We start from the raw sequence: 56,003 nt of genomic DNA, 5'->3' as shown, positions 1-56,003 counted from the left end.
CACCCGGCCGACGTGGGCCTGAAGCCATACGGGGCGAAGGAGTTCGTCGAGAAGCCCGCGCCCGTGCCCGGGGCCGCCCGGCGCGCGGTGACCGTCCTCGTCTCGGCGATGCGCACCGGCCCGTTCTGGCTGCTGGCCGGCTCCTTCGCGATCTGCGGCGCCTCCACCAACGGCCTGATCCAGACCCACTTCGTGCCCGCCGCCCACGACCACGGCATGCCCATCACGACGGCGGCCTCGCTGCTCGCGGTCATCGGCGTCTTCGACGTCCTCGGCACCATCGCCTCCGGCTGGTTCACCGACCGCTTCGAGTCGCGCCGACTGCTCGCGATCTACTACGCCTTCCGCGGGCTCTCGCTGCTCTTCCTGCCGTTGCTGCTGGTGTCCCCGAGCGTCCAGCCGCCGATGATCTTCTTCATCGTCTTCTATGGCCTCGACTGGGTCGCCACGGTCCCGCCGACCCTCGCGCTGTGCCGCGAGCACTACGGCGACGACAGCGCCATCGTCTTCGGCTGGGTCCTCGCCTCCCACCAGGTCGGCGCCGCCCTCGTCGCCTTCCTCGGCGGCATGGCCCGGGACACCTTCGGCTCGTACGACGTCGTCTGGTACGCCTCGGGCGCACTGTGCGCGGTGGCGGCGCTGATGTCCCTGGTGATCCGGCGGCGGCCGGTGGGGCGGGTGGCGGTGGCGGTCTGACCCGGGGCGAGGTGGCTACGCGGGCGACCGCAGGAGTTGGGCCAGTGCGGCCACGCGAACGCGTGGCCGCGCACCGGCGCTCCCGTTCCCTCCAGTGACCCCGTACCCGTCGGCCGACGCGCCGCCGTGCCGGGCGGAGGAACTCCTGCCGGACCGCGCTGTCAGCCGCCCGTGAATCCGCCGAACCGCCCGCGGTGGAACAGCAGCGGAGGAACGTCCGTCTCGCCGGTCGTGCCGAGGGTCTCCACCCTCCCGACCACGATCAGGTGGTCCCCACCCGTGTGCACGGCGTGGATCCCGCAGTCGATCCAGGCGGCGGCTCCGGCGAGACGCGGGGAACCCGTGGCGGGCGCCGCGTCGTAGGCCACCCCCGCGAACTTGTCGGCTCCGCTCACCGCGAACCCTCGGCACAACCCACCCTGATCGGCTGCCAGCACGTTCACGCAGAAGACGCCCGCGCGGGCGATGCGCGGCCAGGTCGTCGACGTACGGCCGACCATGAACGCGACCAGCGGCGGGTCGAGGGAGAGGGAGGAGAAGGACTGGCAGGCGAACCCGGCGGGGCCGGCCGCGCCGTCGCCAGGGGGTGCCGGCGCGGTGATCACGGTCACCCCCGTCGCGAAGCTCCCCAGCACCCGCCGGAACTCCGCCGGGTCCGCCGGCGCCCGCTCGTCCTCCCGCACACACCTCAACCGGGGGCGCGGCAACGCTTCGAGGGGCCCCACGGCCGTGGGAGCCTCTGTGGACCTCAGGTACCGGACGGCGGCGGCCGCCATCCCTGCGCTTCCCATCACACCGGCATTGAACCTGACGGGTCGTCAGAAGTGAAGCCCCGTACGTGGCCCATACGTGGCCCATACGTGGCCCGTACCTGGCCCGTACCTGGCCCGTACGTGTGGCCCGTACGTCCTTCCCCCCGGGCGTCAGCGCCCCTCGTACCGAGGTGTACGGCGCTCCACGAAGCTCGCCACGCCCTCGTTCGCGTCGGCCGTCGTCATGTTGATCTCCTGGGCGGCGGCCTCGGCGGCGAAGGCGGTGGCGCGGTCGGTGTCGAGGGACGCGTTCACGAGCTGCTTGGTCAGGGCGAGGGCGCGGGTGGGGCCGGTGGCGAGGCGTTCGGCCCACTCGCGGGCCGTCTTCTCCAGCTCCTCCGGCGCGACGACGCGGTTGACGAGCCCGAGCCGTTCCGCGTCCGCCGCCGACAGCGCGTCGCCGAAGAACATCAGCTCCTTCGCCCGCTGGGGACCGACCAGCCGGGGCAGGAGGTACGCGCCGCCGCCGTCCGGCACGAGGCCGCGCCGTACGAACACCTCGATGAAGCGCGCCGGTTCGGCCGCCAGCACCAGATCGCAGGCGAACGCCAGGTGTGCGCCGATGCCGGCCGCGGTGCCGTTCACCGCCGCGATCACCGGCTTCTCGCAGTCGAGCACCGCGGCGATCAGGCGCTGGGCGCCGAGCCGGATCGTGCGGGCGACGTCGCCGGGGACGCGTTCGGGCGGCGGTGTGCCGGTGCCGGACGTGCCGCGCAGGTCCGCGCCCGCGCAGAAGCCGCGGCCGGTCGCGGTGATGACGACGGCTCGTACGGCCGGGTCCGCGGACGACTGGGCCAGCAGCCGGATGATCCGTTCCCGCTGGTCGGGGGTGAGGGCGTTCATCGCCTCGGGGCGGTTGAGGGTGATCCACGAGACGGCGTTGTCAGTGGCGTGCAGTATCAATGAGTCACGGGATTTTTCGGGAGGTTCGAGGGGGGAGTCGGACATGTGGATGCTCCGTTGTGTACGGGGAGTGAGGGGCGTCGTGGGCCGGTGGTGGCCGCGCTCAGCGGCACACCGCCAGCGCGTCCAGCGCCACGGCGCCCTGCCCGCGGGGGAGCACCATCAGCGGGTTGATGTCCAGCTCGGCGATGTCGTCCCCGAGCTCCAGGGCCATGCGCTGCACGCGGAGCACGACCTCGACCAGGGCGTCCACGTCGGCCGGGGGAGCCCCGCGCACCCCGTCCAGCAGGGCCCGCCCGCGCAGTTCGGTGAGCATGGCGTGGGCCTGGTCCTCGCCGAAGGGGGGCACACGCACGGCGGAGTCGCGCAGGACCTCCACCAGCACCCCACCGAGCCCGACCGTGACCGTAGGCCCGAAGAGCCGGTCGTGCGTGACGCCCACGACCATCTCCACGCCCCGTTCGACCATCTGGCACACCAGCACCCCGTCGAGCGAGATGCCCTCGTAGCGCGCGATGTCGGTCAGCTCGCGATAGGCGTCGCGCACCTGGCTGGCCGAGGTCAGCCCGATCTTCACCAGTCCGAGCTCCGTCTTGTGGGCGATCCGCGCGCCGGACGCCTTCATCACCACGGGGTAGCCGACCAGGCTCGCCGCCCGCACGGCCGCGGCGGCGCTGGTCACCAACTGCTCCCGGGGGACACGGATGCCGTACGCCCGCAGCAGCTGCTTCGCCGCGTGCTCGCTCAGCTGCTGCCCCGGCCGCATCAGCGCCTGCGCCTTGCGGAAGGAGGGCGAGGGGCTGCGGGGCGCCTCGTCGAAGGGCGAGCGGTACGAGTCGGTGAACCGCTGGTGGTCGAGGTGGGCGCGGACGGCCGTGATGCAGTTGGCGAAGGTGCGGAACGTCGCGACGCGGGACGAGCCGAGCAGCGTCTCCCGGTACGCGGACTCGGTGCCCACCGGCGAGCCCCACACCACACACACCAGCTTGTCCGTCTGCTCCGCCGCGTCCACGAGGTCCTGCGCGAGCTTGTCGCTCATCGGAGGGAAGGGCCCGGTGATGGGACAGATCAGCACTCCCACGTCCGGGTCGTCGAGGATCGCGTCGATGATCTTCCGCCCGCGCCAGTCGCCCACCGGGTGCCCGCCGTTGTCGACGGGGTTGGCCACGTTCAGGTACTCGGGTATCCACTGGTGCAGCTCGGCCTGCTTGGCCTCCGACAGCTGAGGAAGGTGGAGTCCCGCCTCGGTTGCCAGGTCGGCGAAGTGCGCGCCCGTGCCGCCCGAGATCGAATAGACGACGACCCCGTCGGCGGCCGGGTCGGATGTCCGGGTCCGGCCGCCCGCGGTGCCCTGCTCGGAGGCGTCCTGGCGGGAGGCACCCACGCGGCGTGCCCGCGCCAACAGGGTGGCGGTGTCCTGGAGTTCGTCCAGCCCGTCCACCCGGATCACCCCGAACTGGCGCATGGCCGCGTCCACCACCGCGTCGGCGCCGGTCAGCTTGCCGGTGTGTGAGGCGGCGGTGCGGGCGCCGGTCTCGGTGCGGCCGACCTTGACGGCGACGACGGGTACGCCGCGCCGGGCGGCCCGGTCGGCGGCGAGCAGGAAGGCGCGGCCGTCCTTCAGGCCCTCCACGTAGGCGGCGATGGCGCCCACCTCGGGCTGCTCGGCGAAGTAGGAGATGAAGTCGGCGGTCTCCAGGTCGGCCTCGTTGCCGGTGGGGGCCCAGTGGGAGAGGCGGATGCCGAGCTCCTGGAGGGCGAAGACGGGGCGGCCCTGGTGACCGGACTGGGTGATGAGCGCGATGGCCGGCCCGTCCAGGTCGTCCCGGAACCGCTCGAAGGCGTTGAGGTTGGTGTTCGGGCCGAGCAGCCGCAGCCCGGAGCGGGCGACGGCGGCGGCGAGCCGCTCCTGTGCGGCCGCGCCCTCCGTACCCGTCTCCGCGAACCCGGAGGCGAAGGCGACGGCGAACTTCACCTTGGTCTCGGCGAGTTCCTCGATCACGGGAAGGGGGTCGGCGACCAGCAGTACGGCGAGATCCACCTGCTCGGGCAGGTGGGCGACGGAAGGAGCGCAGGGGATGCCGAAGACGGACGGACGCGTGGGGTGCACCGGGTGCAGCCGGGCGCCGACCCGCTCGGCCCAGGCGATCAGTTGCCGAGTGATACCGGTGTTCGGTCGTCCCTCCGCGTCCGAGGCGCCGACGACGGCCACGGTTTCGGGGCGGAAGAAGCGGTCGAGATCGGGGACGTCGGCGTACAGCGGGCGCCCGCTGACGTCGAGGTCGTCGGTCGCGGCGGGCCTGCCGTGCACGACGGGGGAGGGTTGCTCGCCGCAGGCGATGACCCGGGCCCGGCGGGAGTCGGTGGTGAGGGTGCCGTGGGTTGATCCAAGCATCGGTCCGCCCGCTCCTGTGTGACAGCCAATTAGCTGACGCAGTGTCAGATTACTCACAGGTTACTGAACTGACGCGGCGTCAGGAACAGTCGTGCACGGGAGAGGTGCGGGAGCCCGGCGGTCGCCCACGCGGAGGAGCGGTCGTGCGCATGGCGGGGCGCGTACACGGTGGTGCGTGTGCATGGCGGGGCGCGTACACGGTGGTGCGTGTGCATGGCGGGGCGCGTACACGGTGGTGCGTGTGCGTGGCGGGGCGCGTACATGGCGGGCACATGTTTCGTACCCGCCCCACGCGTCGCTGGAACACCGGACGGGGGTGGAACCGGAAGGCGAAGGGGTCAGAGCAGCTTCGGCGCGTGGAACTCGCCGAGACCCGAGGTCAGGTCCCGGTCCAGCCAGTAGCGGCGCGGTTCGGCGAGCATCACGTCGACGCTGACGGTGAGGAGGCCGGGGACCTGGGCCAGCTCGTTGTCGATGAACGCGGCCAGTGCGGAGCGGTCGGTGACCAGGCCGGTGCACAGGACGGACATGTCGCTGGCGACGTGGGCGGCGAGCCGGGTCTGGGGGAGCTGGTCGATGTGGCGCATGACGTCGGGGGTCGCGCCGGGGGCGACGCGCAGGCGCAGCACGAACGGCGTCTGGAAGCCCAGCCACTCCGACACGATCTCCAGTCGCGGCTGGACCCATCGTTCGTCGAGGACCCGGCGGACGACGCGGTGCGCGGTGGAGGTGGCCAGGCCGGCGGCTCGCCCGATGCTCGCGGCGGAGGCGCGGCCGTCCTGGAGCAGTTGGGCGACGACGGTGCGCTCGGCCTCGCTGAGGGGTTTGGCGGGGGGTGTGGCGGTCGCGGTGCCCTCGGGGCGGGGGCCGGTCAGTTTCAGCAGGTCGGCCCGTTCGCTCCCGGTGAGGAACTGGGGGTCCCAGGCGATGCCCCGGCGCAGGGTGCTGAGCGCGGGCAGCACGTTGACGCGGCGGACGCCGGGGATGGAGAACATCCGGTCGATCGCCTCGCTGGTGGCCGCCTCCGAAGGGGCGTGCACGACGGCGTAGAGCGGGTAGTCGCCGGAGATCTGCCCCAGGAGCTGGAGGTGGGGCAGGGTGCGGAGCCGGTCGAGGACGGCGAGCGGGGTCTCGCCGGTGATGTCCAGGAACACGTGGACCGGCATCGCGGTGGAGTGCATGCCCCAGTCGGCCTGCCCGATCACGCGGAGCATCCGGGCCTCGTGCAGCCGGTCGTAGCGGCGTTTGAGGGTGCTGGCGTCGGCGGAGAGGATCGCGCCGAAGTCGTCCCAGGTGGCGCGGGGCGCCAGGTGCAGGGCCCCGATGAGGCGCCGGTCGAGCTCGTCGAGGAGAGGGCGGGTCATGGTGCCCCACCTTAGACTGCCGGTTAATCCCACTGTTACATCCTAGGTCTAGAGAATCTCTCACCATGATGCCATTGTTCGCAGGAACATCCCTCAGATGCACGAAGAGGTACCCATGAGTGCCACCGCGACCGAGCCCCAGCCGACCGAGCCACCCTCAAGAGTCCTGCGCGCCGCGTTCCGTGGTTTCGCGGCGATCGAGAAGGTCGGCAACAAACTGCCCAATCCGTTCTGGCTGTTCTGGATCCTCGCGGGTGTCGTCATCGTCCTCAGTGCGGCACTGGCGGCGGCCGGCGTCAGCACCGTGCATCCCGGGACCGACGAGACCATCGAGGTGCAGAGCCTGCTCAGCAAGGCGGGGCTCACGATGATGGTCGAGGGGGCCGTCGAGAACTTCGCGACCTTCCCGCCGCTCGCCACGATCCTCGTCGTGGGCTTCGGCATCGCCGTCGCCGAGGCGAGCGGGCTGTTCACGACCATGCTGCGCCGCATGGTCGCGCGGGTGCCCGGCAGGTACCTGACCTTCGCGCTGTCGATGACGGCGATGGTCGCCCATGTCGCCGGCGACGCCGCGTACGTCACCCTCATCCCGCTCGGGGCGCTCGTCTACCGCGCCGCGGGCCGCAGTCCGGTGCTCGGCTGCATCGTCGCGTACGTCTCCATCTCCGCCGGCTACGACGCCTCGCCGGCGCTCACCACGACCGACGTACTGCTGTCGGGGATCTCCACCGCCGCCGCCCACACGATCGACCCGGACTATGTGGTCACCCCGGTGGCGAACTACTTCTTCGGGCTCGCCTCGTCGGTCCTGGTGGCCCTGGTGATCACACTCGTCGTCGACAAGGTCATCGCCAGGCGTTCGGACCTGGACCCCGACGAGCCGGTCGCCGCGCTGAACTCCGCCGAACTGAAGGCGATCGAGGTCACCCCGGAGCAGCGCCGCGCGCTGCGCGTGACCGGGCTGGTCGCGCTCGGCTTCGTCGCGCTCCTGGCGGCGGCCGTGATCCCGCCGGCGTCACCGCTGCGCGGCAAGGGCGGCTCCATCGTCGAATCCCCGCTGATCACGGGCATGTCGCTGGTCCTGTGCCTGTTCTTCACCCTGCTCGGCTGGGTCTACGGCCGGATGACCGGGACCTTCCGCGCCGCCCGCGACATCGTCGACGCGCTGGCCGAGGGCACCCGCACCTTCGCCCCGATCCTCGTCCTCTTCTTCGCGATCTCCCAGTTCCTCGCGTACTTCAAGTGGACGAACATCGGCAACGTCATCGCCATCGAGGGCGCCGAGACCCTGAAGGACCTGCATCTGAGCGGTTGGACGGTACTGGTCGGCATCGCCGTGCTGATCACGTTCATGAACCTGGTCATCACCAGTGGCTCCGCGCTGTGGGCGCTGGCCGCGCCGGTCCTCGTGCCCATGCTGATGCTCATCGGCATCGAGCCCGAGACCACCCAGGCCGTCTACCGCGTCGCCGACTCGGTCACCAACTGCGTCACCCCGATGAGCCCGTACTTCGCGATGGCGCTGGGCTTCATCCAGCAGCACAAGAAGTCCGCGGGCATCGGCACCCTCGCCTCCTTCACGATCCCGATCGCCGCCGTCGTGTGGGTCGCCTGGGTCGCGTTCTTCGTGGCCTGGTACCTGCTCGGCATTCCCTTCGGCGTCAGTTGACGCCACCTCTCCGCCCCCCCCACTCGCCCCCACGAGAAAGCAGATCATGACCGCATCACCCGCACCCGTCGCCCCCCTCACCGCCCGCGCCCAGGACGTCGCGTCCGAGATCGTCGCCGACATCCTGACGCTCGTCCGTCACGAGACCAGCAGCTACGACCTGCCCGCCCTCGCCGCGGGCCTGGACGCCTTGCGGGAGACGGCCGTTCACCGGCTCGGGCAGCCGGACCGCGAGCACCGCCACCCCGGCGGCGCCTGCGGAGACACCCTCACCCTGACCTACACCGGCACCGCCCCCGGCCATGTCGCGCTCGTCGGCCACTACGACACCGTATGGCCGACCGGCACGCTCGCCGGATGGGAGCAGCCCGAGGCGTCCGGCGACGGCCGGGAGAAGCTCGGCGGACCGGGCATCTTCGACATGAAGACCGGCCTCGCGCAGGGGATCTGGGCCCTGAAGCTGGCCAGGGAGAGCGGCGCCCCCGTGCCCACCGTCACCTTCCTCTTCAACGGCGACGAGGAGATCGGCTCCCTGTCCTCGCGCCCGGTGATCGAGGAGGTCGCGCAGAAGGCCGACGTGACACTGGTGCTGGAGCCGACCGCGCACGGTGCGGTCAAGACGGGCCGCAAGGGCACCGGGATCTTCGAGGTCACGGTCACCGGTGTCGAGGCGCACGCCGGGCTCGCGCCCCAGGACGGGGCGAGCGCGATCACCGCGCTGTCCGAGTTCGTGGTCGCGGCGGCGCGCGTCGCCGCGCCCGACAGGGGCACCACGATCAACGTTGGCCTCGTCAAGGGCGGTTCCGGGACCAACGTCGTCGCCGGGCACGCCACCGCGAGCATCGACATCCGGGTCGGCAGCCAGGCCGAACAGGACCGCGTCGACGCCGAACTCGACGCCATCGCGGTCAGCGACCCCCGCGTTCGCGTCGCGATCGAGCACGACTGGAACCGGCCGCCGATGACCCTCAACGCAGCCTCCGCCCCCCTCCTCGGCCTCGCCCGAGAGGTCGCCCGCGAACAGGGCCGCGGCGACCTGCCCGACACCTCCGTGGGCGGTGCCAGCGACGCCAACTTCGTGGCCGCGCTCGGACTGCCCGTGCTGTGCGGCCTGGGCGCGGTCGGCGACGGCGCCCACGCCCAGGGCGAGTTCGTCTACCCCGACACGGTGCCCGCACAGACGGCACTGGTCGCGGGCCTGCTGCGACGGCTGGCGGAACCGCTCGGGGGCTGAGGGGCCCCGGGGGCTGGGCTCAGGCGCGGGCCTGGGTCCGCTCCACGCCGCCCCGGCGGACGACCACCTTGGCGATCTTCTGGGCGTCGAGGGCGATTTCGCGCAGCATGCCGCTGATGGGGTTGGTGAAACCGGTGAAGTACAGGCCGGGGGCGTTCTTCGGGGTGCGGGCGCCGTGGACGACGGGCTTGCCGCGCTCGTCGAGGACACCGAGGTGGCCGACGAGACCCTCCAGGGCGCGTCGGTACCCGGTGGCGGCGACCACGGCCTCGGGCTCGACACGGCTGCCGTCGGCGAGGACCACCTTGCCGTCCTCGAAGCCCTCCACCGCGGCCACGATCTCGACCCGGCCCTTGCGTACGGCGTCGATGAGGCCGACGTCCTGGACGGGGATGGAGCCCGCGTTGACGCGCGAGTACAGCCCGGTGTCGGGCCGGGGCAGGCCGTGGGCCGACAGGTCGGGCACGCTCAGCCTGGCCATCGGCCGGGCGAGGCGGTCGACGAGGGCGACCGGCAGGTGCCGTACGGCGATGGCGGAGAACTGGGCGGCCCAGCCGGCCGTGGAGCGGCGCACGATGTGCGGGGCGGTGCGCACCGCGAGCCGTACGCGCGAGGCCCCGCCCTCCACCAGGTCGACGGCGATCTCGGCGCCGGTGTTGCCGACGCCGACGACGAGGACGTCGCGGCCGGCGTAGGGCGCCGGGTCGCGGTACGCGCCGGCGTGGAGGAGTTCGCCGGTGTAGTCCTCGCGGCCGGGCCAGTCGGGCAGGTGGGGCGTGTGGTTGTAGCCGGTGGCGACGACGACCGCGCTGCCGGTCAGCTCGCGCCCGCCGGTGGCCCGCAGCAGCCAGCCGCTGCCGTCGGCCGCCGCCTCCACACGCGAGACCTCGACGCCGGTGACGACCTCCAGCTCGTGGTACTCGGCGTACTTCTCCAGGTACCGCACCACGTCGTCCCGCGCCACCCAGCGGCCGAACCGGCGCGGCATCGCCAGCCCGGGCAGCCCCGACAGACGCCGGGTCGTGTGCAGGTGCAGCCGGTCGTAGTGGCCCCGCCACGACGCGCCGACCCGGTCGGACTTCTCCAGTACGACGGCACGGACCCCCTGGGCCCGCAGGGCGTACGCCGCGGCGAGTCCGCCCGGCCCGCCGCCGATGACGTACACGGGACGATCGCGACGGACCGGCTCCACGGCGGCACGCGCGCGGCTCGCGGAGCCGTCGGCCCCGTCGGGCTCGCCGGCCCCGTCGGGCTCGGTGGAGTCGGTGGAGTCGGTGGACGTGGTGGAGTCGGCCATGCGCCCGAGCGTATTCGCATGCTCACTTGATGGGTCTCGGTCAAGCCCGGAATTGGTTGCGGATTGATCACGGCTGTAGGAGGAGTGGGTGGGACCGGTGGCGTAGACGGACCGGTTGTGAGGGGTTGCGGGAGGCGTACGGTCGACGCGGCTCCCGGCGGCTCCCGGCGGCGCGGGACGGACGGGCCGGACGGACGGGCCGGCCGGACGGACGGGCCGGATGGGTGGGTCGGATGGGTGGGTCGGTCGGACGGTCGGTCGGACGGTCGGACGGACGGGCGGGCCGGACGCCCGCGTGGCGACGCCTCTTGCGTACGCACGCCCCATGCGCTGAACTGACGTACCGTCAGATTCCTTCGGCGGCAGGGGAGTCCATGGACACGATCTGGCTCACCGGTGCGGAGTGGCTCGCCGTGCTGCGCATCGGGCTGGGACTGTGGTGGCTGGAGAGCTGGCGTCACAAGGACAAGAAGACGTGGTTCGAGGGCGGCGGCATCACCTGGGCGGCGGGCATCGCGGCGAAGCACCGGTGGAACGCGGTGCGCGGCGGCTTCGACGTCGTCGTCGCGCCCCGCCCGCGCACGATGGCGTACGTCGTCGCGTACGCCGAACTCGCCCTGGGCCTGGGCCTGATCCTCGGGTTCCTGACGCCCCTCGCGCTCGTCGGCGGGCTGCTGCTCAACCTCGTCTACTTCGTCCTCATGATCCACGACTGGGCCGAGCAGGGGCAGAACTCGATGATGGCGCTGATCTCGGTGGTCGCTCTGTTCGGGATGGCGTGGCAGACGTGGTCGCTCGACGACGCGCTGGGGCTGTTCCAGTGAGCGGCCCGGCGGGAGCGCGCTTCGACCTTCCCCAGGTGGACGCCTTCACCCGCCCGTACTGGGACGCCGCCGCCGAGGGCCGCCTGCTCCTGCGCCACTGCGGTGACTGCGGGCGCGCCCACCACTACCCGCGCGAGTTCTGCCCCCACTGCTGGAGCGAGGACGTGACGTGGGAGTCCGCGAGCGGCCGGGCCACGCTCTACACCTGGTCCGTCGTCCACCGCAACGACCTCCCGCCCTTCGGCGAGCGCACCCCGTACGTCGCCGCCGTGGTCGACCTCGCCGAGGGGCCCCGCATGATGACGGAGGTCGTGGAGTGCGCGGAGGGCGAACTGCGGGTGGGGATGGAGCTGGAGGTGACGTTCCGGGGGGTGAGGGGCGCGGGCGAGGCCGGGGAGGGCGGGCAAGGGGGAGAGGCCCGGGGTGCCGGGGAGGTGGCGGTTCCGGTCTTCCGGCCGCGGGGGTGAGGTGACCGCCGGGCGGGGGTCGGACGGCAGTCCGATTCCCGTGAGCGTTTGAATGGGCGGATGGCGGATCTTCACAGGCAGAACGAGCACGGGTCCAGAAACCGGACCCGCTTCCCGACGCAACCCACCCCCTCGGCGCCGGCCCCCGAACTGCGCGGCCACGGCCTGCGGTTACGGCCGTGGGACGCCGAGTGCGACACCGACGTCGAGACATGGCTGCGCGGGAACTCCGACCCGGAGTTCCGGCGGTGGAACACCCCGGTGAAGCTGGTCGACGGGATGGAGGACGCGCGGGAGTCGCTGCGGCTGCGTGCCGAGTGGGACGCGGAGGGAAAGTGCGTGTCCTACTGCGTCACGGACGCCGCCACCGGGGCGCCGCTCGGGCACATCGGCGTCAACGACATCGACCACTTCATACGGACCGCCCGCGTCGGCTACTGGGTCCTGCCCGAGGCCCGAGGCCACGGCGTCGCCACCCGCGCCCTCCGCCTGGCCGCACGCTGGGCCTTCACCAACCTGGGCACGCACCGCCTGGAACTCGGACACGCCCTCGGTCACGACGCCTCCTGCCGGATAGCCGAGCGCTGCGGCTTCCTGTACGAGGGCACGCTCCGGGGCGCCATGTTCGACGCGGGCCGTCACGACGCCTTCCGCGACGTCCACCTGCACGCCCGTCTGGCCACGGACCCGGAGCCGGGGGAAGGGGAGGGAAAGGGGGAGTGAGCGGGAGGGGACGCGAGGACTACGCCGCGCACCTGCTCACGGCCACAGCAGCTCCTTGACCCAACCACCCTCCGTACGCCGGTAGTCGAGCCGTACGTGCCGTCGCCGCGCGTCCCCCTGGAAGAACTCCACCTCGTCCGGCGCGAGCACGTACACCGTCCACGACGGCACCGGCGAGTCCGGCTCGCGTCGCGCCCGTTCCCACGCGGCGTCCGAGGCCCGCTCCAACTCCTCGTACGAGGACAGCACTTCGCTCTGACGGCCGACGAGTCCGGCGGCCAGCGCACCCGTGGAGCGGGCGTGCAGATCGGCGTCCGCGACCTCGGCGGGGGCGACCGTCACCCGGCCGCGCACGCGCACCTGGCGGCCCAGGGCGGGCCAGTAGAAGCCGAGCGCCGCGTACGGCCGGGCGGCCAGGTGCCGGCCCTTCCGGCTGCCCGCGTGCGAGGCGAAGTGCCAGCCGTGCTCGTCCGCGCCGTGCAACATGACCGTCCGTACGTCCGGTGTGCCCTCCGCGTCCGCCGTGGCGAGCGACATGGTGTGCGGCTCCGTCTCCCCCGCCGCCACCGCCTGAGCGAACCACGCGGAGAACAGGGGCAGCGGGGAGGCGGGTGCGGTGGCCGGGTCGAAGGAGGGCAGCTCGGTGACCTCCGGGTCCCACACCCGCAGCGACCTCAGCAGTTCGTGAAGTTCCGTTCCCATGCCCTGATTGTCACCGGCTCAGGACCTCAGACGGTACCCAGGTCGGACGAGACCCACCGCTCCGGACGCAGGTGGATGACGACCTGCTCGCCGTGTTCCTTCCAGGCGAAGTCCACGTACTCGTCCACCTTCTCGGCGGGGAGATAGCGGGCGGAGATCTCGCGGAGCTGCTCGATGGTCGCGGGGACCGTGTCGATCACCGGGCCCTCGACGGACACGTACCGGATGGTGGGTTCGAGCCGGTCGATCATCAGGGAGAACCGGCCCGCGGTCTGGATCAGCTTGTTCTTGCGGGTGTCGAGCCCGGTCATGATCCAGATGTCGCCGCCGGGCGCGTACTGGTACCAGATCGGCACCGTGAGCGGCGCCCGTCCCGGCTCCGCCTCCACCGAGAGCGCCGCGATGTGCGGCTCGGCAAGGAACTGCTCACGCTCTTCGCGGGTCAGGGCCATGTGGATCTCCTCCAACAGGTGGGGCGCGGACGCCGTTGTCGTTTCCGCCTCTTCTGCCTCTTCCGCCTACTCGTCAGCGAGTCCCGGGCCGTGGGCTATTCCGGCGCTCCGCCACATGGCTCGAATCAGCCGGTGCCCGGCGGAACCGGGGGCATGAGACCGCACATCTGTACGGGCGGGGTGGCGGTAGGTTGCTCCATGAGCTCGGGAGGGAGGGAACGGGACAGTGGTGAACTCGACGGGCGCGGCCCTCGCCACCAGCGCTCTCCTCCTCACCCTCACCGCGTGCTCCGGCGCCGGCGGCAAGGACCCCTGGATCTCGGCCCCCGAGGTCTTCTACCTGCGACCCACGGGTGACAAGTCCGGCCCCCACGACAAGACGCCCTTCTACCTCCGGGCGGAGGACACCAAGGCGTCCACCCACAATGACCGCGACCACCGGCTCACCGTGGACGTGAGCGGCTCCGAGGGTGTCGTACGGCTCAAGACCGTGGGCCTGCGCAAGAGCGGTCCCCGGTGCACGGGCGACGCCGTGCGTGTGACCTGCGAGGTCGACGGCACGTACGACAGCTGGACGGACCTCGACCGCGTCTACCCGAAGCCCGCCAAGGGCGCCGAACCCGGGGACACGGGCGTCGTACGGTTCACCTACACCACCAAGGACGGCAAGAAGCTCACCGCCAGGACGAAGGTCGTCGTCGGCGAGCCCGTGGTCGAGGTGCGCGCCGGCAAGCCGTTCAAGGACGTCCGGCCGGGCTCCGGGATCACCGCGCCCGTCGTCGTCCGCAACGCCGGCGAAGTGCCCGTCGAAGGCCTCGGCGTCAAACTCGTCGACGGGAGCCTGGGCTTCACGCAGCGGTACTCCAACTGCCGCTACCCGGAGCCCCAGCGGGGCCACATGGCGATCTGCCGGTTCCCGGACGTGAGGATCGAGCCGGGTGAGACGGTCGTCCTCCGGCCCGCCGTGCGGCTGCGTGCCTCCGAGACGACGATGTACGGCTCCTTCGGCCAGGAGGCGTGGGCGCTGGACATGGGTCCGGGGCAGTACGGTGTCGCACCCGACGGTGGCGACTCCGGTGACGGCCCGGCACTCGAAGCGGAGCCGACGGAGGGCGCGGAGGCGAAGGGCACGTTCGTCAAGGGCGGCTCCCACACCGACGTCACCCTCGACACCGGCTCCGACTACCAGGTCTCCGACGTCGACCTGAAAGGGAAGCCCGGCGACGAGCGGAAGGTCCGCCTCACCGTCCGCAACAACGGGCCCGGCAATCCCGGACGCGCCGCCGAGCTGGTGTTCAGCCCGCCGTTCGGGGTGACCGTCCTGAAGCAGCCCATGACGGCGATCGACGAGGACGTCTACGAGCCCTACTGCGAGGGCAACGGCTTCGCGTACACCTGCGACGTGGGCGAGCTGGAGCCGGGCGACTCCCGCACCTTCGAGTTCACCCTGCGCCTGGGCGAAGCGGGGGAGGGCGCGGCGACCATCGAGGACGCGGACGACGCCGACCGCCGCGACCCGGACCCCGCCAACGACGAGGCCGTGATCAGGGTCCGGCCGTAGGCGACGTGGGCGACGTGGGCGACGTGGGCGACGTGGGCGACGTGGGCCGGCGGGTCGGCGGCTGGGTCCGGGCCGACGGGGCCGGGCTAGTACAGCTGCCGCAGGTGGTCCCGCAGTGAGCGCGCCACCTGGGCCATGAGGGCTTCCGCACCGGGCTGGCTGCTCGCCGGGACGAGTGACTCCGTGAGGGCGGCGATGGCGAAGGCCTGGCCGTCGGCGTGCTCGACGACACCGATCTCGTGGCGGAGGTTCAGCAGCGTGCCGGTCTTGGAGGACCACGTGGTGGCGTCGGAGCTGAAGTCCGGGGCGAGGCGGTGCCGGAGCACGTTGTGGGCCATGAGGTCGCGTACGCGCTCGGCCACCTCGGGGTGGATCTTCGACGGCGTCCACAGTGCCTGGAGCAGCTCGACCCAGGCGCGTGCGCTGCCGGTGTTGGCGCGGGTGGTGTCGAGCTGCGGCACCCGGTGGCCGCGCCCGCTGGTGCCGGCGTCGATGGCGAGGGAGTGGGCGAGATGGACGTCGGCGGCGTCGAAGCGTTCGACGGGGGTGTCCATCAGCTCGTTCATGGTGTGCCGCACGGTGATGTCGCGCAGGCCCAGCTCGTGGAGGGTCTCGGCGACCAGAGCGGGCGGCGTGAGGCCGAACAGTGCGTCGGCGGCGTAGCTGTCGCTCAGGCACGTGCTCAGGTAGAGCAGGTCGTCGACCGCGATCCGGGCCGGGTGGCGGAACCGGCTCACCCCGATGGGGCCGGCCGTGGTGATCCGCCCGGGCGGCACGTCCAGGGGCATCGCTCCGTCGAGCTCGCCCCGCCGGACGCGCTCCAGCGTCGCCAGGGCGAGCGGGACCTTGACGAGGGACGCGGACGGCAGCTGGGTGTCCGGCTCGATGCCCAGTTCCTCGCCCGTGTGCAGGTCCCTTACGAGCAGACAGCCGTGCAGGCCGCCGTCGCGCAGTTGGCCGCGCAGCTCGTGCAGTAACGCCTCGGTGCTCACGTCCCGGCCCCTCCTAAAGTGTCCGCTCCTGGCATATCCACTCCTGAAATGGCCGCTCCGGAGATGTCCGCTGAGTCGGCTGAGGTGCCCAGACAGTGGGCGACGGCGTCGCCCAGGCGCGCCTCGATCAGCTCCGGATTGCCGTCCCCGGCGGCGGCGAGGGCGAAGCCCCGGACGATCGCGATCTCGCCGATGGGCCGCCAGACCAGGGAGAGTTCCCGGGCCTGGGCGGGGGAGCACAGCAACAGGTCCTGTGAGCACAGGACTTCGGCGGCCGCCGTCGTCAGGTCGGGCGCGGCGACGAGCTGTGCGGGCCGCAGACCGACCGCGTCGCGCAGGCGCGTCAACGGGTCGCGGATGTGCGGCACGTCGTCCTCCGGCTGGATCCAGACGCGGCGGGCGGGCCCGGAGGAGGCGCGGCCGACCCGGAGCGTTTCGAGGTAGACGCGCTTCACGCCCGGCTCCCGGGCACCGGCGAGCCCGAGCGGCACGGTCCACCTCGCGTCGTCCGGCACCACCGCGAGGAGGGCGGCCCGCACCTGCTGCGCGTGCAGGAGTTCCGTGCGCTGCGCCGGTCCCGCGACACGGAGGTCGAGGGTGACGCCGTGCCCGCGTGCCTCGGCGACGAGACGGGCGAGCCCGGCGGTGGAGCAGATGCCGGGCACCGCGAGGCGCCACGGCTTGCGCTTGGCGGCCTCCGCCTCGTGCAGCAGCACGTCGGCCGCCTGCACGAGTTGCCGGGCCGTCGGCAGCATGTCCCGGCCGAAGGGGGTGAGGACGGCCCGTCGCGACGTGCGCTCGAACAGCGGCTCACCGAAGCGTTCCTCCAGGGCGGCGACGCGACGGCTGGCCACCGACTGGGACATCCGGGCGGCGGCGGCCCCGACGGTGAAACTGCCGTGCTCGCTCACGCTGACGAACGCACGACACGCTCCCACCAGATCCACAGCCGGAACCCTATGCCAGATCCACGGCACGTCTCCCATGCCGAATCGGCATGGAACGGCGCGTTCGCGTATTGGACCGCATGGTGGCCCGGCGGTGAGGGTGATCTCCGGTCGAGAGGAACTCATGACCACGGACCACCCAGGAGGCTGGACCATGCAGACCACGCGTCACACGTATGCCCGTCGTGCCCTGCGCGGGGCGCTCGCCGCGCTCACCCTCGTCCTCCCGCTCGCCGCCTGCGGCCAGGACGGCGGCTCCGAGGCCTCGTCGGCCTCTTCGTCCTCCCGTCGCGCCGTGAAGACGACCCCGATCGCGGCGGCGACGACCCCGTTCACCGCCGAGTTGAAGGATCTGGAGCGCAAGTTCGACGCCCGGCTCGGCGTCTACGCGATCGACACCGGCACCGGGCGCGAAGTGGCCTACCGGGCCGGCGAGCGCTTCGGCTACCACTCCACGTTCAAGGCGCTCGAAGCCGCCGCCGTCCTGCGGAAGTACTCCCTGAACGGCATGAACGAGGTGATCAAGTACTCCGAGGACGACCTGATCGCCAACTCCCCGATCACCGAGAAGCACGTCGAGACCGGGATGACGCTGAGCGAGCTGTGCGACGCCGCCGTCCGGTACAGCGACAACACCGCGGCCAACCTGCTGTACGAAGAGCTCGGCGGGCCCAAGGTTCTCGAAGCGGAGCTCAGGAAGCTGGGCGACAAGGTCAGCCGCATGGACCGCATCGAGCCCGAGCTGAGCAAGTGGGTCCCCGGCGAGAAGCGGGACACCACCACCCCGCGGGCCCTGGCGAAGGACCTGCGCGCGTACGTCCTCGGAGACGTCCTGGGCAAGCGCGAGCGTGCCCAGCTCACGACGTGGCTGAAGACCAACAAGACCGGCGACGAGCTCATCCGGGCGGGGGTGCCCGAGGGCTGGGTGGTCGGCGACAAGACGGGGAGCGGTTTCTACTACGGCGCCCGCAACGACATCGCCGTCGTCTGGCCCCCCGACTCGGCCCCCATCGTCATGGCGATCCTGACGAACCGCGGCGAGGAGGACGCCACCTACGACAACAAGCTGATCGCGGAGGCGGCATCGGTGGTCACCGACACCCTGTCGTAGTGGACTTCTTTCAGCCGAGGCCAGGCACATCCAGCCCGTCCGGCGTTTGAGGACGAGGCCGCAAGGCCGATGCGGGGGTCCGGGGGCGCAGCCCCCAGGAACAGGATGGGACGGGTAGGGGTGGCGGGGGCGGCGGGGGCGAAGGAAACCCGCGCCGGCCCCGCCCCCACGGACTCACCCCCGCCCCAGCACCACCGTCCCCGACGAGCAGAACCACCCGCCCGTCCCCGAGGCGACGGCCAGCCGGGGCGGCCCGCCGTCCGCCGCGCGCACCTGACGCCCCTCGCCCGCCTCCCCGCGCAACTGCCGTACCGCCTCCACCAGCAGGAACAGCCCCCGCATCCCCGGGTGCTGGGCCGACAGGCCACCCCCGTCGGTGTTCACCGGAAGGTCGCCCGTCAGCGTCAGCCGCCCCTTCTCGACGAACGCCCCGCCCTCGCCCTTCCCGCAGAAGCCGAGGTCCTCCAGCGTCACCAGCGTCATGTACGTGAAGGCGTCGTAGATCTCGGCGAAGTCGATCTCCTCCGGGCGCACCCCCGCCCGCTCGAAGGCGAGCCGTCCGCTGACGGCCGCCGGGGAGACGGTGAAGTCGGCCCACTCGGACATCGTGGTGTGCGAGACGTGCTCGCCGGTGCCGAGGATCCACACCGGCGCGGTACGGCAGTCCCGCACGTACTCCTCGGCCACCAGCAGCACCGCCGCCCCGCCGTCGGAGCGTATGCAGCAGTGCAGCTTGGTGAAGGGGTCCGCGATCATCGGGCCGGACAGGACGTCGTCGACGGTGATCGGCGTGCGGAACATGGCCTCGGGGTTCCGCCCGGCGTTCGCCCGGGCCTGGACGGCGACGGAGGCGAGCTGCTCCAGGGTGGTGCCGTACTGGTGCATGTGGCGGCGGGCGGCCATGGCGTACTTGGCGATGAGCGTGTGGCCGTACGGCACCTCGAACTGCAGCGGTCCCCGTGCTCCGAAGGACAGGTTGCCCGTCCGCCGCCCCGCCCTGATGTCGGCGCGGGCCGTCGAGCCGTAGACGAGCAGGACGGCGTTCGCGTGGCCCGCCGCGATCGCGTCCGCCGCGTGGGCCGCCATGACCTCCCAGGTGGAGCCGCCCACGGAGGTGGAGTCCACCCACGTCGGCCGCAGCCCGAGGTACTCGGCGACCTCCGCCGGGGCCAGCGTGCCCAGCCCCGCCGACGCGAGGCCGTCCACCACCTCGCGGCCGAGCCCGGAGTCGGCCAGGGCCCGGCGGGCGGCCTGGGCGTGCAGGGCGTACGGCGTCGCGTTGTCCACGCGGCCGCAGTCGGAGAGGGAGACGCCGACGATCGCGACCCTTCGACCGGTCACAGCGGGAGCTACTCGGCGCGTCATGAATCTGACGGTACATCAGATCTGCCGTATCCGGCCCGGTTGGGCAAGCGGCGGGGCTGTGCAGCTCGGCACACCGGCCCTAATATGACGGACCGTCAGATGAGTGAGGTAGAGGGGGACCGCCCATGGACGCCCGCTTCACCGCCGAACAGGAAGAGATCCGGCGCACGGTACGCGAGGTGCTGCTCAAGCGCTGCGGCCCGGAGGAGGTGCGGGCGGCCGTACGGACCGAGGAGGGGTACGACGGCGGGCTGTGGACCACCTTCGCCGACCAGCTGGGACTGCCCGGACTGGCGCTCCCGGAGACATACGGCGGAATCGGCTGCTCGACGACCGAACTTGCATTGGCGACAGAGGAGTTGGGCCGATCCCTGGCCCCGGGCCCACTTCTCCCCACCTCCGTCCTGGCCGCCCCGCTGATCCTCGCCCTGGGCACGGAGGAGCAGCGTGCCGACCTGGTGCCTCGGCTGGCCGCCGGCGGCACGACCGCCGCCCTGGCCGTGCCCGGCCCGCACCTCGCCACGGTCCTCGGGCTGACCGGCGCCAATCCCGGGGACTGGGCCGGGGGCGGGCGTGCGGGCGGGATCCAGGCGAGGCGCGTCGGCGGCGGGTGGAGGCTGTACGGGCAGGTGGAGCAGGTGCTCGACGGGCACAGCGCGAAACTGCTGGTGGTGGCCGCGCATGCCGGGGGGTACGCCCGCTCGCGCACGCTGCTGTTCACCGTACGAGCACCGGCGGACGGCCTGACGCGCGTACGGCAGACGGCCCTCGACGAGACACGGCCGCGGGCCCGGCTCGAACTTCGGGACGTGGCCGCGCAGTTGCTCGGCCCCGATCGTGAGAAGGGCGACGAGAGGGCGGGCGGCGAGGAGACGGACGACGAAGGGACGGGCGACGAAGGGACGGGCGACGTCTTTCAGGCGCTGGCCGACACCGGGGACACCACCGCCGCCGTGCTGGCCGCCGAGGCCGTGGGCGCGGCCGACCGGGCGCTGGAGCGGACGGTCGCGTACGTGCGGCAGCGGGAGCAGTTCGGGCGGGCGATCGGGTCCTTCCAGGCGGTGAAGCACCGGCTGGCGGACGTGTACGTGCAGGTGCGGGCGGCGCGGTCGGCGGCGTACTACGCGGCGTGGGCGACGGCCCACGGGGAGCGGGTCGGAGGGCTCGCGCTGGCCCAGGCGCTCGAGGCGCTGCGGACGGCGGCGGCCCAGGGGATCCAGCTGCACGGTGGCATCGGGTTCACCTGGGAACACGAGGCGCACCTGTACTTCAAGCGGGCCGCGGGCGACGAGCTGCTCTTCGGCCCGGTGCACCGGCTGCGCTCGTACGCGGCCGACATGGCCGGTCTCTTCGAGGAAGGGGAGGTGGCGGTGTGAGGGCGGCCGTGAGCGACCTGGGTGTCCGGCTGGTCCAGCGCGTGTCCTCGACCCGGACGTTCGCACGCGTCGCCCCGCGCGTCATACCCGCGCTCGACCGCGCGGTCCACCGGATGAGCCGGGGAAAGGTACTGCTCAGCGCGCAGCTGCTGCCCGGTGTGATCCTGACGGCCACCGGGGCGAGGAGCGGACTGCCGCGCCGGACGCCACTGGCCTGCATGCCGGAGGCCGCGTCGGACGGGCGCCCCACGAGCTGGCTCCTGGTCGGCTCCAACTTCGGCCGCACCGACCACCCCGCCTGGACCGCCAACCTCCTCGCCCACCCCGACGCCGAGATCAGCTGGCGGGGCGAGGACGTCGCGGTCACGGCACGGCTGCTGGAGGGGGAGGAACGGACGGCCGCCTGGAAGGCGTTGCTGGCGTTCTGGCCGCCGTACGCGACGTACCAGGGGAGGGTGGAGCGGGAGATCCGGGTGTTCCGGATCGAACGGCGCTGAGTCGAACGGCGCTGAGTCGAACGGCGCTGAGGCTGCGCGGTACGCGGCGGGCGGCACCCAGGATCTGGTGTGCCGCCCGCGGGACAGGACTCGCGTGACTCGCGTAACCAGCGTCCGAACAGGAGCCGCGGGCGGGGCGGTTGCCGCCACCACCGCCGGTTCCGTCGCCGGGCCGACGGCCCGGGGCGGCTCTCGGCAGGCCGTCCGGTGGGCTCCTGCCGGCTGTTTCGCCGGCGGATCTTCGGTTGCTCGGTTACTTTTCGGTTGTTCCGCCGGCTACTTCGTCGGCTTCTTGCCCGTGATGCCGAGGTGCACCAACAGGGCCAGGTTCGGCTTCAGTTCGGCCTGTTTGACGCCCCAGCTCTGGAAGCCCTTCTGATGCGAGGCGACGGCGGCGAGCATGGCGACCATCGAACCGGCGATCGCCGCAGGGTTCACGTCCTTGTCGACCCTGCCCTTCTCCTGGAGTGCGGCGACCGCGTCCGCGAGGGAGTTGTTCACCGAGTTCAGGATCTTCATACGGATCTTGTAGAAGCGTTTGTCGCCTTCGGCCGCGCCGAGGTCGACGACGCGGAGGATCGCGTCGTTCTTGCGCCAGAAGTCCAGGAAGCCGTCGACGAGTTCCTGAGCGGTCTGCCAGCCGGCCTTGCCGACCCAGGAGCGGCCTTCGAGCAACTCGGTCAACGTGGCGCCCTCGGCGGCCATTTGCTCCGCGATTTCGAGGACGGCGCCTTCGACGTCCGGGAAGTACTGGTAGAAGGTCGCGGGCGAAGTCCCCGCCCTCCGGGCGACATCGATGACCTTGACGTCCCGGTAAGGAGAGGAGCTGAGCATCTCGCTGAGGCAGTCGAGCAGTTTCTGCCGGGTCGCCTGCCCACGTCGGCCGGCCACGCGGCCGTCGACGGTACGCACTTGTCCTGTCATGACGTCAGCTTACCGAGGGGTGATCGGATCGCGATTCGGCCGACTGCAAATGGGGCGTACGTCTTTCACCAAGGGGTTCTCCGGAAGGGCTCCTCGGTGAATGGCGGGTTTCTTTCGCCCGGGCCGCCCCTACCCGTCCCATCCCGACCCGGGGGCTCCGCCCCCAGACCCCCGGGGGGTGTCCGGGGTGGGTGGGTTGGCTGCGGGCCGGATGTGGCTGGTCGCGCAGTTCCCCGCGCCCCTGGAAACCGTGCGGTTACCCGCGCAGTTTCAGCACCTTGGGGGCACCTCCCAGCGGTAGCTGGGGGAGTTTGAGGAGCGGGGTCCGGGGCGGAGCCCCGTGCGGGGTCGGTCGAGGGGGCAGCGCCCCTGGGGATGGGACGGGTAGGGGCGGCGGGGGGCGAAAACCCCACCGGGCGCCCATCTCGCGCGCCTCGCATCAAACCCCGCTACGTTGGCCGTATGGCCGAGAAACCGGCACGGCCCGAGAAACCGGCGCAGAAAGGACCGTACCCGGAAGGTGTCCCCTGCTGGGTGGACGCGCAGTTGTCCGATGTCGAGGCGGGCAAGCGGTTCTACGGGCAACTCTTCGGGTGGACGTTCAGGGAGGCGTACGGCACCTCCCAGTGGGCGTACAAGGAGGGCGAGCCGGTCGCCGCCCTGGCGCCCAAGGCGGACGGCCGCATGCCGACCGTGTGGACCCTCCACTTCGCGACCCCCGACGTGGCCGCCCTCGCCGGGCGGATCGAGGCCGACGGCGGCCGGATCATCACGGCCCCCACCCGGCTCGGCCCCCACGGCACCACCGTCCTCGCCACCGACCCGGAAGGCGCCGTCTTCGGCCTCTGGCAGCCGGGTACCCACCAGGGCTTCGGCCGCCGCCACGAACCCGGCTCCTTCGCCTGGGCCGAGTTGTACGCCCGGGACACCAAGGTCGCCAACGACTTCTACGGCACCCTCTTCCGTGACGCCCTCTTCGGCCCCGGCGCCTCCCCCGACTTCGGCCGCGCCGACCTCGCCGAGGTCTTCCCGCCCCAGATGCCGCCCCACTTCCTGATCCACTTCCGGGTGGCGGACGTCGCGGACGCGCTCGGAGCGGTCCAGCGACTGGGCGGGCGCGTGCAGGTCCCGCCGTTCGACGCCTCGTACGGGCGTGTGGCGGTGGTCACGGACGACCAGGGGGCGTCGTTCGCGGTGCTCCAGCGCTGAGAGAGACGGGAGAAGCGGAAGGAGGCGGGGAGAGGCGCGTACCGCCCAGGCGTACCACCGGTGCGTACCGCGATGCCTACCGCCGATACCAGCCCTTCCTACCGCCAATATCAGCCACTCGGGGCCGTCGCCCGGTAGTTTCTGAACTCTCAAGAACCCCCAGAAGCCGTCAGAACCCGTCCCACGATCCGGGCGGCGGCTTCCCCAAGGGGTGTATCCCGTGGTTTTGTCCTGAGACACCCCGATCCGCTCCCGGGTTCGCAACAGGGGGCCGGGGCAGGAAGAATCGGGGTGCGTGCGCCATGGCGGTGCCGTGGTGAGACGCTGCACGGGGTCGTGTTCATACGAGGGCGACGCGGCCCGTACGGGGAGGTGGCAGGGCAAGTGGTGGATCAGCTGACGCAGCACGATCCGCGGCGTATCGGGCCGTTCGAGGTGCTGGGACGGCTGGGTGCCGGCGGCATGGGGCTGGTCTATCTCGCGCGGTCGGCTTCCGGCCGCCGCGTGGCGATCAAGACGGTCAGGACGGAGCTCGCCGAGGACCAGCTGTTCCGTGTCCGCTTCACACGCGAGGTCGAGGCGGCGCGGGCCGTCTCCGGCTTCTACACGGCGGCCGTGGTCGACGCCGACCCGCGCGCGGCCGTGCCGTGGCTCGCGACCGCGTACGTGCCCGCGCCCTCGCTCGAGGAGATAGTGACCGACTGCGGGCCGCTCCCGGCCCAGGCGGTGCGCTGGTTCGCGGCGGGTGTCGCGGAGGCCCTCCAGTCCATTCACGGTGCCGGGCTCGTCCACCGGGACCTGAAGCCCTCCAACGTGCTCGTCGTCGAGGACGGGCCGCGGGTGATCGACTTCGGTATCGCCTCCGGTGTGTCCAACACACGGCTGACCATGACCAACGTCGCCGTCGGCACGCCCGCCTACATGTCGCCCGAGCAGGCCAAGGACTCACGGAGCGTGACCGGCGCGAGCGATGTGTTCTCGCTGGGCTCCATGCTCGTCTTCGCGGCGACCGGCCACGCGCCCTTCCACGGGGCCAACCCGGTCGAGACCGTGTTCATGCTGCTCAGGGAGGGCCCGGACCTGGCCGGTCTGCCCGAGGAGCTGCGGCCGCTGATCGAGTCCTGCATGCAGATGGACCCGACCGCGCGCCCCAACCCGGCCGACCTCCAGGCCCAGCTGGCGCCCCACCTCTTCGGCTCCGGCTCCGACGACAGCGGTACGGCCTCCGCGTGGCTGCCCGAGAAGGCGGTCACCCTCATCGAGTCCCGCCGCGGCGGTCGCTCGGTGACGCACGCGCCGACCACCCCGGGTGCCGGGGGCGGGAGTGGCGGCGGGGGTGCCAGGCCCGCCGTTCCCGTCCCTCCGCCCCCGCCGTCGTACGATCCCGCCCCCGTCGGCGCCCCCGACGCCGGTCCCGTACGGCTCGCGGGCGCCCCGGTACCCATCGGGCCGGGACCCCGCGTGGCCGACGCCCGGGCCGCCGCCGTGAAGGCACCCCCTCCCGAGGCGGGGCTCGTGGCCTCCTGGTCGCGTCCGCGCGCCGGAGTGAACGGCGCCGACCCCGCGGCCGGCGCGACCACCGCGCCGCCCGCGCCCCCGGAGGCGGGGGCCGGCTGGCGCCCTTGGCGTTTCCGCATGTCGAACGATGTGTGGGGCACCCCGGCGGTCGCCGACGACCTCGTCTACGTCACCTCCTTCGAGGTGCACGCGCTGGACGTGATGACCGGCCGGCGCCGCTTCAAGACGCGGGACGTGGCCTGGTCGATGGCGGTCGCGGACGGCCGTATCCACGCCTCGGACGGTCCGACCCTCTTCGCCCTGGACGCCCGCGAGGGCAATGACCAGTGGCGCCTGTCGGTGGACGCCTGGGTGTACTCGCTGAAGGCCGACCGCGGCACCGTCGTCACCGGCACGCGCGGCGGCGGCGTCCAGGCGTGGGAGGCCTCGAACGGCCAGAAGCTGTGGGAGATCACCGGCGCCCAGACCGAGTTCGAGTCGCCCGAGGCGGGCCCCCACGTCCAGGACGGCACCGTGTTCGTCTGGAAGGACGCCCGGCTGCGCGCCCTGGAGGCCCGAACGGGTGAGGAGCGCTGGTCGTACCCCATCGGCGACTCGGCCTCCTGCGGCGGCGTCCCGGTGCGTCTGACGCCCGCCGCGGACGGCTACGTGTACGTGTGCGCCGGCTCGCGCGTGCTGGCCATCGACATCGCGGGCGGCCATGTGCGCTGGCACTTCGACGCCCCGGCGGTGTTCCTGTGCGCACCGACCTTCGTCCCCGGCCCGGCGGTCACGGGCGGCGGCATCTACCTCGCCGACTACCTGGGCACGGTCTACGCCCTCGACGCCGCCGACGGCCGCGACCGCTGGCGCATCGCGACGGAGTCCAGGGCGTCGGTCGACTCGGTCCTGGTCGCCGCGGGCCACGTCCACGTGGGCAGCGGCAAGGGCCTCTACACGCTGGACGCGGTCACCGGCACCCCGAAGTGGCGCTTCCAGGCAGGCGGCGACATCGTGGGCGCCCCCGCCGTCGCCGAGGGCCGTATCCACTTCGGCTCCACCGACCACCTCCTCTACACCCTCAAGTCCGACGACGGCCGTCTGCGCTGGAAGCTGGCCACGGGCGGCGAGATCACGGGCTCTCCCGTGGTGAAGGACGGGGTCGTGTACGCGTGCAGCAAGGACCGCTGCGTGTACGCGCTCGACGCGGAGAAGGGCACGGGGACGGCGCGGACGACGTAGGCCATGACGCGACGTAGGCCATGACGCGACGTAGGCCATGACGACGTAGACCATGTAGAGGTCGCGTGGACGGCCGTCCGGTGTGGCCGGAACGCCCCCTGAGCGCTGCTAATGTGACGTGCGCCTGCCAACGGGTCGTTGCCCGTGTGCAGCTGCAATGTCAACACACCAGTTCTCAACGGGGGTTGAAGAACGTGAAACTCCGTCATGCCCGCGCCGTCGCCGTCTTCGGCATAGCCGTCATCGCCCTCACCGGAGCCCGCGGCTCCCACGGCGGTGGCTGCGGCTCCAGTTCCTCGTCGTCGAGCTCGAGCCACGGCGACGGCGCCGGCGGGAGCACCACCGGTGACGTCGGTGACGTCGGCAAGGACCACGACTACGACGACTCCACGACGTCGGGCGGCACGAGCACGTCCGGCTCCGGCGTCTCGTCCGGCTCCACGGGCGGCAGCAGGTCGAACAGTGCCGCCAAGGACGTGAAGATCGAGACCTGCGAGTTCGACGCGGCCCGCGGCATCGTCGCCCGCGTCCGTGCCACCAACAGCAGCGCGAGCACGACGTACACCTACGAGTTCAGCGTCACGTTCAAGGACCCGAGTGGTTCCGTCGTGCGCACCAGCAACTCCACCATCCCGTACGTCACCGCCGGTTCCTCCGACACCCTGGACGTCGCCGCCGCCTACGCCCCCACGGACGGACAGGACGTGAACGGCAGCACGTGCCGCCTGAGCGGCGTGACGCGCACCTCGGAGTAGTCCCGAGCGCCCCCGAGCGCCCCTAGCGCCCCTAGCGGGTCCTGAAGTCCGGGCGGCGGGCGGAGAACAGTTCCGCCTGCCGCCGCGGGGGGAGGTTGCCCAGCGACACGAGGTGCCCCGCGTGTGCGAGCGCCTGGGCGCGGGTCGCCTCCTGGGCCGCCCAGCAGGCCCGTACCGTGCCCTGGACGGCCTCGGCCGGGTACGAGGCGATGACACGGGCGCACCGCACGGCCGCCGCGAGCGCCTCGCCGGGCGCGGTCACCTCGGACACCAGCCCCACCTCGTAGGCCCGCCGCGCGGACATCCGCTCGGCCGTCCCCATGAGCGCCATCCGCGCCACCTCCCCGGACGGCATGCGCTGCGCCAGGTGGATCGACTCGTAGGCGCTGACCATCCCGTACGTGGTGTGCGGGTCGAAGAAGGTCGCCGTCTCGTCCGCGACGACGAACTCGGCCTCGCCGATGAGGTAGAACGCCCCGCCGCAGGCCATCCCGCCCACGGCCGCGATCACCGGCTTCCACAGGTCGTTCGCCTTCGGCCCGATCGCGATGAGCGGGTCGTCGACCATGTACGGCGAACTCGGCTGCGGCACCTCGGCGTTCCGGTCGAGCCCCGTGCAGAAGGCGCGCTCGCCCGCCCCGGTGACGACGACGGCCCGTACGGTGTCGTCGTACCGGAACTCCCGCCAGGCGGCCGCGAGTTCGCTCGCCGTCGTGAGGTCGATGGCGTTGTGGCGCTCGGGCCGGTCGAGGGTGAGGACGGCGACCCCGGTGTCCTTGTCGACGGCCGTCCGCAGACCGCCGCGCGGATCGCTCGTGCTCATGGCCGCTCCAGCACCCACTGGGGCACGCCCTCCCCGTCGAACACCACCTGCACCCGCGCCCCGATCCGCACGCGCTCCATCGCCACGGAGTCGAGCCGCGCGCCCGCCTCGGTGACCAGGTTCCCGACGAGCCGGATGCGGGGCGCGTCGGCCAGTTCGACGAGGACCACCGGGTACGGCGCCTGCTCCGCGTAGTCCGACAGAAGGGGCGGGTGGGGGACGACGTACGACCAGAGGCGCCCGTGCCCGCTCATCGCCCGCCACTCGCTCGCGAAGGACTGGCAGTGCGGGCAGCAGGGGCGGGGCGGGAAGCGGAGTTCACCGCAGTCGGCGCACTCCTGGATCCGCAGCTCGCCCTGGCGGGTGTACCCCCAGAAGGGTGCGCCGTCGTCGTCCACGACAGGTGTCAGCATCTCTCAGCTCCTCAGGTACGCAGCAACAGGGCGGACGTCGGGACTCCCTCGCCGGCCGTGACCAGACAGGTGGCGGCATCCGGGACCTGGGCGGTGCTCGTGCCCCGCAACTGCTTCACGCCCTCGTTGATGAGGTTGAAGCCGTGCACGTACGCCTCACTCAGCCCCCCGCCACTGGTGTTGACCGGCAGCCGCCCGCCGATCTCCAGCGCGCCCCCCTCGGTGTAGGCGCCGCCTTCGCCCCGCCCGCAGAACCCGTAGCCCTCCAGCGACAGCGGGATCAGCGCGGTGAACGCGTCGTAGATCTGGGCGACGTCCACGTCCTCGGGACCGAAGTCGGCGTGTTTCCACAGGTGGCGGGCGGCGGTCCAGGCGGGGCCGGTCAGGGGGTCGTCGTTCCAGTAGTTGACCATGCCGTGGTGCTGGGCGGGCAGGCCCTGGGCGGCGGAGTGGACGTACACGGGCCGGTGCCGGCAGTCCCGCGCCCGCTCGGCGGAGACGATGACGCAGGCCAGCGCGCCGTCCGTCTCCAGGCAGTTGTCGAAGAGACAGAGGGGCTCGCTGATCCACCGCGAGGTCATATACATGTCACGCGTGAGCGGGCGCTCGTACATGATGGCCGCGGGGTTCTGGTTGGCGCGGTTGCGGCAGGCGAGCGCGACGTTGAACAGGTGGTCCCGTGTGGTGCCGTACTCGTGCATGTGGCGGCGGGCGAGCATGGCGATCTCGTCGACCGGCCTGAGCAGGCCGAAGGGGCGCGTCCACTGGGCGGGCGTGGGGAGTTGGACGGCTGTGTTCTTCCACGGACGCGGGCCCGAGCCCCTCTTCCGTGACCGCCAGGCGACCCCGACGCTCGCCTGTCCCGTGGCGACGGCGGCGGCCAGGTGCGCGACGGTGGCGCAGGAACCGCCGCCGCCGTACCCGACCTTGCTGAAGAAGGTGAGGTCCCCGAGGCCGAGCGCCTTCCCGACCTCCACCTCATCTGTCTCCTCCATGGTGTAGGAGGCGAGCGCGTCGACCTCGCCCGGGTCGATCCCGGCGTCGTGGAGGGCGGAGAGGATCGCCCGGCACGCCAACGCCTTCTCGCTCTCGGGAAGTTGCCTGGCGAAGGCGGTCTGTCCGATCCCGACGACGGCGGTCGCGTCCTTGAGGGTGGCCATGCGCACGCACCTCCACGGGTGTGCCCCCTGAGTGCCCCTGTGTGTGATGGGCGGCTGACAGACCGTCAGGCTACAGCTAATCTGACGGGTAGTCAGCTACGGGTTGTGCTCGCTTGGGAGGCCGGTCGTGCGCGGTGACATGGAGTGGGGGAGCATTCCCGGACTGGTCCGGTCGGCGGCCGAGCGGTACGGCACGACCGAGGCCGTGGTGGAGGGCCCCATGGTGGAGGGCCGTACGCGCGTGACGTACGCGGAACTCGGCGCCCGGGTCGAACGCGCCGCCGCGGCCTGCGTCGCCAACGGCGTCCGGACCGGCGACAGGGTGGCGATCTGGGCGCCGAACACCCTCGACTGGATCGTCTCGGCCCTGGGCGCGGTCTCGGCGGGCGCGGTCCTCGTCCCGCTGAACACCCGCTTCAAGGGCGCGGAGGCGGCGTACGTCCTCGAACGCAGCCGCGCGAAGCTGCTGTTCATCACGGGCACCTTCCTCGGCACCTCGTACGTCGCGTCGCTGCGCCGGGCGACCAGACTGGGACACGGGCCCGGCCCGCTTCCCGCTCTCCCTCACCTGGAACAGGTCGTGGTCCTCGCCGAGGACGCGCCGGCCGACTTCCGCACCTGGAAGGACTTCCTGGCGAGCGGCGACGGGGTGTCGGCGGCGCGGGTGCGCGAGCGCGAGAGGGCCCTGTCCGGTGACTCCCCCTCGGACATCGTCTACACCTCGGGCACGACCGGCCGCCCCAAGGGCGCGGTGATCACCCACGCGCAGACACTCCGCGCGTACGAGGCGTGGAGCGACCTGGCCGGCCTCAGGCAGGGCGACCGCTATCTGATCGTGAACCCCTTCTTCCACACCTTCGGCTACAAGGCGGGCGTGCTGGCCTGTCTGATGCGGGGAGCGACGATGATCCCGCAGCCGGTGTTCAACGTGAACACGGCGCTCGCGAACATCGCCTCGGAACGCGTCTCCGTCCTCCCCGGCCCGCCGACCCTCCACCAGTCGCTCCTGGACCACCCCTCCCGCGACGACCACGACCTCTCGGCGCTGCGGCTGGTGGTGACCGGGGCCGCGGTCGTCCCGCTCCAACTCGTCGAGCGGCTGCGCACGGAGCTGAGAGTGGAAACGGTCCTCACCGCGTACGGCCTGTCCGAGGCCAGCGGGATCGTGACGATGTGCCGGCGCGGGGACGAGGCGGGGGTGATCGCGTCGACGTCCGGCCGGGCGATTCCGGGAACGGAGATACGGGTGGTGCGCCCCTCGGGCACGCCGGCACCCGCGGGTGTGCCCGGCGAGATCCTGGTCCGCGGCTTCAACGTCATGCGGGGCTACTTCGAGGACCCGGCCGAGACCGCGAGGGCGCTCACGCCGGACGGCTGGCTGAGGACCGGCGACGTGGGGGTCCTGGACGAGGAGGGCAACCTCCGCATCACCGACCGGATCAAGGACATGTTCATCGTCGGCGGCTTCAACGCGTACCCGGCCGAGATAGAGCAACTCCTCATGCTCCACCCCGACGTGGCGGACGCGGCCGTGATCGGCGTCCCGGACCCGCGTCTCGGCGAGGTCGGCAAGGCGTTCGTGGTCCGGCGGCCGGGCGCCGTGACGACCGCGGACGACCTGATCGCCTGGTCCCGCCGCGAGATGGCGAACTACAAGGTGCCACGGTCGGTCCACTTCGTGGCCGAGCTGCCGCGGAACGCGAGCGGGAAGGTGGTGAAGGGGGAGCTGCGGGGGCGGGCCGGCTGACAGGACGTCGCGTCCGGCGGATTCGACCTTCTGTGGCAGGCGGGTCGCCTGCGGCGGACGGGGACAGGAGCAATCAACGGACGGGGACAGAAGCAATCAATCGATGGAGGCCTGCTCCTCCTGCTCCACCACGATGTGCTTCATGAGCTCCTCACCGTAGGTCTCCCTCAGGATCGGCTCGGCCTTCGCGACGTCGGACACGCCCACGTGCACGCGGTGGCTGTCCATGCCGACCGACCAGATCATGAACGTGCCCTTCCAGCGCTCCATGTCGCCGCTGATCCGGTCGACGAGCCGCTTGAGCCCCCGCTCGGTCACGTCGGTGTCGTACAGGCGAAGGGTCACACCCTTCTCCGCGGTGCCGCAGATGTCGGCGTCGAACTTCTCCTGCGCGTGGCCGGGGACGCGGTAGACGTCGAGGGCCAGGTTCTCGTCGTCGATCGCGAGGCCGGTGAAGATGCCGGGCCGGTCCTTGGCCCGCTTGTCGACGTACGCCAGCGTCCGGTACAGCGGAGTGTCGTCCGGGTAGCTGCCCTTGGGTCCCCAGCTGGGCAGTCGCCCTTCGGGCTGCGTCCCGACGCACACCTTGGACGTCGTGGTCGCGGAGGACGAGGAGCCGACCCCCTCGGTCTCCCTGTCCGCCCCGACGGCACTGGCGCCCTGCAGCGCGCCGAGCGCCAGCACCGCGGCCGTGGCGCCCACCGCGCCCCTGGTGATCCTGCGCCTGGTCATGTCTCCCCCTGCTGCTCTGCGTCCACATCGGGCGCTACTGGGACGCGGGAGACGGTGGAGGGGTTCGCTCCGGTCGACGGTCCGGTCGACGGTCCGGTCGGCCGTGCCCGAACACGACTCGGCCGCGGCGGCTCCCCCTCCGCGCCGCCGCGGCCGATCCCCGTCGGGATGAAGGTCTTTACTTGCCGCCGTCGAGGCCCAGGGAGGCGGGCGGGGTGGGCATGCCGTTGTCCATCGTCCGGATGTCCGCGGGCTCGCTGGGCATCCCGTTGTCCATCGTCGTGATGTCCTGGTCCGAGGCGGGCGGAGTGGGCATGCCGTTGTCGAGCGTGGTGACGTCCGCGTCCTTGGCGGGCGGGGTGGGCATGCCGTTGTCCTGCGTCGTGACGTCGGTGTCCTGCTTCTCGTCGCTCATGGGCTTGAGTCCTCTGTGTTGCGGGGACGAGTGAGAAACGCCCGTCCAGAAACTCCCCCGAGGGTTGCTGGACGGGCGTCCGGAGCCGCACCTTAACCGGTAGGGCCCCTGGTCAGACCGTCTGCCCCCCGACGCGACGGTGTGACAGGTACAACTGTGCCGGGTGGAGATAAACGAATGCTGAACGTCCGGAACCGCCCGGCGGGAGAACGCGATGCTCATGCCGCCGAGGCGGGCGTGAGCAGCGCGCGCACCTCCTTGGCCTGGGCGCCGCCGCCGTTCTGCTCGTAGAGGTTGAGTGCCTCGCGCCAGCAGGCCGTGGCCCGGTCGACCTGCCCCAGCATGGTGAGCGCCCGGCCCAGGAGGGTCAGCACGCTGCCCTGCATCCGGTCGCCGCCGATGCAGCCGAGCGCGAGTGCCTGCTCGGCGTGCTGGGCAGACTGTGCGGGGCGACGGGCGGCCAGGTGCACCTGGGCGATCCGATAGTTGGTCGTGCCCTCCCACAGCCGCTGTCTGTGGCTGCCGAAGACGGACAGGGCGTCGGAGAACTGGTTGAGGGCCTCGGCATGACGACCTGCCATGTTCAGCGCGATGCCCAGGGTGAAGTGGCCGTTGGCCAGGCGCAGGGTCTGGCCGATCTCCAGGTAGGCCGTGAGGGCGCGCTGTGCGATCTCCACCGCCTTGGTGATGTTCCCCATGCCCAGGTGGGCACGCGAGAGGTTGCAGAGGCTGAGTGCTTCGAGAGGCCGGTTGCCGATCGCACCGTACCCCTCGATCGACCGCTCGAAGAACGGCTTGCCGTCCGCGTACTGCTCCTGGTGCAGGAAGGTGAGCCCCCGGTCGTTGGCCGCCCAGCTCATGGCCATGGCGTCCTGCGCGGACGCGGCGAGTTCCAGGGCGAGTTGAGCCTGCTCGGCGGCCTGCTGGATGCGGCCGGAGACCAGCAGGACATTGGTGAGTGTCGTCCGCGCCCTGCCCTCCGCACGCGCGTCGCCCGATGCCCGAGTGGCCTCGCACATCGCCCTGGCCGTGTTCTCGTACTGGTGGGAGTTGGCCCCCGACTCGGTCAGGTCCTTGGACGCCCACAGCAGATCCACCGCCCGCCGCAACCGGTCCGTACCGGCCGCCTGCCGTACGCACGCCAACAGAGGCGCGGCCTCGGTGTACAACCAGTCGAGCGCGGCGCCCCCCTCGGCGAAGCGCAGCCCGGGGTACTCCGCCGTCGCCAGGTGATCGACCAGCCGGTCCCCCGGCCGCTCGATGGCGTACACCTCCGCCGCCGTAGCCAGATAGAAGTCCAGCAACCGCGACATCGCCGAGTCCCTCTCACTCGGCGGCTGTTCGTCCCGTTCGGCGCATGCACGCGCGTAGAGCCGTACGAGATCGTGGAAGCGGTAGCGGCCCGGGGCCGCCGACTCCAGCAGGGAGGTGTCCACGAGGGCCTCCAGCAGGTCCTCCGTGTCCTCGGCCGGGAGGTCCAGTACGGCAGCGGCGGCCGCCAGCGAGATGTCCGGGCCGTCGGCCAGCCCGAGCAGCCGGAAGGCGCGGGCCTGCGCCGGCTCCAGCGCCCCGTACCCCAGCTCGAAGGTGGCCTTCACCGCCAGGTCGCCGGCCTGGAGTTCGTCCAGCCGGCGCCGCTCGTCCGCCAGCTTGGCCGCGAGGACCGAGACCGTCCACGTGCGGCGGGCCGCCAGCCGGGACGCGGCGATGCGGATCGCCAGCGGCAGGAAACCGCACGCCGCCACCACGTCCAGCGCGGCCTTCCGCTCCGAGGCCATCCGCTCCTCGCCCACGATCTTCGTGAAGAGCTGCAGTGCCTCCTCGGGGGACATCACGTCCAGGTCCACCAGGTGCGCCCCGGCCAGGTCGACCATCCGCACACGTGATGTCACCAGCGCCGCACAGCCCTCGGTGCCGGGCAGCAGGGGCCGTACCTGGGCCGCGTCCCGGGCGTTGTCCAGCAGGACCAGGATCCGTCGGCCGTCCAGGATCGAGCGGTACAGGGCCGCCCGCTCCTCCAGCGAGTCCGGGATCGAGGCGTCGGCGACTCCGAGGGCCCGCAGGAACGCGCCCAGCACCGTCTCCGGTTCCGCCGCCCGCGAGCCCGCGCCCTGGAGGTCCACGTACAGCTGCCCGTCCGGGAAGGCCGTACGGGCCCGGTGCGCGACATGGACGGCCAGCGTCGTCTTGCCCACCCCGCCTATGCCCGCCAGCGCGGACACCGCCATCACCCGGCCCTCGGGCGCCGAGGCCGCCGACAGCACCTCGCCCAGTTCGGACACGAAGGAGGTCCGGCCCGTGAAGTCCGGGACGCTCGCGGGCAGTTGCGCCGGGCGGACCGGTGCGGCCGCGGGCTCCGGGGACAGCGGGGCCGAGGGCTCCGCCAGGGCCGGGTCGGCCTGGAGGATGCGTTGCTGGAGTTCTCTCAGCCCCGGGCGCGGGTCCACGCCCAGCTCGTCCGCGAGCAGCCGCCGCGTGTCCGCGTACACGGCGAGGGCCTCGGCCTGGCGCCCGCTGCGGTACAGGGCCAGCATGAGCAGCTCGCGCAGCCGTTCCCGCAGGGGGTGCGCCGCCGTCAGGGCCGTCAGCTCCGAGACCGCCTCCGCGTGGCAGCCCTGTTCGAGGTCCATGTCCATACGGCTCTCGACGAGCTGCAGACGCCACTCGTCCAGCCGCGCCCGCTGGGTCTCCGCGTACGGGCCGGGGAGGCTCGCGAGGACCTCGCCGTCCCACAGGCTCAGCGCCTTGTTCAGCAGGGCGCGGGCGTGGCACAGGTCGCCGGCCGCCTTCGCCTTCTCCGCGTCGGCCGCCAGCTGCTGGGCCAAAGCCAGGTCGAGGGAGCCGTCCACGTCCGACTCGGTGTGCTGGTCGGCGAGACGGATGGCGTAACCGCCCGACTCGCTGACCAGCACGCCGGGGGAGAGGACCTTGCGCAGCCGCGAGGCGTAGGTGCGGACGGCGGCCAGGGCCTGGGAGGGCGGCTCGTCGCCCCACAGCGCGTCGATCAGCTCGCCCGCCGTGGCCGTACGGCCCTCGCGGAGCAGCAGCGCGGCCAACAGGGCGCGCTGCTGGGGCGAACCGGTGGGCAGGGGCTCCGTACCGCGCCAGGCGCGCACCGGGCCGAGCACGCTGAAACGCAACCCCGCCGGTGCCTCGGCAGCCGGTTGCCGAGCGTCCTCGGGACCTCGCTGCTCAGGCACTCGCGGTACAAGGTCGTCCATCGCCGCCCCCTGGTCTCCCTGACAACTACGCCAGTCTGCCTTGTGCGCGGCGGATGCGTCAGCCGTGGGGGGCACCGATCACAGGCCGCCGCACGGGACGGCACAAGGTTTACACAACGTCTCCTCACGCGGCCGCACGCGATCTGGCCACGCGTACGGCGAGGTCCAGCCATGTACACGACCAAACGGTTGCTGTGCGCGACCCGCCGCCGCAATGACCGACGACGCGTCAGCTACCGCTCGCACGCTAGCTGACGCATCGTCAGATCAGCGCTACCGTGCCCGTATGGACACGACCGAGACCACTTCCCCCTTCCCGAAGATCATCTCCGTCGACGACCACACGGTGGAGCCCCCGAACGTCTGGCAGGACCGCCTGCCGAAGAAGTACCGCGACATCGGCCCCCGCATAGTCCGCGCGCCCCTGAAGGAAATGACCTTCCTCGGCGGCCGGTTCAAGCCCGTCATGGGCTCCCCCGGCGACGACGGCCCCATCGGCGACTGGTGGGTCTACGAGGACCTGCACCGCCCCCTCACCCGCCTCGACACCGCCGTCGGGTACGACAGGGACGAGATCAAGCTCGAGGTCATCACGTACGAGCAGATGCGCCCCGGCTCGTACGACGTCAAGCAGCGCCTCGCCGACATGGACGTGAACCACGTGCAGTCGGCCGTGTGCTTCCCCACCTTCCCGCGCTTCTGCGGCCAGACCTTCACCGAGGCGCAGGACCACGAACTGGGACTGCTCGGCGTCCGGGCCTACAACGACTGGATGGTGGAGGAGTGGTGCGGCCCCGACGCGCGGGGCCGGTTGATCCCCCTCACCCTCATCCCCCTCTGGGACGCCGAACTCGCCGCCGCCGAGGTCCGCCGCAACGCCGCACGAGGCGTACGGGCCGTCGCCTTCTCCGAGATCCCGCCCTTCCTCGGCCTGCCCTCCGTGCACGGCGACGACTGGGACCCGTTGCTCGCCGCCTGCGACGAGACCGGCACCGTCATCGCCATGCACATCGGCTCATCGAGCAAGATGCCGTCCACGTCGGCCGACGCCCCGCCCGCCGTCGGCTCCACCATCACCTTCGCCAACTGCTGCTTCTCGATGGTGGACTGGCTGATGAGCGGCAAGTTCGAACGCTTCCCGAACCTCAAGGTCATGTACGCGGAGGGCCAGATCGGCTGGATCCCGTACATCCTGGAGCGCGCGGACGTCGTCTGGGAGGAGAACCGCGGCTGGGGCGGCGTCGCCGACAAGGTCCACCGCCCGCCGTCCGAACTGTTCACCGAGCACGTCTACGGCTGCTTCTTCGACGACGCCTTCGGGCTCCGCAACCTGGACTCCATCGGCGTCGGCAACGTCCTGTACGAGACCGACTACCCCCACTCCGACTCCACCTGGCCCGAGTCCCGCCAGGTCGGCGAGTCCCAGATGGGCCACCTGGACCCGGAGGTGGTCGACCGGATCGTCCGGCGCAACGCCATCGACCTGCTGGGGCTGACGGACGACGGCCTGTGGCCCGGCCCCGGTGGTGCGCGGTGAGCACCCCCTCAACGGCCCCCTCAACGGCCCCCTCAATGCCCCCCTCAGGCGCCGGGCTGCAGTACGGAATGCAGCTCCCCGTCCAGTCCCAGTCCACGCTCTACGCCGAGCCCTGGGAGGCCGACGCCGGTCCGGACGACCTCGCCGACATCGCCCGCACCGCAGACCGCTCCGGCTTCGCGTACATCGCGAGCTGCGACCACGTCGCCATCCCGCGCCGCCTCGCGTCCGCGATGAGCACCGTCTGGTACGACCCGGTCGCCACGCTCGCCTTCCTGGCCGCCGTCACCGAACGCGTCCACCTGCTCAGCCACGTGGCGATCGTCGGCCTCCGCCACCCCCTCCTCACGGCCAAGCAGTACGCGACCCTCGACCACCTCTCCGGCGGACGGCTGATCCTCGGGGTCGGCGCCGGGCACGTACCGGAGGAGTTCGAGGCGCTGGGTGTGGACTTCGCCGACCGGGGCGCGCTCCTGGACGAGACCGTCGACGCGCTCCGGGCGGCCCTCGGTCCCGAGGAGTTCCCGGCCCACCACGGCAAGGCGTACGACTTCGAGGGACTGGGCCAGCGCCCACGCCCCGCGCAGGAGCGCGTCCCCGTGTGGGTCGGCGGCTCCTCCCCGCCCGCCGTCCGCCGAGCCGCGCTCAAGGGTGAGGGCTGGCTGCCACAGGGCGACCCGCGCGACCGGCTGCCGGGTCAGATCGCCAGGCTCCGGGAACTACGCGAACGGGCCGGCGTGGAGGGCCCGTTCGTCGTGGGCGCCATCACGGAGCCGCTGTACGTGGGCAAGCCCGGCTGGGACGTCGGCCGGCGCACGCTCACGGGCACCCCCGAAGCGCTCGCCGAGTCGCTGCGGGCGTACCGGGCGATGGGCGTGGACCAGATCCAGGTGCGGTTCCGGAGCCGGAGCCGTTCGGAACTCACCGACCAGATGGCCGCGTTCGGGGGTGAGGTGGGGCCGTTGCTGTAGGGGAGGAGCGTGCGCCGGTCGTGGTGTTGGCAGCCGGGCGTTCTGGGCCGTCTCCGGTCTGGGAACGGGGGCAGCGGCTGACCGTGCGAGAGGTGTCAGAAGAGATCCAGCAGTTCCGTCAGGGAGGTGAGGTAAGGCAGGTCGGAAACGGTCGAGTCCCGGCACATCGCGCGACCGGCATAGCCGAGTCCGATGGCCGCGGCCACCAGGTCAGGGTCGTCGTCGACGAACAGGCATTGCTCAGGAGCGAGGCCCAGCACGGTGCTGGCGTGGTGGTACATGCGCGGGTCCGGCTTGGTGCAGTTGAGGACGGCGGAGATCGCGTACGCCTCGAAGAAGCGGCCGATCCCGAGTCCTGCGTGGAGGTCTGGCAGGTTGGGCCAGGCATCCGACACCACGGCCAGCCGCACTCCCCGTCGCCTCAGCTCTTCGAGGGTCTCTTCGACGTCCGGGTACGTCTCCAGGAACTTGGACGGTGGAACCTCGCGTCGCAAGTCGGTCAGCAGCTCCGAGGTCGCGTCCACGCCGAGATGACGGAGCACGACCCGGTGGTAGTCGTCGTAGTCGGGTGTCGATGACGAGGTGGCGAAGAAGTGGTCGCCCGCGGCGATGGCCGTGGCGAACTGCTGCGGTGTGATGGACGGGGCATGGACGAGGACGGTCTCCTCGAAGTCGGCTCGCGGGTTCCAACGGCCGCCGATCGGCCGCATCAGAACACCGCCCGAGTCGAAGAGGACAGCACGCGGAGTCGCGGAAGAAGCTGGTCGAGTCGTCACCCGCCCAGTCTGGCTCCACTAGAAGAGGCGGGCCCGCATGTGTTGCGTGAGGTTCTCGAGGATCTCGCGCAGCCATGGGCTGCGGACAGCGGGCAGCCGGGCCAGGGTGTGCTGGAACGCTCCGGGGTCGGCCCGGAACAGGCGATGAGGGCGCGGCGCGGGCGGGTCGTCGCGGAGGACGCCGTCGGGCATGCCGCCCGACGCGGGGTCGGGCAGGTGCGGTTCGGGGAAGGCCAGCCACAGCCACACCCCGAACGGCAGCGGCACTGGGTACCCCGGGGCGGTCGGTCCGGCCGGCCCGGCGAGCCCGGCGAGCCCGGCCAGCCCGGTCGGTCCGGTCGGAGTCCAGGTCTGCCCCGTCTGCGGATGGGTCGGCACGAGGAGCATGTCGGCGTCCGCGTCGGAGGCGGGCAGTCCCGGTCCGGCCAGGACGGCTCGTCGCGCCGGCGGACCCGCGGGCAGCAGGGCGTCGAGGGCGCGTTGGAACACCTCCTTGAGCAGGCCGTCCGGGACGGTCACCGGCCGGCCTTCCGAGGCCGCCAGCAGGTGGGCGAGCGCCCGCCCGGCAGCCGCCTCCCACCGTGGGCTCCATGACCACCAGTGGTCCAACCCGAGGCGCGATCCCCAGGTGGCGATCGGCTCGAACGGGGGCGTGCGCTTTCCCTCCGCCGTGAGCTCCTCCCAGGAGAGCGGTGCGGCTTCGGAGCCGTCGGCGGGGAGGCGGCGCACGGCGTCCGGGGCGAGCCACACGGCCTGCCAGAGCGAGCAGTCGTCGATCCGGCTGGCCACGGCCAGGCCGCACGTCTCGCAGGCCATGTTGGGACCGTCGGCCCCGTCGAGGCCGCAGCAGTAGCCGCCGGCGTTCTCCGGGATGAGCAGGGTGCCGCGGGCATCTCCGGGCGATATGACGATCGCGCCGGGCGTGCCGCCGGACAGGGCGGGGACCGGCGCGTGGATGCCGCGGGCCGCCGCCTCGTCCGGGTCGATCTCCTCCCACGTCCGCCACGGCGGCCCCCAGGGCTCCGGGTCCACGGCGAACGTGCCCGACTCCATGAGCACCGGCAACTGAATCCCGTTCCCGTACTTCTGATGAGCGTGGACCGGCAGGGCGACCTGGGACAGGGGAGTGGTCAGCCTGGCGCCGCACCCCGCACACACGAAGACGAACAAATACCCTCCGCTGGGAAATAGAGGCATTTTCGCAGCTGGGCGGCGGACGGCCAACGGTTTTTCCGTGCGCCGCAGCGGCCGCACACCGGCCCCACACCCGCACTCCTCCCCTCGCTTGAGACGAGACGGCTCGTCTTGTTAAGGTGAGGGTATGGCTTTCCTCTACTTCCTCTGAGTCCGGGCACGGCCGATGCCGCCGTTTCCGCCGCCCGTGGACCCTTCGCATCACCAGGGGAAGTCGCATGCCCGAACGCGCCCATACCGCCGTACTCGCTGCCGTGGCGCAGCTGTCCGTCAAGGACGTCACCAAGTCCTACGGCACCCGGACCATCCTCGACCAGGTCTCCTTCACCGTCCGGCCGGGCGAGAAGGCCGCCGTCATCGGCGAGAACGGCTCCGGCAAGTCCACCCTGCTGCGGCTGCTGGCCGCGGCCGAGGTGCCGGACGCCGGGGAGATCACCGTCGGCTTTCCCGGTGGCACCGGCCACCTCGCCCAGACCCTCGAACTCGACCCGGACCGCACCGTGCAGGACGCCGTCGATCTCGCCCTCGTCGAACTGCGCGAGATGGAGCGCCGGCTGCGCACGGCCGAGGAGCGCCTCGGTGAGGCCTCGGACGATGAACTCGCCGCGTACGGCGAGCTGTTGACCGCGTACGAGGAACGCGGCGGATACGAGGCGGACGCCCGCGTGGACGCCGCCCTGCACGGGCTCGGGCTCGCCGCTGTCACCCGGGACCGCGTGCTCGGCTCGCTCTCCGGCGGTGAGCAGGGGCGGCTCGCGCTCGCCTGTGTGCTGGCCGCGGCTCCCGAGCTGCTGCTCCTCGACGAGCCGACGAACCACCTCGACGCGGCGGCCGTGCGCTGGCTCGGTGACCACCTGCGCGCGCACCGCGGCACCGTCGTCGCGGTCACTCACGACCGCGGCTTCCTGGAGCGCGTCGCCACCACGATCCTCGAAGTGGACCGGGACGCGCGCACGGTGCTCCGGTACGGCGACGGCTGGGCCGGCTACCGCACCGCGAAGGCCGCCGCCCGACGCCGGGCGGAGCAGGAGCACGCGGACTGGGTCGAGGAGGTGGCCCGTACCGAGGAGCTGGTCGAGGCCGCCGGGAAGCGGCTGGCCACCACCGGCAAGGACCCCCGGCAGGGCTTCGGCAAGCACCGCCGCTCCCACGAGGCGAAGCTCGGCGGGCAGGTGCGGGCGGCCCGGGATCGGCTGGCCCAGCTGCGGCGCAACCCCGTGGCGGCGCCGCCGGAGCCGCTGCGGTTCACGGCGGCGCTGTCGGCGGTGGGCGGCGCGCATCCTGCCGAGGGCCCGCTCGCCGAGCTCGACGGCGTGGCGGTCGGCGAACGGCTGCGTCTGGACGGGGCATTGGCCGTCCTCCCCGGGCAGCGGCTGCTGGTCACGGGTGAGAACGGGGCGGGCAAGACGACGCTGCTGCGCGTCCTGGCCGGCGACCTGGAGCCGGATGCGGGGACGGTGCGCCGCCCTGCCCGGATCGGGTACCTGGCGCAGGAACTGCCCGCGCGCTCCACCCGCCTCCCGCTGCTCGCCGCCTTCGCGGCCGGCAGGCCCGGGCTGCCGGAGGAGCACACCGAACAGTTGCTGATGCTAGGGCTGTTCCGTGAGGAGGACCTGCACGTCCCGGTCGCGGCGCTGTCGGCGGGACAGCGGCGACGGCTTCAGATCGCCCGCCTGGTGACCCGGCCCGCCGACCTTCTCGTCCTCGACGAGCCGACGAACCACATCGCGCTCGACCTGGTCGAGGACCTGGAGGCCGCGCTCGCCGCGTACCCGGGAGCGGTGGTCGTGGTCTCCCACGACCGCGGCTTCCGCGAACGGTTCCCGGGGGAGCGGCTGGAGCTGCGCGGCGGACGCAGGTGCTGACCGGTTCCCCCCGAGCGTCGAGAGTCCCACTCGACGACACCCACTCCACGAGATGGAAGGAAAAACAGCCATGACTGATTTCCTGACACCGCAACACATCGCCCGCCGCACCTCCGCCGCAGTCGACGCGGCTGTCGGAGCGGGGCGCGAGCTCGGACTCACGGTGACGGACGCCAAGGTGCTCTATGAGCTGTTCTCCGTCGTCGTCCACCTCGCGCCCTCACCGGTCGTGGCCCGGATCCCCACCGTCCTGCCGCCCTCCGCGGACCTCGATTCCCAGGCGCGCCGCCAGCAGGCGGAACTGGACGTGACACGGTGGCTCGCGGACCAGGGAACCCCCGTGATCCCCCCGAGCCCTCTCGTGCCACGGGAACCCGTTCAACGCGGTGGGTTCTCGATGACGTTCTGGCCGTTCGTCGAGGAGGACCGGGACAAGGAGGCCGACTACGTGACGAACTCCGAAAGCGTTGCCGACCTGCACGCCGCGCTGCGCGCGTACCCGGGCCGGCTGTCGTTCCTGTCCGCGGCCGAACCGCGGTTCATCACGGAAAGCCTCGCTCTGCTCGAAGAGCGCCCCGACCTCGTCGGTCCGGCCGACCTGGACCGCGCACGCCGCGAGTGGCGGGTCCTGGAACCTCTCGTGCGCTCACGAGCGGCGTTCGAAACAGCCTTTCCGGGGATCGAGCTCCAGCCCATCCACGGTGACTCCCCGCCCGCGAACATCTTCTCCGGGGTGGACGGGGACCTCTACGCCGACTTCGAGCTGGTCACGTTGGGCCCCGTCGAGTGGGACCTGGCCGCTCTGGGGCCCGAACTCGAATCCGCCTACAACCGCGGCGCCGAGCGCAACGGTATGAGGCAGTTGAGCGAGGGCGTCCTGAGCTTCGTGAACGCCGTGGGGATGCTGCGGGCCATCGCCTCCCTCACGCTCGTACCTCAACTGCCCGTGCTGATGGACTACTTGAAACCGGCCGTCGACCAATGGCGGACGATGCCGCTCGCCGGCGGATTGGCCGACTGACAAGCGGCGAGTGCACATGCCCAGGGCCATGGACCCCATCTGATGGGGGGCAAGTACTGAAGCCCGCCCGGTGCCGAGGTGGGTCCGTTGCTGTAGTGAGGAGGTAGGTGTTTCGCGGAATGTGACAGATCTCGGAGACCTGTCACATTCCAGGTGCAGGGGTCAGCGTCCCGCGTGTGGAGAGGCAAGGGCGGGAGGCTGGTCGCGGCGCTGTCAGTGGGGTGCTGGGCCGCCTCCCGCCCGGCAACGGGGGCAGCGGCACGGCGGCCACGGGAGCGACTGCGGCAGCCGATCGGGGTCGTGTTCGCTCGCGACGGTGTGGTGCTGTTCCGGACCGAGGCGTTCGCCGTCGGGACCGATTCGGTAGGTACGGATGGTCAGTTGCGACACCCCGGCCTCGGGGTACCGCCCCGCCTTCACCGACCACCTCGCCTCAGGCGGCCTCGCCTCACGCGGCCGGTTCCTCGCGCCCCTCACGCTGTGGCCTCGACGTAGGGGCGGACCAGGGCGGATGCGGTTCCATCGAGGGGTCCGTCAAAGCCGTACGGCGAACGCGGCGCCGGATGCCATGGTGCGGCGGCGGTGCCGGGTGCCTCCGGCGCGGGTACCAGGGCGGCGACACGGGCAACTGCCCACCGTCATCAACTCCGTTTCAGTTGGTGGCCACGCCCCCGGACGGGTCGCATCCGTCGCGGGGGTCTTCTCGTGTGCGGCCGGCATCACGGCAACCTGGCCATGACACGAATGAGTGTGGCTATTCATGGGCGCATACGGTCAACCCATGGTGGACATCCCGGAGGGCTACGGCCCGGATGACGAACTGGACCCGGAAGCAGCGGACCCGCTGTACCTGCAACTCGCCGCAGTCCTGATCTCCCGGATCGAGAACGGCGTGTACCCGCTGGGTCGAGCCGTGCCCGGCGTCGACCGGCTGATGCAGGAGTTCGGGCTCGCGCGAGGGACGGCCCCCAAGACGTTGGTCCTGCTGGCCGAGATGGGATACGTGCGTACGGTCGTCGGTAAGGGGTCGTTCGTCATCGAGCGGGAGTCGGCTGAACAGTCGGAGACCAGCGAGTCCGCCGACTCATGACCATGGAACCGCCCGAGGTGTACCGTGCGGCCGCTCGATCAAGCCAAGCCGCATGCGTTCGCGACAAGGAACTTGACCGTTCCAGGCCCGTGTGGCCCCAGATCGCAGACGAGCTGCGCCGCCGCATCGATGCGGGCGCCTATCCGTCCGGCTCTCGGTTCCCCGCAGTGGTGGATCTTGCGTCGGAGTTCGACGTAGCCGCGTCAACGATCCAGAAGGCCGTGGCCGCTCTCCGGGCGGAGGGCAAGCTCCGTACCGTCTTGGGGCAAGGCTCCTTCGTCGCTGATCAGGAGAAATGACGCGAAGGTTCTTCTTCGCAGGCCTCAACTCGATCGCAGGACCTAGGTCAGATTGAGGTCGGGTCTTGAGGTCGTGGCCCGTTATGCCGTCGTGGCGCCCTGCCTACCGTCCTGGTCATGGATGCGACCGGGACTCTGGACGAGGCACTGCAGCGACTGCACAGCTCGGGGCCCGAGCGGCTCGGGCGGCTGACCAATCACGCGCCGATGGCCGTCGAGGCGCTCGCCGCGCACGGGCAGGGGCGTTCGGTGCATCGTTGGCTCGACTCGTACGCACGCAAGCTCGAGGAGTTCCCGTCCGGCGTCGAGCCGGTCACGGACGCCAACTGGCGCTCGGCGCTCGGTGATCCGCGCCGCGCCGCCGACTGGATCGGCTACTTCGAGCGCGAGATCGCCGAACGTCCCTGGCGCGAGGTGCTCACGCAGTGGTGGCCCCGTCTTCTGCCCGGTATGTACGGCGGCTCGACGCACCCGGTGATCCGGGTGGGTCACGCCGTGCGCACCCTTCTGGCCGGCGAGAGCACCGAGCCCCGTCTGGCCGAACTCGCCCACGGCCTCGGCTACTGGGCCGCCCGCCACCGGCCCCTCGCGGACCTCGGCCTGCTGCCCGGCGCCGACAGCGCGGCCGCCGCTCTCGACGCGGTGACGCCGATCGCCGCGCGGGACGGTGGCTTCCCCGCCCGTCTCGGCCGCGTCACCGGCTTGCCGGTGTGGGCGGCCACGGTCACGGATCCGAGCGAGGCGCGCCGCCGCCTCACCGAACTGGTGCGGGCGGCCACCCACCGGTACGCCACCCATGGCCACGGCGAAGAGACGATGCTGGTCCACGCGGCCACGGCTCCCAATGCCGTCCTGCGCACCCTGCCCGCGCTCCCGCACGCCCTGTGGGTACCGAGTCTGCGGGCCGCCTGGACGGCCTCCGCGGCGGTCACCGCCATGTACGCACCGGACGCCCCGGTCGCATACGCCGCACCGGGCACCTTCACCCCCGAGGAGGTCTTCGAACGGGCCCTGGTGCACGGCGACGAACACGTCATCAAGCTGACTGACACTGCCCTCGACGTCGGTGACGGACCTGCCCTGGCGGCGACTCTGCGCTCCATCGAACTGAGCGAACCACTGGGGTAGGCGACTGTCGCCATGGCGCTATCTGACGCTCAGTCAGATATGGCGCTACGATACCGACCTCCACTCATGCGAAGGGCTCGCGTGGCGGGCCCGTGCGAAGGGGGCCCCATGGGCAAGCTGGACGGACGCGTGGTTCTCGTCACCGGAGCGGCCCGCGGTCAGGGTGAGCAGGAGGCGAGGCTGTTCGCGGAGGAAGGGGCCAGGGTCGTCGTGGCCGACGTGCTCGACGACCAGGGTGAGGCGCTCGCGAAGGAGCTGGGCGCGCGGTACGTCCACCTCGACGTGGGCCGTGAGGACGACTGGCGGGCCGCCGTGGCCGCCGTGAAGGGTGCGTACGGGCGGATCGACGGGCTCGTCAACAACGCCGGCATCCTGCGCTTCAACAAGCTGGTCAACACGCCTCTGGAGGAGTTCCAGCAGGTCGTGCAGGTGAACCAGGTGGGCGTCTTCCTGGGTATCAGGACCGTCGCTCCCGAGATCGCGGCGGCGGGCGGCGGCACGATCGTCAACACCGCCTCGTACGCGGGAGTGACCGGCATGGCGTACGTGGGCGCCTATACCGCGACCAAGCACGCGATCGTGGGACTGACGCGGGTGGCCGCGCTGGAGCTGGCCGGGAAGGGGATACGGGTCAACGCCGTCTGTCCGGGCGCCATCGACACCGCCATGACCAATCCGGCCCAGCTCGACCCGGCCGCCGACCCCGAGAAGGCGGCCGAGGCCCTCGACGCGTACTACCGCAAGCTCGTGCCGCTCGGCCGGGTCGGCAGGCCCGAGGAGGTGGCCCGGCTCGCGCTCTTCCTCAGCTGCGAGGACTCCTCCTACATCACCGGGCAGCCCTTCGTGATCGACGGGGGCTGGCTGGCGGGGGTCAGTGTCGTCTGATCATCCCCACGACCCCACACCCCACGCATCTGACTGTCCGTCAGCTATTGACGGTGCATGGGCGTGGTGCCACAGTCGGCGGCATACCACCGATCTGACGCTGTGTCAGAAATAGACTGGGGACGGTGAACCTCCTTGGAATTCGGGCTCTTTGTACAGGGATACGTGGGCAAGCGGGCCGAGACCGACCCGCTCGCGGAGCACAAGGCGCTGATGGAGGAGACCGAGTACGTCATCCAGGCGGACAAGTCCGGCTTCAAGTACGCCTGGGCGTCCGAGCACCACTTCCTGGAGGAGTACTCCCACCTCTCCGCCAACGACGTCTTCCTGGGGTACCTGGCGCACGCCACCGAGCGGATCCACCTCGGGTCGGGCATCTTCAACCCCCTCGCCCAGGTCAACCACCCGGTGAAGGTCGCCGAGAAGGTGGCCATGCTGGACCATCTGAGCGAGAACCGTTTCGAGTTCGGCAGCGGGCGCGGCGCGGGCAGCCACGAGATCCTCGGGTTCATCCCGGGCGTCACCGACATGAACTACACCAAGGAGATCTGGGAAGAGACCATCGCCGAGTTCCCGAAGATGTGGCTCCAGGAGGAGTACCCCGGGTTCCAGGGCAAGCACTGGTCGCTCCCGCCGCGCAAGATCCTGCCGAAGCCGTACGGGAAGTCGCACCCGGCGATGTGGTACGCGGCCGGCTCCCCGCCCTCGTACGCCATGGCCGCGAAGAAGGGCCTGGGCGTGCTCGGCTTCAGCGTCCAGAAGGTCTCCGACATGGAGTGGGTGCTGGAGCAGTACAAGACGGCCGTCGTGGACGCCGAACCGATCGGGGACTTCGTCAACGACAACGTCATGGTGACGTCCACCGCGATCTGCGCGCCGACGCACGCGGAGGCGGTACGGATCGCCGCCGGCGGTGGGCTGCACTATCTGCCCTCGCTCGTCTTCCGGTACCACGACACGTTCCCGCGTCCCGAGGGGTTCCCCCAGTGGCCCGAGACGCTTCCCGAGTACACCGAGGAGATCATCGAGCTGCTGATCGCCGAGGAGCTGCTGATCTGTGGTGATCCGGACGAGGTGCTCACGCAGTGCAAGCGGTGGGAGCAGGCCGGGGCCGACCAGTTGAGCTTCGGGTTGCCCGTGGGGATCTCGCGGGAGGACACGTTGCAGACGATCCGGCTGGTGGGGGAGCACGTGATTCCGAAGATCGATACGGATCCCGTGCATCGGACGTCCCGTTTCCGGCAGGGCGCCTGAGCGTCTGCACTGCGGGCGCCGTCGCGCGGCTGCGGGTTTGTTGTGGTTGCTCGCGCCCACGCGGCGGAGCCGCATATCGGTACAGTCCCGCGCCCCTGACGGGGCGCCCCCCACTCGCCCTAGGAGGTCAGTGCTCATGCTCGACCACGTCATCAAAGGCGCGACCGTCGTCGACGGCACCGGCGCGCCCGCCTTCACCGCCGACGTGGGGATACGCGACGGACGGATCGCCGTCGTCGGGTCCGCCACCGAGGAGGCCCGGACCTCCGAGGACGCCGCCGGACTCGTCCTCGCGCCCGGGTTCGTCGATCCGCACACGCACTACGACGCCCAGCTCTTCTGGGACCCGTACGCCACCCCCTCCCTGAACCACGGCGTGACCACCGTCGCGGGCGGGAACTGCGGGTTCACGCTGGCGCCGCTGAACCCGGCCCGCCCCGACGACGCCGACTACACCCGCCGCATGATGTCCAAGGTCGAGGGCATGTCCCTGGTCGCCCTGGAGGAGGGCGCGCCCTGGAACTGGCACAGCTTCGGGGAGTACCTGGACGCGCTGGAGGGCCGTATCGCGGTCAACGCGGGTTTCATGGTGGGGCACTGCGCGCTGCGGCGGTACGTCATGGGGCCCGACGCGGTGGGCGGGCAGCCGTCGCCGGAGCAACTCGACGCGATGGTGGGGCTGTTGCGGGAGGCGATGGAGGCGGGCGCCTGGGGGCTGTCCACCACCCAGTCGCGCTCGCACTCCGACGGCGACGGCAAGCCGGTCGCGTCCCGGCACGCGAAGCCCGCCGAACTGCTGGCGCTCTCGCGGGCCGTCGGCGAGCACGAGGGCACCCAGATCGAGGCCATCGTGGCGGGCTGCCTGGACCAGTTCAGCGACGAGGAGATCGACCTCTTCGTCGAGATGACCGCGTCCGCGGGCCGCCCCCTGAACTGGAACGTGCTGACGATCGACGCCGCGGTCCCCGAGCGCGTACCCCGCCAGCTCCTCGCCAGCGAGCGCGCCCGCAAGTCCGGCGGCCGGATCGTCGCGCTGACCATGCCGATCCTCACGCCCATGAACATGTCGCTGGGCACGTTCTGCGCGCTGAACCTGATCCCCGGGTGGGGGCCGATCCTGAGCCTGCCCGTCCCGGAGCGGATCGCCAGGCTGCGCGACCCCGACACGCGGGCCGAGATGCTGCGGCAGGCCGTGTCCAAGGAGGCGGGCGTGCTGCGGCGGCTGACCAACTTCGGCCGATACGTCATCGGGGACACCTACAGCGCGGCGAACGAGGGCCTGAGCGGCCGTGTCGTCCAGGACATCGCGGCCGAACGCGGCCAGGAACCGTTCGAGTGCCTGGTGGAGATCTGCGCTGCCGACGACCTGCGTACGGTCCTGTGGCCCATGCCCAGCGACAACGACCCCGACTCCTGGGCGCTGCGCGCCGAGACCTGGCGGCACGAGGACGTCATGCTGGGCGGCTCGGACGCGGGCGCGCACCTGGACCGCATGTGCGGCGCCCCGTACACCACCCGGTTCATCGGCGACTGTCTGCGCGGGCGGAAGCTGGCGTCGCTGGAGCAGGCGGTGAAGATGCTGACCGATGATCCGGCGCAGCTCTTCGGCCTGAAGGAGCGGGGACGGGTGCGGGAGGGCTTCCATGCGGACCTGGTCCTCTTCGACCCGGAGCGCATCGACGCCGGCAAGGCCACGCTGGTGCACGACCTGCCGGGAGACAGCCCGCGGCTGGACTCCAGGGCCATCGGCGTACGGGCGGTCTGGGTCAACGGCGTCGAGGCCATCCGGGACGACGTCGTGACCGGTGCCGTACCGGGCAGGGTGCTGCGCTCGGGGCGGGACACGCGGACGGTGAGCACCAGGTGACAGCCGAGGTGACAGTCGAGGCGGCAGCCGGGGGAAAGCTGTTCATCGGCGGTGCGTGGGTCGAGCCGGACGGCGGGCACTACGAGGTGATCGACCCGGCGACCGAGCGGGTGGTGGGGCTCGCGCCGGAGGCCTCCCGGGAGCAGGTGCACGCGGCCGCCGCCGCTGCCCGCGAGGCCTTCGGCCCGTGGTCGCGCACGCCCCCGGAGGAACGGGCGGCGGTCCTGGCCCGCACGGCGGAGCACATCCAGCGCCACCTCGTGCCGTACGCCGAACTCGCCCAGGCCGAGAGCGGCGCGACCACCGGGACGGCGCGCGGGATGCAGGTGGCGGTCGGCGCGTCCCGCTTCAAGCGGTACGCCAAGGGCGCGCTGGAACCCGTCGAACAGCCCCTGCCCCCACAGATCAACGAGGCCGGCCCCTTCGGGAAGGCCGCGGTGATGGGTGCCCTGGCGATACGTCAGCCCGTGGGCGTCGTCACCTGCGTCACCTCGTACAACAACCCCTGGGCGAACCCGGCCGGCAAGATCGCCCCCGCCCTGGCCATGGGCAACACGGTGGTCGTGAAGCCCGCCCCTCAGGACCCGCTCTCGGTCTACCGCATGGCCGAGGCGCTCCAGGCGGCGGGCGCCCCGCCGGGCGTCGTGAACGTGGTCAGCGGCTCGGGGGCGGAGGCGGGAGAGGCGGCCGTCGACTCGCCCGACGTCGACATGGTGAGCTTCACCGGCTCGACGGCCGTGGGGCAGCGCATCGCCGAGGTGTGCGGGCGGGGCATGAAACGGCAGCTGATGGAGCTGGGCGGGAAGGGCGCGGCCGTCGTCTTCGACGACGCCGACCTCCGCTCGGCGGTGGCCGGTATCGGCACGACGTTCTCGTTCTACAGCGGCCAGATCTGCACGGCACCGACACGGGTGCTCGCCCAGCGCGGGGTGTACGAGGCGCTGGTCGCCCAACTGGCGGCGTTCGCGGGGAGGTTGCCGGTGGGCGACCCGCGTGAGCCGGGCACGGTCGTCGGCCCGGTGATCTCGGCCGCTCACCGGGACCGCGTGGAGTCGTACGTCGAACTGGGCCGCAAGGAAGGCGCGAAGGTGGTCGCGGGCGGTGAACGGCCCGCTCTCGACCGGGGTTTCTACGTCACACCGACCCTCCTCGCGGACTGCACCCCCGACATGCGGGTGGTCCGTGAGGAGATCTTCGGCCCGGTCGTCGTCGTCCTCCCCTTCGACGACGAGGACGAGGCGGTGGCCCTGGCCAACGACTCCGACTACGGCCTCATCGACTACGTCTGGTCGGGGGATGTGGCGCGTGCCTTCCGCGTGGCCCGTCGCCTGCGGGCCGGTGGCGTCGGCGTCAACACCGTGGGCCGCAACATGGAGGCCCCGTTCGGCGGCTTCAAGAGGAGCGGGGTGGGGCGGGACGTGGGCTCGTACGCGCTGCACGCGTACAGCGAGCTGCAGGCGATCGTGTGGCCGGGGTGAGCACCGTGCCCGCCTCTGTCAGGTACCAAGGGCTGGGCGTGTGACACGCTCGGCGCATGACGACACCACCGGACGGGCTGCCCGTCTACCGGGTACTGACCGGCCCTGACGACGCGGCGTTCTGCCATCGCGTGAGCGAGGTCCTGGACATGGGATACCGGCTTCATGAGGGGCCGTCGATCACGTTCGACGGAGAGCGGGTGATCATCGCGCAGGCGGTCGTCTGGGCCGGGTGACCGGGGTGACCGGGAGCCGGAGAGTCCGGGACCCGTCATCGACCGCCCCGGTAGGTGCGGCGGTACGCGGCCGGAGTGGTGCCCAGGGCGCGGCGGAAGTGCAGGCGCAGGGCGTCGCCCGTCCCCAGGCCGCTGCGTTCGGCGATGGTGTCGACCAACAGGTCGGTGGTCTCCAGGAGTTCGCGTGCCCGGGTGAGGCGCTGCTGGTTGAGCCACTTCAGCGGAGTGGTGCCCACCTCGCGGGCGAAGTGCCGCTCGAAGGTGCGCACGCTCATGTCGGCGCCGTCCGCCAGCTCGGCGACCGTGAGCTGCCGGTCCAGCCGGGCGATCGCCCAGTCCAGAACCGGGGCGAGCCCCTTGTCGGGCGGTGTCGCGGCGGTCCTCGGCCGGGAGTACTGGGCCTGGTCGCCCTCGCGGTGCGGGGCCACGACCATGCGGCGGCCCACCTCGGCGGCCGCGGCCGTGCCGTGGTCACGGCGGACGATGTGCAGGCACAGGTCGATGGCCGCCGCGGTGCCGGCGCTGGTGAGGATGTCGCCGTCGTCGACGTACAGGGCGCGTTCGTTGACGTGGACGCGCGGGTGACGACGGCGCAGCTCGTCCGCGTACATCCAGTGCGTGGCGGCCTCGCGGCCGTCCAGCAGACCGGCGGCGGCCAGCACGAACGCGCCGGAGCACAGGGAGGCGACGCGCGCGCCCCGGGCGTGGGCCTCGCGCAGCGCGTCGAGGAGCGCGGCCGGGGGTTCGTAGCCGTTCATGAGGCAGGCCGGGACGATGACGAGGTCCGCGGCGGCGAGGGTGCCGAGACCGTGCTCGCTCTCCATCCGCAGGCCGCCCGGAGCGTGCTGCACCCCCGGTTCGGTCGCGCACAGCGCGAGGTCGTACCACGGGGACGGCGGCTCGACCTCACCGCTGTACCGCCCGAACACCGCGCAGGGCACGGCCAGTTCGAAGAGGGAGGACTCCTTGAGCAGGGCGACGGCGACCCGGATCGGAGCTGTGGGGGATATGGCTGGGGGCATGGCGTAAATCTAGGGGACCCTGACGTTTCCGTCACTGGTTGGGCGTCGTCGCGGGCCGGATGCTGGGGCCATCGACGTACGTGAACCCGGAAGTCGGAGGCGCAGGCATGACGTACGGACACACGGGGCGGGCTCGGTCGCTGCCCCCGCAGTGGCGGGTGGGCCTGGCAGGGGTGACGGCCATCGGTGTCACCTTCGGCTTCGCCCGCTACGGATACGGGCTGTTCCTGCCGGAGTTCCGGCGCGAGTTCGGGTTGTCGGTGTCGCTGGTGGGGCTGATCGGCAGCGCCACGTACCTGGGGTATGTGGCGGCGCTTCTGCTGGTCGGCGCGCTGGTCTCACGCTGCGGCCCGCGCCCGCTGGTCGTCGCCGGCGGACTGTCCGCGACCGTCGGGATGGGCCTCGTGGCTTTCGCCCGGACCCCGGCGACGCTGACCGCCGGGCTGATCCTGGCCGGTACGAGCTCCGGTTGGGCCTGGGCGCCGTACTCCGACGCGGTGGACCGGATGGTGGAGCCGGGCCTGCGCGAGCGCGTCATGGGCGTGATCGCGAGCGGCACGGCCTTCGCGGTCGTCGTCGCGGGCCCTCTGGCGCTGACCGCCCACGGCGCGCGGTGGCGGTACGCCTGGCTGACCTTCGCCACGGCCGCCCTGCTGACGACCCTCTACAACGCGCGCGTCCTGCCCGGCGGGACGCACCGGCCCGCTGCCACCGAAACGGCAGGCGCCCGGCCCGGCGCCCGGCCCGGCACCCGGCGCGGGGCGTGGCCCGGCGTCCGGTGGATCGCCCGACGCCCGGCCGTCCCGCTCCTCCTGACCGCGCTGTCGTACGGACTGGTCGGTGCCGTCTACTGGGCCTTCGCGGTCGAGCTGATCTCCGGGGCGGCCGGGGTGGCCGGGGACGCCGGGGGCGCCAGGGGGAACGCGTCCACGTCCGCGGTGTTCTGGACGGTGATGGGCCTGGCGGGTACGGCGGGCGCCCTGACGGGAAGCGCGATCGCGCGGCACGGTCTGCGCCGGGTCCACGCACTGATCTTCGGGGGCATCGCCGCCGCTGTCGCCCTGCTCGGCGCCGCGCCGGGCACTCCCGCGGCCGTCATGCTCTCGGCGGTGCTCTACGGGCCGTGCTTCATGGCGGGTTCGGGCCTGCTCGCGGTGTGGAGCTACCGCGTCTTCCCCGACCGGCCGTCGACCGGGTTCAGCGTGACGGTCCTCTGCCTCGGCGCCGGCACGGTCGCGGGGCCGGCGGTCCTGGGATTCGTCAGCGACGCGTACGGGCTGCGCACGGCGTTCCTCGCCACCGCGGCCGTCGCGGCGCTGACGCCGCTGGTGCGGCCGGTGGCCGGGGGCGGGACGGTGCGCCGGGGCGCACCCGGCGATCAGAGCAACTCCTCCGGGGTCCGCCGCAGCACCAGCGTGGCGAAGCCGAGGGTACGGCGGTAGCCGTGCAGCCAGCCGTCACGGTGCTCGGCGGCGGCCGCGAACGCCTCACCGCTGTCCGGGTCTTCGGCGTGGTCCAGAGCCCAGCGGGACAGGGCCCCCGTCCAGGACCACTCGTACTCGTCCCACTCCTCGGTGGTGCTGATGTGCCCGTACACGGGCGTCCATCCGTCCGCGGTGATCCTGTCGACGGTCGTCCCGAGGTCGGTGAAGTCGTCGGCCGCGAACCCGGCGTCAAGGGTGCCCTGGTCCGGCTCCCGCTCCCAGAAGGCGTCGCCGATCAGGGCCGTACCGCCGGGGGCGAGGTGACGGCGGACAGCGTTCAGAGTGTGCGACAGGCCGCCGAAGGCGTGGGCGGCGCCGACGCAGAGTACGAGGTCGAAGGGGTGCTCGGAGCTGAACTCGCCGGCGTCCTGGGCGTACAGGCCGACCCGGTCACCGAGTCCGCGCGCCGCGATCCGGTCGCGGGTCCGGGCAACGGTCTCGGCGTCGAGGTCGACCCCGACGGCCCCGACCCCCGGCCGTCCCTCCACGGCCCGCACCAGCCACTCCCCCTCCCCGCAGCCGAGATCCAGCACCCGCTCGGCCCCGTCCCGCAGGGCACGATCGAGAAGCCGGGCCACGGAGGCGTCGCTCAGGGGTGCGGCGATGGGGTGGTCGGCGTGGGCGAGGGAGCTGAGGCGTCGGCGGTCCATGGAGGGATCCTGACGGGTGAGTGTGGGCGGTGTCCCCTGAATTTCGGCCCGTCGTCCGTCCCTGATGTCCGGCACGGCACCGGCGCGTCAGCCGTCCAGATCCACCCGCACCGTCAGCAGCCCCGTCCCCACCAGCCGCACCACAGCACTGTTGGACCGGGGCAGGGTGCGCAGGCGGGCCACGGGGTCGTCGTCGGGGAGGACGTGGGCCGTTCCCTCGTGCCACCGGCCCCCGATCCGGACCCGCACGCGCGGGTTCGCGCGGATGTTGCGGACGTACTGGGATTTCTCGCCGTACTCGGAGACCAGCCAGAAGGTGTCGCCGACGCGGCGCCCGCCCACCGGCGTGCGGCGGGGCAGGCCGGAGGTGCGGCCCGTGGTCTCCAGGGCCGTCTGGAAGGGGATCCGGCGCATGACCGGGTTCAGGATCCGGCGCTGGAAGGTGGTGACGGCTCGGTGCTTGCGGTCGTTGTCGCGGGCCATCGGCTGCTGGGCTCCTCTGCGGGTGCGGTGCGGTGCGGTGGCTGCGGTTGTGGTTCCTGTGCACGGTTGAGCAAGGTGTAGCAGACGGTCGAAGGCGCGGGACGAGGCGGTGGCTGATGCGGGTCGTGACGTGGAATCTGTGGTGGCGCTTCGGACCCTGGGAGGCACGGCAGAAGGCGATCCTCGCCACGCTGCGGGAGCTACGGCCCGATGTCGTCGGACTCCAGGAGGTGTGGGAGCAGGGCCCGGACAACCTCGCCGAGTGGCTGGCCGGTGAGCTCGGGATGCACTGGACCTGGGCGGCCTCCGACGACCCCGGGTACTGGCAGCGACGGGTCGGGGACCCGAGCGTCGGGATCGGCAACGCAGTGCTGAGCCGGTGGCCCGTCGGGGAGCGGGCGGTGCTGCCGTTGCCCGCCGTGGAGGGCGACGGCGGGCGGCTCGCGCTGTATACCCGGCTCCAGGCACCCGGGCAGGACGTGCCCTTCTTCGTCACCCATCTCACCGCCGCCACGACGGCCTCGGCCGGGCGCTGCCAACAGGTCGCCGCGCTCGCCGAGTTCGTCGCCCGGCACGAGGGCGGCACCGACTTCCCACCCGTCGTCACCGGGGACTTCAACGCCTGGCCCGACTCCGACGAGGTGCGGCTGTTCGGCGGGTACAAAACGGCCTCGCCCGTGCCGGGCCAGTGCCTCTTCGACGCCTGGGAGTACGCCGAGCCGACGGCTCCCTCGGCCACCTGGGACATGGCGAACCCGTACGTGGCGGCCACGTACGGGCCGAGCGTGCGCGTCGACTACGTCCACGTGGGACCGCCCGGGCCCGGCGGGATCGGCCATGTGGGGGCGGTGCGGCGCGCGGGGGACGGTCCGGTCGACGGCGTGTGGCCGTCGGACCACGCGGCGGTGGTCGCCGATCTGGCGCCGGCCACCACGCCGTGACCGCCGCCGCCCCGACTCCGACTTCAACGCGTACCAGCGCGTTCTCCCACTGGGCAGTGCGCTCGTGTGGCCCTCGGTCATGGAGCCCTCCCTCATCCGGCGGACACCGCGACTCATCCGCGGCGGAGCCCGTCAACCGTCGGGGCGCTTGCCGGTCCGTGCGTGCAGACGGTCGATCGTCGCATCGGACGTGTAGAGCCCCGAGCCCCGAGCCCCGAGCCCCGAGCCCCGAGCCCCGAGCCCCGAGCCCCGAGCCCCGAGCCCCGAGCCCCGAGCCCCGAGCCCCGAGCCCCGAGC

Annotated in this window: 50 protein-coding genes (1 of these 50 running past the window's edge); 28 read left to right on the top strand and 22 right to left on the bottom strand. The window is 71.9% G+C overall.

Annotated elements, in window-relative coordinates; translation table 11 throughout:
- On the top strand, positions 1-696 hold the 3' portion of the coding sequence (locus AB0959_RS12405; protein WP_366826317.1) for an MFS transporter. 621 nt of this gene lie to the left of the window's left edge; the window shows 696 of its 1,317 coding nt (coding positions 622-1,317); its start codon lies beyond the left edge, outside the window; its stop codon occupies positions 694-696.
- A 161-nt stretch (positions 697-857) separates the two neighbouring features.
- On the opposite strand, the gene AB0959_RS12400 is transcribed toward AB0959_RS12405, so the two are convergent.
- The 4 genes from AB0959_RS12400 to AB0959_RS12385 all read right to left on the bottom strand — a co-directional run bounded on the left by AB0959_RS12400 (position 858) and on the right by AB0959_RS12385 (position 6,170).
- Positions 858-1,487: a flavin reductase family protein gene (locus AB0959_RS12400; protein ID WP_366826442.1), complete on the bottom strand. Its 630-nt coding sequence runs from the start codon at positions 1,485-1,487 to the stop codon at positions 858-860.
- 132 nt (positions 1,488-1,619) lie between these two features.
- Positions 1,620-2,456 carry an enoyl-CoA hydratase-related protein gene (locus AB0959_RS12395; RefSeq protein ID WP_366826316.1) on the bottom strand — a complete coding sequence of 279 codons (837 nt, stop codon included), beginning with the start codon at positions 2,454-2,456 and terminating at the stop codon, positions 1,620-1,622.
- A gap of 58 nt (positions 2,457-2,514) precedes the next feature.
- Entirely contained in the window at positions 2,515-4,806 is a 2,292-nt protein-coding gene (locus AB0959_RS12390; RefSeq protein ID WP_366826314.1) for an acetate--CoA ligase family protein, read from the bottom strand.
- Positions 4,807-5,144: 338 nt separating this feature from the next.
- Positions 5,145-6,170, bottom strand: coding sequence for an Lrp/AsnC family transcriptional regulator (locus AB0959_RS12385; protein WP_366826313.1), 1,026 nt, complete (start codon positions 6,168-6,170; stop codon positions 5,145-5,147).
- A gap of 115 nt (positions 6,171-6,285) precedes the next feature.
- Here AB0959_RS12385 and AB0959_RS12380 point away from each other — a divergent pair, with 115 nt between their 5' ends.
- Both AB0959_RS12380 and AB0959_RS12375 read left to right on the top strand, forming a co-directional pair.
- A complete protein-coding gene (locus AB0959_RS12380; RefSeq protein WP_366826312.1) occupies positions 6,286-7,839 on the top strand; it encodes an AbgT family transporter in 1,554 nt (517 codons plus the stop codon).
- A gap of 46 nt (positions 7,840-7,885) precedes the next feature.
- Positions 7,886-9,073 carry a M20 family metallopeptidase gene (locus AB0959_RS12375; RefSeq protein ID WP_366826311.1) on the top strand — a complete coding sequence of 396 codons (1,188 nt, stop codon included), beginning with the start codon at positions 7,886-7,888 and terminating at the stop codon, positions 9,071-9,073.
- A gap of 19 nt (positions 9,074-9,092) precedes the next feature.
- Here AB0959_RS12375 and AB0959_RS12370 read toward each other — a convergent pair whose 3' ends face one another.
- Complete coding sequence (locus tag AB0959_RS12370) at positions 9,093-10,370, bottom strand: NAD(P)/FAD-dependent oxidoreductase (RefSeq protein ID WP_366826310.1); 1,278 nt, start codon at positions 10,368-10,370, stop codon at positions 9,093-9,095.
- Positions 10,371-10,744: 374 nt separating this feature from the next.
- On the opposite strand from AB0959_RS12370, the gene AB0959_RS12365 reads away from it, so the two are divergent.
- Genes AB0959_RS12365 through AB0959_RS12355 form a run of 3 tightly spaced genes read left to right on the top strand, consistent with a single transcriptional unit; the run spans position 10,745 to position 12,384 of the window.
- Positions 10,745-11,194 carry a DoxX family membrane protein gene (locus AB0959_RS12365; protein WP_366826309.1) on the top strand — a complete coding sequence of 150 codons (450 nt, stop codon included), beginning with the start codon at positions 10,745-10,747 and terminating at the stop codon, positions 11,192-11,194.
- Positions 11,191-11,661 carry a Zn-ribbon domain-containing OB-fold protein gene (locus AB0959_RS12360; RefSeq protein WP_366826308.1) on the top strand — a complete coding sequence of 157 codons (471 nt, stop codon included), beginning with the start codon at positions 11,191-11,193 and terminating at the stop codon, positions 11,659-11,661. Before AB0959_RS12365 ends, AB0959_RS12360 begins: the two co-directional genes overlap by 4 nt.
- Positions 11,662-11,721: 60 nt before the next feature.
- A complete protein-coding gene (locus AB0959_RS12355; protein WP_366826307.1) occupies positions 11,722-12,384 on the top strand; it encodes a GNAT family N-acetyltransferase in 663 nt (220 codons plus the stop codon).
- A 36-nt stretch (positions 12,385-12,420) separates the two neighbouring features.
- On the opposite strand, the gene AB0959_RS12350 is transcribed toward AB0959_RS12355, so the two are convergent.
- Both AB0959_RS12350 and AB0959_RS12345 read right to left on the bottom strand, forming a co-directional pair.
- On the bottom strand, positions 12,421-13,086 hold the full coding sequence (locus tag AB0959_RS12350) for a pyridoxal 5'-phosphate synthase (RefSeq protein WP_366826306.1): 666 nt from the start codon (positions 13,084-13,086) through the stop codon (positions 12,421-12,423).
- Between the two features lie 26 nt (positions 13,087-13,112).
- Positions 13,113-13,538, bottom strand: coding sequence for a pyridoxamine 5'-phosphate oxidase family protein (locus tag AB0959_RS12345; RefSeq protein WP_366826305.1), 426 nt, complete (start codon positions 13,536-13,538; stop codon positions 13,113-13,115).
- A gap of 226 nt (positions 13,539-13,764) precedes the next feature.
- On the opposite strand from AB0959_RS12345, the gene AB0959_RS12340 reads away from it, so the two are divergent.
- Positions 13,765-15,099: a hypothetical protein gene (locus tag AB0959_RS12340; protein ID WP_366826304.1), complete on the top strand. Its 1,335-nt coding sequence runs from the start codon at positions 13,765-13,767 to the stop codon at positions 15,097-15,099.
- 86 nt (positions 15,100-15,185) lie between these two features.
- Here the strand turns inward: AB0959_RS12340 and AB0959_RS12335 are convergent, their stop codons facing one another.
- Together AB0959_RS12335 and AB0959_RS12330 are read right to left on the bottom strand one after the other, a co-directional pair.
- The gene (locus tag AB0959_RS12335; protein WP_366826303.1) at positions 15,186-16,091 is read right to left on the bottom strand and encodes a serine hydrolase; all 906 of its coding nucleotides are present in this window, start codon (positions 16,089-16,091) and stop codon (positions 15,186-15,188) included.
- The gene (locus tag AB0959_RS12330; RefSeq protein ID WP_366826302.1) at positions 16,088-17,038 is read right to left on the bottom strand and encodes a LysR family transcriptional regulator; all 951 of its coding nucleotides are present in this window, start codon (positions 17,036-17,038) and stop codon (positions 16,088-16,090) included. The genes AB0959_RS12335 and AB0959_RS12330 overlap by 4 nt, the downstream gene beginning before the upstream one ends.
- A gap of 154 nt (positions 17,039-17,192) precedes the next feature.
- On the opposite strand from AB0959_RS12330, the gene bla reads away from it, so the two are divergent.
- The gene (bla, locus tag AB0959_RS12325) at positions 17,193-18,149 is read left to right on the top strand and encodes a class A beta-lactamase (protein WP_366826301.1); all 957 of its coding nucleotides are present in this window, start codon (positions 17,193-17,195) and stop codon (positions 18,147-18,149) included.
- Between the two features lie 174 nt (positions 18,150-18,323).
- Here the strand turns inward: bla and AB0959_RS12320 are convergent, their stop codons facing one another.
- The gene (locus tag AB0959_RS12320; protein ID WP_366826300.1) at positions 18,324-19,514 is read right to left on the bottom strand and encodes an acetyl-CoA acetyltransferase; all 1,191 of its coding nucleotides are present in this window, start codon (positions 19,512-19,514) and stop codon (positions 18,324-18,326) included.
- A gap of 125 nt (positions 19,515-19,639) precedes the next feature.
- On the opposite strand from AB0959_RS12320, the gene AB0959_RS12315 reads away from it, so the two are divergent.
- Positions 19,640-20,890, top strand: coding sequence for an acyl-CoA dehydrogenase family protein (locus AB0959_RS12315; RefSeq protein WP_366826299.1), 1,251 nt, complete (start codon positions 19,640-19,642; stop codon positions 20,888-20,890).
- The gene (locus AB0959_RS12310; protein WP_366826298.1) at positions 20,887-21,387 is read left to right on the top strand and encodes a nitroreductase family deazaflavin-dependent oxidoreductase; all 501 of its coding nucleotides are present in this window, start codon (positions 20,887-20,889) and stop codon (positions 21,385-21,387) included. The genes AB0959_RS12315 and AB0959_RS12310 overlap by 4 nt, the downstream gene beginning before the upstream one ends.
- A gap of 276 nt (positions 21,388-21,663) precedes the next feature.
- Here the strand turns inward: AB0959_RS12310 and AB0959_RS12305 are convergent, their stop codons facing one another.
- The gene (locus AB0959_RS12305) at positions 21,664-22,311 is read right to left on the bottom strand and encodes a TetR family transcriptional regulator (protein ID WP_366826297.1); all 648 of its coding nucleotides are present in this window, start codon (positions 22,309-22,311) and stop codon (positions 21,664-21,666) included.
- Positions 22,312-22,773: 462 nt separating this feature from the next.
- On the opposite strand from AB0959_RS12305, the gene AB0959_RS12300 reads away from it, so the two are divergent.
- The 3 genes from AB0959_RS12300 to AB0959_RS12290 all read left to right on the top strand — a co-directional run bounded on the left by AB0959_RS12300 (position 22,774) and on the right by AB0959_RS12290 (position 27,014).
- On the top strand, positions 22,774-23,520 hold the full coding sequence (locus tag AB0959_RS12300; protein ID WP_366826296.1) for a VOC family protein: 747 nt from the start codon (positions 22,774-22,776) through the stop codon (positions 23,518-23,520).
- A gap of 384 nt (positions 23,521-23,904) precedes the next feature.
- Positions 23,905-26,259, top strand: coding sequence for a serine/threonine-protein kinase (locus AB0959_RS12295; protein ID WP_366826295.1), 2,355 nt, complete (start codon positions 23,905-23,907; stop codon positions 26,257-26,259).
- Between the two features lie 194 nt (positions 26,260-26,453).
- Positions 26,454-27,014 carry a hypothetical protein gene (locus tag AB0959_RS12290; RefSeq protein WP_366826294.1) on the top strand — a complete coding sequence of 187 codons (561 nt, stop codon included), beginning with the start codon at positions 26,454-26,456 and terminating at the stop codon, positions 27,012-27,014.
- Between the two features lie 31 nt (positions 27,015-27,045).
- Here the strand turns inward: AB0959_RS12290 and AB0959_RS12285 are convergent, their stop codons facing one another.
- From AB0959_RS12285 to AB0959_RS12275, 3 genes are read right to left on the bottom strand one after another with little or no spacing between them, the layout of a single operon-like run.
- Entirely contained in the window at positions 27,046-27,837 is a 792-nt protein-coding gene (locus AB0959_RS12285) for an enoyl-CoA hydratase/isomerase family protein (RefSeq protein WP_366826293.1), read from the bottom strand.
- Entirely contained in the window at positions 27,834-28,250 is a 417-nt protein-coding gene (locus AB0959_RS12280; protein WP_366826291.1) for an OB-fold domain-containing protein, read from the bottom strand. The genes AB0959_RS12285 and AB0959_RS12280 overlap by 4 nt, the downstream gene beginning before the upstream one ends.
- 11 nt (positions 28,251-28,261) lie before the next feature.
- A complete protein-coding gene (locus AB0959_RS12275; RefSeq protein ID WP_366826290.1) occupies positions 28,262-29,410 on the bottom strand; it encodes a lipid-transfer protein in 1,149 nt (382 codons plus the stop codon).
- Between the two features lie 127 nt (positions 29,411-29,537).
- Here AB0959_RS12275 and AB0959_RS12270 point away from each other — a divergent pair, with 127 nt between their 5' ends.
- On the top strand, positions 29,538-31,157 hold the full coding sequence (locus AB0959_RS12270; protein WP_366826289.1) for a FadD3 family acyl-CoA ligase: 1,620 nt from the start codon (positions 29,538-29,540) through the stop codon (positions 31,155-31,157).
- 96 nt (positions 31,158-31,253) lie between these two features.
- On the opposite strand, the gene AB0959_RS12265 is transcribed toward AB0959_RS12270, so the two are convergent.
- The 3 genes from AB0959_RS12265 to AB0959_RS12255 form a co-directional block, all read right to left on the bottom strand.
- Positions 31,254-31,889 carry a hypothetical protein gene (locus AB0959_RS12265; protein ID WP_366826288.1) on the bottom strand — a complete coding sequence of 212 codons (636 nt, stop codon included), beginning with the start codon at positions 31,887-31,889 and terminating at the stop codon, positions 31,254-31,256.
- 178 nt (positions 31,890-32,067) lie between these two features.
- Positions 32,068-32,304 (bottom strand): hypothetical protein, encoded by a 237-nt coding sequence (locus tag AB0959_RS12260; protein ID WP_366826287.1) that lies wholly within the window; start codon positions 32,302-32,304, stop codon positions 32,068-32,070.
- 218 nt (positions 32,305-32,522) lie between these two features.
- A complete protein-coding gene (locus tag AB0959_RS12255) occupies positions 32,523-35,525 on the bottom strand; it encodes a BTAD domain-containing putative transcriptional regulator (RefSeq protein ID WP_366826286.1) in 3,003 nt (1,000 codons plus the stop codon).
- A 286-nt stretch (positions 35,526-35,811) separates the two neighbouring features.
- On the opposite strand from AB0959_RS12255, the gene AB0959_RS12250 reads away from it, so the two are divergent.
- Positions 35,812-37,062 (top strand): amidohydrolase family protein, encoded by a 1,251-nt coding sequence (locus AB0959_RS12250; RefSeq protein WP_366826284.1) that lies wholly within the window; start codon positions 35,812-35,814, stop codon positions 37,060-37,062.
- 35 nt (positions 37,063-37,097) lie between these two features.
- The gene (locus AB0959_RS12245; protein WP_366826283.1) at positions 37,098-38,033 is read left to right on the top strand and encodes an LLM class F420-dependent oxidoreductase; all 936 of its coding nucleotides are present in this window, start codon (positions 37,098-37,100) and stop codon (positions 38,031-38,033) included.
- 95 nt (positions 38,034-38,128) lie between these two features.
- On the opposite strand, the gene AB0959_RS12240 is transcribed toward AB0959_RS12245, so the two are convergent.
- Complete coding sequence (locus AB0959_RS12240; protein WP_366826282.1) at positions 38,129-38,809, bottom strand: HAD-IA family hydrolase; 681 nt, start codon at positions 38,807-38,809, stop codon at positions 38,129-38,131.
- A gap of 18 nt (positions 38,810-38,827) precedes the next feature.
- Positions 38,828-39,979, bottom strand: a complete 1,152-nt coding sequence (locus AB0959_RS12235) for a hypothetical protein (protein WP_366826281.1) — start codon at positions 39,977-39,979, stop codon at positions 38,828-38,830.
- 242 nt (positions 39,980-40,221) lie between these two features.
- On the opposite strand from AB0959_RS12235, the gene abc-f reads away from it, so the two are divergent.
- From abc-f to AB0959_RS12185, 10 genes are all read left to right on the top strand, one after another.
- Complete coding sequence (abc-f, locus tag AB0959_RS12230) at positions 40,222-41,868, top strand: ribosomal protection-like ABC-F family protein (protein ID WP_366826280.1); 1,647 nt, start codon at positions 40,222-40,224, stop codon at positions 41,866-41,868.
- A 70-nt stretch (positions 41,869-41,938) separates the two neighbouring features.
- Positions 41,939-42,889, top strand: a complete 951-nt coding sequence (locus AB0959_RS12225; RefSeq protein ID WP_366826278.1) for a phosphotransferase — start codon at positions 41,939-41,941, stop codon at positions 42,887-42,889.
- 781 nt (positions 42,890-43,670) lie between these two features.
- On the top strand, positions 43,671-43,979 hold the full coding sequence (locus AB0959_RS12220) for a GntR family transcriptional regulator (RefSeq protein WP_366826277.1): 309 nt from the start codon (positions 43,671-43,673) through the stop codon (positions 43,977-43,979).
- The gene (locus tag AB0959_RS12215; RefSeq protein WP_366826276.1) at positions 43,976-44,278 is read left to right on the top strand and encodes a winged helix-turn-helix domain-containing protein; all 303 of its coding nucleotides are present in this window, start codon (positions 43,976-43,978) and stop codon (positions 44,276-44,278) included. The genes AB0959_RS12220 and AB0959_RS12215 overlap by 4 nt, the downstream gene beginning before the upstream one ends.
- A 117-nt stretch (positions 44,279-44,395) precedes the next feature.
- Positions 44,396-45,406, top strand: coding sequence for a questin oxidase family protein (locus AB0959_RS12210; protein WP_366826275.1), 1,011 nt, complete (start codon positions 44,396-44,398; stop codon positions 45,404-45,406).
- 108 nt (positions 45,407-45,514) lie between these two features.
- Complete coding sequence (locus tag AB0959_RS12205) at positions 45,515-46,291, top strand: glucose 1-dehydrogenase (RefSeq protein ID WP_366826274.1); 777 nt, start codon at positions 45,515-45,517, stop codon at positions 46,289-46,291.
- A 135-nt stretch (positions 46,292-46,426) separates the two neighbouring features.
- The gene (locus AB0959_RS12200; RefSeq protein WP_366826273.1) at positions 46,427-47,545 is read left to right on the top strand and encodes an LLM class flavin-dependent oxidoreductase; all 1,119 of its coding nucleotides are present in this window, start codon (positions 46,427-46,429) and stop codon (positions 47,543-47,545) included.
- 136 nt (positions 47,546-47,681) lie between these two features.
- Positions 47,682-49,412 (top strand): D-aminoacylase, encoded by a 1,731-nt coding sequence (locus AB0959_RS12195; protein ID WP_366826272.1) that lies wholly within the window; start codon positions 47,682-47,684, stop codon positions 49,410-49,412.
- Complete coding sequence (locus AB0959_RS12190; protein ID WP_366826271.1) at positions 49,409-50,890, top strand: aldehyde dehydrogenase family protein; 1,482 nt, start codon at positions 49,409-49,411, stop codon at positions 50,888-50,890. Before AB0959_RS12195 ends, AB0959_RS12190 begins: the two co-directional genes overlap by 4 nt.
- Positions 50,891-50,946: 56 nt before the next feature.
- On the top strand, positions 50,947-51,126 hold the full coding sequence (locus tag AB0959_RS12185) for a DUF1737 domain-containing protein (protein WP_366826270.1): 180 nt from the start codon (positions 50,947-50,949) through the stop codon (positions 51,124-51,126).
- 35 nt (positions 51,127-51,161) lie between these two features.
- On the opposite strand, the gene AB0959_RS12180 is transcribed toward AB0959_RS12185, so the two are convergent.
- Entirely contained in the window at positions 51,162-52,148 is a 987-nt protein-coding gene (locus AB0959_RS12180) for a helix-turn-helix domain-containing protein (RefSeq protein ID WP_366826269.1), read from the bottom strand.
- A gap of 107 nt (positions 52,149-52,255) precedes the next feature.
- Between AB0959_RS12180 and AB0959_RS12175 the strand changes: the two genes are divergently transcribed.
- Positions 52,256-53,590 carry an MFS transporter gene (locus AB0959_RS12175; protein ID WP_366826268.1) on the top strand — a complete coding sequence of 445 codons (1,335 nt, stop codon included), beginning with the start codon at positions 52,256-52,258 and terminating at the stop codon, positions 53,588-53,590.
- On the opposite strand, the gene AB0959_RS12170 is transcribed toward AB0959_RS12175, so the two are convergent.
- Both AB0959_RS12170 and AB0959_RS12165 read right to left on the bottom strand, forming a co-directional pair.
- The gene (locus tag AB0959_RS12170; RefSeq protein ID WP_366826267.1) at positions 53,527-54,282 is read right to left on the bottom strand and encodes a class I SAM-dependent methyltransferase; all 756 of its coding nucleotides are present in this window, start codon (positions 54,280-54,282) and stop codon (positions 53,527-53,529) included. The genes AB0959_RS12175 and AB0959_RS12170 overlap by 64 nt on opposite strands.
- A gap of 87 nt (positions 54,283-54,369) precedes the next feature.
- Complete coding sequence (locus AB0959_RS12165) at positions 54,370-54,765, bottom strand: nitroreductase/quinone reductase family protein (protein ID WP_366826266.1); 396 nt, start codon at positions 54,763-54,765, stop codon at positions 54,370-54,372.
- 116 nt (positions 54,766-54,881) lie between these two features.
- Here AB0959_RS12165 and AB0959_RS12160 point away from each other — a divergent pair, with 116 nt between their 5' ends.
- On the top strand, positions 54,882-55,706 hold the full coding sequence (locus AB0959_RS12160; RefSeq protein WP_366826265.1) for an endonuclease/exonuclease/phosphatase family protein: 825 nt from the start codon (positions 54,882-54,884) through the stop codon (positions 55,704-55,706).
- The last annotated feature ends 297 nt before the right edge of the window (positions 55,707-56,003 follow it).

Source organism: Streptomyces sp. NPDC046862, from assembly GCF_040704615.1.
Taxonomy (GTDB): domain Bacteria; phylum Actinomycetota; class Actinomycetes; order Streptomycetales; family Streptomycetaceae; genus Streptomyces.
This window is presented reverse-complemented; position numbering and strand designations above follow the sequence as displayed.

What these genes read in the sequence shown, in the direction of transcription:
- AB0959_RS12205 (WP_366826274.1), top strand. Translation starts at nt 45,515, where the DNA reads ATGGGCAAGCTGGACGGACGCGTGGTTCTCGTCACCGGAGCGGCCCGC.
- AB0959_RS12195 (WP_366826272.1), top strand. Translation starts at nt 47,682, where the DNA reads ATGCTCGACCACGTCATCAAAGGCGCGACCGTCGTCGACGGCACCGGC.
- AB0959_RS12380 (WP_366826312.1), top strand. Translation starts at nt 6,286, where the DNA reads ATGAGTGCCACCGCGACCGAGCCCCAGCCGACCGAGCCACCCTCAAGA.
- AB0959_RS12350 (WP_366826306.1), bottom strand. Translation starts at nt 13,086, where the DNA reads ATGGGAACGGAACTTCACGAACTGCTGAGGTCGCTGCGGGTGTGGGAC.
- bla (WP_366826301.1), top strand. Translation starts at nt 17,193, where the DNA reads ATGCAGACCACGCGTCACACGTATGCCCGTCGTGCCCTGCGCGGGGCG.
- AB0959_RS12165 (WP_366826266.1), bottom strand. Translation starts at nt 54,765, where the DNA reads ATGGCCCGCGACAACGACCGCAAGCACCGAGCCGTCACCACCTTCCAG.
- AB0959_RS12345 (WP_366826305.1), bottom strand. Translation starts at nt 13,538, where the DNA reads ATGGCCCTGACCCGCGAAGAGCGTGAGCAGTTCCTTGCCGAGCCGCAC.
- AB0959_RS12315 (WP_366826299.1), top strand. Translation starts at nt 19,640, where the DNA reads ATGGACGCCCGCTTCACCGCCGAACAGGAAGAGATCCGGCGCACGGTA.
- AB0959_RS12255 (WP_366826286.1), bottom strand. Translation starts at nt 35,525, where the DNA reads ATGGACGACCTTGTACCGCGAGTGCCTGAGCAGCGAGGTCCCGAGGAC.
- AB0959_RS12375 (WP_366826311.1), top strand. Translation starts at nt 7,886, where the DNA reads ATGACCGCATCACCCGCACCCGTCGCCCCCCTCACCGCCCGCGCCCAG.
- AB0959_RS12220 (WP_366826277.1), top strand. Translation starts at nt 43,671, where the DNA reads ATGGTGGACATCCCGGAGGGCTACGGCCCGGATGACGAACTGGACCCG.
- AB0959_RS12260 (WP_366826287.1), bottom strand. Translation starts at nt 32,304, where the DNA reads ATGAGCGACGAGAAGCAGGACACCGACGTCACGACGCAGGACAACGGC.
- AB0959_RS12365 (WP_366826309.1), top strand. Translation starts at nt 10,745, where the DNA reads ATGGACACGATCTGGCTCACCGGTGCGGAGTGGCTCGCCGTGCTGCGC.
- AB0959_RS12285 (WP_366826293.1), bottom strand. Translation starts at nt 27,837, where the DNA reads ATGAGCACGAGCGATCCGCGCGGCGGTCTGCGGACGGCCGTCGACAAG.
- abc-f (WP_366826280.1), top strand. Translation starts at nt 40,222, where the DNA reads ATGCCCGAACGCGCCCATACCGCCGTACTCGCTGCCGTGGCGCAGCTG.
- AB0959_RS12370 (WP_366826310.1), bottom strand. Translation starts at nt 10,370, where the DNA reads ATGGCCGACTCCACCACGTCCACCGACTCCACCGACTCCACCGAGCCC.
- AB0959_RS12215 (WP_366826276.1), top strand. Translation starts at nt 43,976, where the DNA reads ATGACCATGGAACCGCCCGAGGTGTACCGTGCGGCCGCTCGATCAAGC.
- AB0959_RS12300 (WP_366826296.1), top strand. Translation starts at nt 22,774, where the DNA reads ATGGCCGAGAAACCGGCACGGCCCGAGAAACCGGCGCAGAAAGGACCG.
- AB0959_RS12175 (WP_366826268.1), top strand. Translation starts at nt 52,256, where the DNA reads ATGACGTACGGACACACGGGGCGGGCTCGGTCGCTGCCCCCGCAGTGG.
- AB0959_RS12275 (WP_366826290.1), bottom strand. Translation starts at nt 29,410, where the DNA reads ATGGCCACCCTCAAGGACGCGACCGCCGTCGTCGGGATCGGACAGACC.
- AB0959_RS12400 (WP_366826442.1), bottom strand. Translation starts at nt 1,487, where the DNA reads ATGGGAAGCGCAGGGATGGCGGCCGCCGCCGTCCGGTACCTGAGGTCC.
- AB0959_RS12225 (WP_366826278.1), top strand. Translation starts at nt 41,939, where the DNA reads ATGACTGATTTCCTGACACCGCAACACATCGCCCGCCGCACCTCCGCC.
- AB0959_RS12210 (WP_366826275.1), top strand. Translation starts at nt 44,396, where the DNA reads ATGGATGCGACCGGGACTCTGGACGAGGCACTGCAGCGACTGCACAGC.
- AB0959_RS12185 (WP_366826270.1), top strand. Translation starts at nt 50,947, where the DNA reads ATGACGACACCACCGGACGGGCTGCCCGTCTACCGGGTACTGACCGGC.
- AB0959_RS12385 (WP_366826313.1), bottom strand. Translation starts at nt 6,170, where the DNA reads ATGACCCGCCCTCTCCTCGACGAGCTCGACCGGCGCCTCATCGGGGCC.
- AB0959_RS12180 (WP_366826269.1), bottom strand. Translation starts at nt 52,148, where the DNA reads ATGCCCCCAGCCATATCCCCCACAGCTCCGATCCGGGTCGCCGTCGCC.
- AB0959_RS12160 (WP_366826265.1), top strand. Translation starts at nt 54,882, where the DNA reads ATGCGGGTCGTGACGTGGAATCTGTGGTGGCGCTTCGGACCCTGGGAG.
- AB0959_RS12280 (WP_366826291.1), bottom strand. Translation starts at nt 28,250, where the DNA reads ATGCTGACACCTGTCGTGGACGACGACGGCGCACCCTTCTGGGGGTAC.
- AB0959_RS12305 (WP_366826297.1), bottom strand. Translation starts at nt 22,311, where the DNA reads ATGACAGGACAAGTGCGTACCGTCGACGGCCGCGTGGCCGGCCGACGT.
- AB0959_RS12395 (WP_366826316.1), bottom strand. Translation starts at nt 2,456, where the DNA reads ATGTCCGACTCCCCCCTCGAACCTCCCGAAAAATCCCGTGACTCATTG.
- AB0959_RS12390 (WP_366826314.1), bottom strand. Translation starts at nt 4,806, where the DNA reads ATGCTTGGATCAACCCACGGCACCCTCACCACCGACTCCCGCCGGGCC.
- AB0959_RS12170 (WP_366826267.1), bottom strand. Translation starts at nt 54,282, where the DNA reads ATGGACCGCCGACGCCTCAGCTCCCTCGCCCACGCCGACCACCCCATC.
- AB0959_RS12265 (WP_366826288.1), bottom strand. Translation starts at nt 31,889, where the DNA reads ATGACCAGGCGCAGGATCACCAGGGGCGCGGTGGGCGCCACGGCCGCG.
- AB0959_RS12320 (WP_366826300.1), bottom strand. Translation starts at nt 19,514, where the DNA reads ATGACGCGCCGAGTAGCTCCCGCTGTGACCGGTCGAAGGGTCGCGATC.
- AB0959_RS12245 (WP_366826283.1), top strand. Translation starts at nt 37,098, where the DNA reads ATGCCCCCCTCAGGCGCCGGGCTGCAGTACGGAATGCAGCTCCCCGTC.
- AB0959_RS12250 (WP_366826284.1), top strand. Translation starts at nt 35,812, where the DNA reads ATGGACACGACCGAGACCACTTCCCCCTTCCCGAAGATCATCTCCGTC.
- AB0959_RS12355 (WP_366826307.1), top strand. Translation starts at nt 11,722, where the DNA reads ATGGCGGATCTTCACAGGCAGAACGAGCACGGGTCCAGAAACCGGACC.